Origin of the sequence: Macrococcus sp. PK, assembly GCF_022501545.1 — a bacterium.
GTDB lineage: Bacteria > Bacillota > Bacilli > Staphylococcales > Staphylococcaceae > Macrococcoides > Macrococcoides epidermidis.
In genome coordinates this window covers 57,672-115,342 of the sequence record NZ_JAEPRF010000017.1, presented here as the reverse complement: position 1 = coordinate 115,342, position 57,671 = coordinate 57,672, and the positions used below count along the sequence as shown (strand labels likewise).

Genomic DNA, 57,671 nt, shown 5'->3' with positions numbered 1-57,671 from the left:
GCTATCCGTATGATGATCGATAATAATCGCTTGTGTGCCAACAGGTGTTCCTTTAGGTACACGTGCGATAAACTGATCCATACATATACGCCCGATAATTTCAGCATCAGTTCCTGCAAGATTAATTTTATAACCTTGCAACTTTCGATTTAAGCCATCCGCATAACCTAATGGGAATGTCGCAACCGTTTCTTCATGTTCAGCAGTATACGTCGCACCATAACTAACAGTATCACCAGGCTGTATATCTTTAACGAAATTCACTGTTGAAACAAGCTGCATCGCCGGCTTTAATTTAAGTTTAGAAATACTCTGAATATACTCAGAAGGATAGTACCCATATAAGCTAATACCTAAGCGTAAAGCTGTACATGCTGAAGCATCAAAACGTAAAGCGGCTGCACTATTTTGACAATGAATATATGATGGCAGTTCGTTTGAATGAACGATATCTATAAATTTATTGTATGCAACTGACGCACTGTCATTATCTTCGTCCGCACAACTAAAATGCGTATATACACCTTCAAAGATTGTTTTATCGTGCGCTTGAACAAGATCAACAACTTGTTGATATTCCTGCTTATCACGCATGCCAATGCGACCCATTCCAGTATCCACCTTTAAATGAACCCAGAATGGTTTGTCGTCTTCGTCCAGTAACCGAAGTGCTTCTTCTAACCAGGATAATCCTGGCACAGTTAACGCTAATCTATGTTGACTTGCTTTATGTATATCTTTTGGTTCAATAATACCTAACACTAAAATTTTAGCTTTAATACCGTGCATTCTTAATTCGATTGCTTCATCAAGCGTTGCAACCGCAAAAAATTCAGCACCTTGATTATAAAGGTGTGTCGCAATTTGTACTGACCCTAGCCCATATCCATTTGCTTTAACTACTGCGATAACTGTCTTATTAGGATGTAATCTACCTACAGCTTTAAAGTTTTCATTGATCGCATCAAGATCAACATTGACGAAACTCGGTCTATATATCCTGTCACTCATCTCTCTCACCCCATCATTTAATACTCAAATTTTATCATACTTTTTGGAATAATCCATTATTCCTCTATCACTACATAAGCTGTTGCTACAGTTTCCGAATGTGCGATGCTCACATGTGCATCACTACCTACAATATAAGGCTTTCCATTATCATCATTTAAACAACAGATTTGATTAAATCTAAGTTGCCCAATGCCTGTGCCTAATGCTTTACTATAGGCTTCCTTAACACAGAACCTGCCCGCAAAAAATGCAACCTTACGTTTTTCACTTTCAAAACGATCATACAGTTCGATTTCTTTCGGATGCAAAATACGGTCAATCATCTTTTTATTTTCAAGTGATTTACGAATGCGCTCTAATTCAATAATATCTGTTCCAATACCTTTAATCATGACTGCTCCTTACATCGATGTTATTCATTTTTTGATGGATATATGCTTTTAATGTTTCGGCTTCATGTTCATGGACATAAGGTATTTCCATATCATTTTCAGCTGTAATAACCTTTAATGACTTAATATTAAAACGCTTCATGATAGGGCCTTGTTCCATTTCAACATTTTGAATCGTTACATAAGGCACAATTATTTTTTCTTTATTCCAGATACCGTTTAACGTTGTGATTTCTTCTTCACCTAATTGAAACAGTGATGTTTCATAAGTCAGTTTAGGAAATACAAAGAAATCCAGAACAAAGATTATCAATCCGATTAATGCTATTCCGATAAATACATATGGATGAACTGGAATAAAATCTTTAAACTGAATAAACCATAATACTGCTAAGACGATTAAAAAGACACTCGCTGTTAAACACGCACCAATCTTCATTAGTTTTAAGCTATCTCTATGCATCTTATTCATATTGACGTCGCTCCTTTAACAAGAACCAATCATAGATGTTTGCAGCATCAACTTGTTCGATATAATCTAAACGACATTGTATGCTGTTACTTCCTGATGAAATGCCTAAACCGACACTTCTCAAATCTGCACGATTCATAAATGGTGTGGATGATACGTCTAACCCGATAATGTTCTCTTCTTTAATAAAAGAAGTTTGCATTACAAATACACCACCATTACGCACATTAATCTGATCATCTAAAATAATATAGCCTGAATTTTTATATTTGATGATTGCTGTGATAAGGGTTAACACCATCAGCAGAATAACAATCAACCATGTATATTCAAACCAGTAATACTGAACGATACCACCAACAATTAATAATATTACCCAGGAAACCTGGAAGTATCTGCGGATACTGCGCTTTGGAATAACTTTGTTTACTTCATCAAATTGATACTTCGGAACGAGTCTTTGAATCAATTGATATGCCTCATCACGATTAATAAATGGTAATACTTCTTCATCACCTAAAATGCTGTCTTCTGAACCTTTCATTTCACTCGTTGTAGTAACGACAAATGATGTTTTATTCAATAACTTTCTAAGATAACTTTGTTTTTCTGTGACTTTCTGAATATTTTTTACAGCGATGTATTTATTTTTTCGTTCGAATAAACCATATTTAATGTTGATTAACTCACCGTCAAACTTCACAGTATACTGATGATATTTCAGCGCAGTAATAAATACCCCGATAATATAGCTAAATAACAGTGCCACTAGAATGATAATACCTACCATCATATAACTTTCTCCAACGATACTTTCCAATTTATCCAAATATCTATCCAAATTAAAAATATCATTCACCTGAGAATAAATCGCACTCACAACCGCAATGACCGTAAACATCGACGCACTTGTTGAACTCATCAAAATTAAATCCATAAAAGATAACTGATAAATCGTTTCATAAGACTTTTCGTCGTATTTAATTATATCCTCTTCTTCATGATTTTCTATTAGACTATCTTGTACAACGGCACCCTGTTGCAATTGAAATTTTCGCTGATTAATATAATCACTTAAAGCTTGAGCATCATTCTTTCCGATACTATTCAATTCAATCCCGTCACCCGCTGTTTTAATATGCATGATGACACCACCAAGCAATTGATTCGCAATCCCTGCAGAAGTATCCATCGTCTGAATTTTACCGATATATATTTCTTTTATTGTACGACTGATAATACCCTTTTGAAGCATTAATTTATCATCTTCAATCCAGTATTTTGTTATCTTTGCTTCAATCATGCTAAATATTGCACTCAATAAAGTAAATAATAAGATCAAGATAGCAAAGCCATTATCAAGTAGTGCCTCTTTAGAGAAACCATCTTTGATGATTAAGAACAACCCAAAACCTATCGGAAAGATATTACTTTTTAAAGATTTAAGCAGATTAGATAGATACGTAGAATAATGAAGTGATTTTTTAGTTGCGTCCATGATGAATCTCCTTAATTCTTGCAATAATACGTTCCGCTAACGCTTCAGCTTCTTTTGTTTCCATATAAGGTAGAACAACCATATCTCCACGTGTATAGACAGTAACAACTGCAAGATTAAATTTTTTCATGATAAATCCTTGTTCAATCTTTACTGACTGCATCAAGTCTAGTGGTACAATCTTTCTACTCATGAAAAAAGCACCACTATTCATTTCAAGTGTAGCCTGATTGAGCTGATAACGTGTGTATTTATAACTTAAAAAAATACCGAGTGAAAGAATATAGATGGGTATCAGCATCAATAAGAATATCAAGTATGTATAACGCCATTCATACAACCAATTGATACCAAAATATAATCCCGTACAGATGGCTAAAGTGAGTAACGTATAGATGCTCCATTTAATACGTCTGTATTTAGGAGTATTTGCAGGTTGTGCATGTGGTAACGGTTCAAAATACAATTCAATCGCCTCCATTTATGTAAATTATAACAAAGAACATAAGATTTTCATAAGGTGAGTATTATATGTGAAGTTTGTCTCTGTTTTTTTGTGCGGAAGTGGCGGCAAATTCATTTTGAAGACACTTACTCACGCTCACTTCTGGTTTTCTACACGGAAGTGGCGGCARATTCATTTTGAAGACACTTACTCTCACTCACTTCTGGTTTTCTACACGGAAGTGGCGGCAAATTCGATTTGAAGACACTTACTTTCACTCACTTCTGGTTTTCTACACGGAAGTGGCGGCAAATTCATTTTGAAGACACTTACTCACTCATCCCAAAAAAAACAAAAAACACCTCAAACTAATCTCTTCGATTAATTCAAGGTGTCTAAAATAACTATTTATTTTTTATGGTCTGCAAATGTTCTTGCTTTAAAAGGTTTTTTTCCGCCTTTTGAAGCACCTGCTTTACCAGAACGATCAAATGATTTACGACGGTTATCTTTACCACCATCTTTAGAACGACTGCGAGATCCGCCTGGACGTCCGCTGTTTCCACCGCGGCCACGGCCATAAGATTTACCGCTTCCGCCTTTACGGCCAAGTGGTTTTTCGAATGTTAATTGTACATCCACATCGTTATTAGATTTAATTAATTCTTGTAATAATGATGCTACTAATTTCACATCACCATGTTCGTTAATTAATTCCTGAGCGATTGACTCGATACGTGCTTCAGTATCTTTTTCAACCCATCCTTTAACTTTCGTCTTAACATCTAATTCACGGGCTTTCATTACTTCACCAGGTGTTGGTGGACGTAAAGCCGTCATTGTACGGTTTTTAGACTTTTCAATTTGACGGATGTAATCCATTTCAACTGGGTTAACGAATGAAATCGCCATACCATGTTTACCGGCACGGCCAGTACGACCGATACGGTGTGTATAACTTTCAACATCTTGAGGAATATCAAAGTTATAAACGTGTGATACGCCAGAAATATCTAATCCACGTGCAGCAACGTCTGTTGCAACAAGGATGTCAATTTGGTCATTTTTAAATTTCTTAAGTACTTCTAAACGTTTCGCTTGAGTGATGTCACCATGTAAACCTTCTGCACGGTATCCTTTAGAGATTAACGCACTTGTTAACTCATCTACGCGACGTTTCGTACGTCCGAATACGATTGCAAGTTCAGGTTGATGAACATCTAAGAAATTCGTGAATGTATCAAACTTCTCTAATTCTTTAACGATTGTGTAATGCTCGTCGATATCAGGGTTTGAATCAACGTTTGTCATTGTCTTAACAATGATAGGATCTTTCATGAACTTTTGAACTAACTCTTGAATGGCTCTCGGCATTGTTGCTGAGAATAACATTGTTTGACGTTGTTCTTTCGGTAATTTATCCATGATAAAACGCATATCATCGATGAATCCCATATTCATCATTTCATCCGCTTCATCTAAGATTAACGTATTGATGTCTTCAGTTTTTAACGTACGACGGTTTAAATGATCGATTACACGACCAGGTGTCCCAACTACGATTTGGGGTTTCTTTTTTAATTCTCTAATTTGACGGTCAATCGGCATTCCACCGAATACTGTCGCTACTTGAATCCCTTGTCCACGACTAAATGCTTTTAATTGTTCAGCAACCTGGACAGCTAATTCACGTGTAGGAGCAAGAATTAAACTTTTGATCCCCTCTTGGCCTCTAACCTTTTCAATTAAAGGAATTCCAAAAGCACCAGTTTTACCAGTACCAGTTTGCGCTTGGCCTAATACGTCACGGCCTGCCATCGTATGAGGGATACTATCCGTTTGAATCGGTGTAGGTTCTGTAAATCCCATTTTCTCCAGCGCATTTATGGTAGGTTCGCTGATACCTAGGTCTCTAAATTTTTGCAATATTATTTCTCCTTTTATCTTTCATAAATTACGCCTCTATAGTGTGCGCATTCGACTTGTCCTCATGGCACAGAGTAATTTTCCACTCTCTTACCTATTCAACTTCTCTATCTTAGCACCTATCGTATATTTTTACAATCAATACAATTGTAAATACAAGTTTAAAAGTATCAAAAAAATGACTGTAAGCTATACAGTCATTCATTTTATATGAACCGGAAATATTTTTTATTTATTTTATTTATTACGTTATTTATCCCACAATCATTTAAATGAGATGATTAATAATCGTTTCAAGCGCCATGCCGCGGCTTGCTTTAAATAGTATAACCGTTTCTGGATTTAAATATGGTATAAGTGCTTCTTCAAGTGCTTCTTTCGTTTCAAAATGCATAGCATTCGTGAAATCTTGTGCTTTATCATGGATGTATTTCGCCTCAGTGCCGACAGTAAATAAATGATCAATTGATTTATTTTCGAAATAACCACCTACTGCTTCATGATACATTTTTGAATCAGGACCGAGTTCTAACACATCACTAAACACGATAATCTTCGTCGGAACATCCATGATTGATAACGTATCAATAGAAGCACGCATGCTCGTCGGACTTGCATTATACGCGTCATTGATTAAACGGGATTTATTCTGGCCAATAATTTGTTCCATGCGCATATTTGTTAAATGCAGATGTCCTAAATTATTATTTATTACTGCGTCACTTAATCCAAGTAATCGACCAATTGCGATTGCAATCGTAGCGTTACGTGCATTATGTGCCCCAAGTGTCGGAATACTAAATTGCGCTGCTCCCACTTTAAAAGCAATACTTCTTTCAGATGCTTGTAAGTCATGAATGTAAAAATCATTATCCTGATTAAAGCCGATACTTTTAAAGTCACCATTAGTCTTATCTACTAACTCATTTAATAATGGTTCATCGCCATCATAAAATAATGGCCCCTTTAATCCTTCAGTAATTTCAAACTTAGCTTGTGCAATACCAGCGCGTGACCCTAAGTCACGCATATGACTTTCACCGATATTAGTAATTGCAGCAATATCAGGTTGTACGAGATTTGATAAAAATGCAATCTCACCAAAGCCTGACATACCCATCTCTAATATAGAAATTTCTGTGTCTTCATCTAATTGACATAACGTAATCGGTAGACCGATTTCATTATTGTAGTTCCCCTGCGTCTTCTTAACTTTAAAATTCGGTGCTAAAACAACTTCTACCATATCTTTTGTAGAGGTCTTACCGTTACTGCCTGTAATCGCAATAACTTTCGGATTTACTTCTTCTAAATAAGCTTTACCGATTGCCTGTAATGCGCTTAAAGTATCATCGACCACAACTAGCGGCAAACCTTCAGGCATATTTGGCGCATCGCTTTGCCATAAAGCAGCTGCAGCACCACTTTCAATTGCTTGTGCCACATATTGATGGCCATCAACATGTTCACCTTTAAAAGGGATAAACAATACATCCTCATTAATATGTCTTGAATCAATCGATACACCATCGATCATCACATCATGATTCCCTTTTAACGTGCCATTCGTTTGTTCTGCAATCCATTGTAATTTTCTTTTTATCATCTTAATCAGTCCATTTTGTATTTAATTTTTTTCTTTTCTGCATGACGTTCTTTTGCTAAATTAATCAGTTCAGTAATAAGTTCACTATAACTCATACCCATGTTCTGCCAAAGTAATGGATACATACTAAATTGTGTGAAACCAGGCATCGCATTTGTTTCATTGATGTAAATCGTATTGTCTTCAGTTAAGAAGAAGTCTGCACGAACTAAACCTGAACAATCTGTTGCTTTAAAAGCTTCAACAGCCATATTACGCATTGTTTCCTGAATTTCTGAAGGAATATCAGCTGGAATTTCTAACTGAACTTTCCCGTCTTTATACTTTGATTTATAATCATAAAAATCTACATCTTTGACAACTTCTCCAGGTAATGTCGTTTTAGGATTATCATTCCCTAATACCGCAACTTCAATTTCACGCGCAACGACACCTTGTTCTACTACAAGTTTACGATCAAACTGTAGCGCTTCTTCAATGCCTTGAATTAACTCTTCACGATTCGTACATTTTGAAATGCCGACAGATGATCCTAAGTTCGCAGGTTTAACAAATACCGGATACTCTAATTTATTATTAACAAGCTCTAAAATATTATGCTTATAAGTCTCATATTCACTACGTAAAAAACTTACATATGGTAATTGTGGTAACCCGCGATTTGCAAATAGTTGCTTCATCACTAATTTATCCATAGAACTTGCAGCAGCTAATACTCCATTACCCACATACGGTAAATCTAATACTTCGAATAATCCTTGTATTGTGCCGTCTTCACCATTAGGTCCGTGAAGTAATGGGAAAATGGCATCATAAGATTTACCTTCAGTAGATGCTGTTAATAGATGCATAATAGAGTCATCATTTGATGATGATAATCTTAAAGTTTCGCTATCTTCAATACGTTCAGTGATTTGTGGACCTTTAATCCATTCACCTTCGTTTGTTATATAAATTGTATCTATCGCATATGTTGCTTTGTCCATAGCGTTGATTACTGATTGTGCCGTTAAGATAGAAACCTCATGCTCAGCACTTTTACCGCCATAGACGATACATATATTTTGTTTAGACATGTTAATTCCTCCAGAATATTAATATAATAATACTATCACGATATATGATGATATGCATGTTTTTTATCGAAAGGCGTAAATCATTCATAAAAGAAACATTTATTCCTATAATGTTTCAGCTTATTTATGTATAATAATGACTATAATTTATTTAGAGTAGGAGTTTGGCCATGGCTCAATCAAGTAATACAACACGCACCAAAATTAAGCGCCCATGGATTGAAAAAATCGATTGGTGGCTCATTATTCTTATATTATGTTTTTTTACTGTTAGTTTAACTGTAATCACATCTGCAATGGATGGTCAGCAATATGGTACGAACTTTGCTGAACGTCAAGTATTCTATTATATTCTCGGATTTATTCTCGCATTCAGTATTATGCTTATTAAACCGAAACTGATTAATAAATGGGTTTTCGTACTTTATTTTTTAGGTAATCTGGCCCTGCTCGGCTTACTGATACTACCTGAATCTTCTTTGACACCAACGATTAACGGTGCAAAAAGCTGGTATGTATTCTTTGGACGACTCAGCTTACAACCTTCTGAATTTATGAAGATTATCTTAATCCTGACATTAAGTAAGGTTGTATACGATCACAATCGTTTCACATATTACAAATCTTTTCAGACAGATATCATTTTACTGATGAAGATTGGCTTAACTGCGATTATTCCAATGATATTAATCTTGTTACAAAATGACTTAGGTACAACACTTGTGTTACTGGCGATTATTTTAGGAATTACTGTGGTCTCAGGAGTAACCTGGCGTATCCTTGCACCATTTTTAATTGGGCTTACAGCAATTGGTGCCACGCTTATACTTGCAATCATCTATAAACCTGAACTTATCGATAAAGTACTCGGCATTAAGACGTATCAGCTTGGCCGAATCAACTCATGGCTAAATCCGGCACAGTATAGTGACGGTGAAGGATTCCACTTGATGGAGTCATTAAAAGCTATCGGATCTGGTGGATTATTCGGTAAAGGATTTAAAGGCGGAGAAGTTTACATTCCTGAGAATCATACCGATTTCATCTTTTCAGTTATCGGTGAAGAATTTGGGTTTATTGGTACTGTAATCGTACTCGTATTATTCCTGGCATTATTTACACATTTAATTCGTATGGCACAAGTATCCACAAATCAATTCGCATCTATATTTTTAGTTGGATTAATCAGTATGATTATCTTCCATGTATTTCAAAATATCGGCATGACGATTCAGGTTGTGCCAATTACAGGTATCCCATTACCATTCATTAGCTATGGTGGTAGTGCGCTTTGGGCATTGATGTGTGGGGTAGGTGTTGCATTATCTATCTTTTATCACTCTGATGCCGAACAAATTAAAAAGTATAAGCAAGTGAGATAATCAATATCCACATAATAAAACTCTTTATCAACCAATATTGGATGGATAAAGAGTTTTTAATTTAAACAACAAAAAAAGACACTCTAAATTCGAATGTCATCTCATATGTATATTATTTTAATTTTGCGGGTGCTACATGTGGTAACGTACGCATAACTTCAAGTCGTGATTTTGTTTTTGAGATATTAACACCAAGTGAAGAAAGCAGAGTGACAACATTTTTCATTTTTTCCTGAGATTGTTTCATTTCGATCACTCCTAATCAATTTGTTAATACTAGTGTACCCGAAAATAACCAATATAGCTATAGGTCCATAGACTTATTTATGTAAAGATTTTGTGAACAATGATAGTGATTTGTAAAAAACAGATTCAGTATGAAAATTGTATAAACACAATTGTATAAACACAAAAGTATTTAATTGTTTTTTCATGTATAATAAAGCTAATTCTAAAGGAGGAATGCTTTTTGTCAGTATTCTCAAACATCGATTATTCTCAAGTTTTTTCAATACTTTTCTTTGTTGCATTTGTCTTTAACATATTTTTAGCTTTCGTAATTATCTTTTTAGAACGTAGACAGGCGGGATCCACATGGGCATGGCTACTTGTACTATTCTTCCTGCCGATTATCGGTTTCATAATTTATTTGCTATTCGGCCGTCAAATCAAACAGTCAAGTATCTTTAAGTTAGATGAAGAAGATAAAATTGGTCTTCAGCAAATTGTGCATGAACAGATGCATGCAATTGATGAAGATGATCTAATGGTGCGCTCTAAAGAAATTATGAAGCATAAAGATATTATTCGTATGAACTTAAATAATTATTCATCATTTCTGACGACAGATAATGCAGTTGAAATTCTTACAGATGGTCGCAAAAAGTTTGATGCGCTTATCCAGGATATACGTAATGCTGAAGATCATATTCATATTCAATATTATATATTTAAGCGAGACGGTATCGGTAAAGAAATATTAGATGTATTGATGCAGAAGCTTGAAGAAGGTGTCGAAGTTAAGATGCTGTACGATGATATCGGATCTCGTACATTAACTTTATCCCGTTTTAAAACATTTAAGAAGCTTGGCGGGCAGGTAGAAGCATTCTTCCCTTCTCACTTTCCTCTTATTAATTTCAGGATGAACAATCGAAATCATCGTAAGATCGTTGTAATAGATGGAAAAATCGGATATATCGGTGGCTTTAATGTCGGCGATGAGTATTTAGGACTAGATAAACGATTTGGGTATTGGCGAGATACCCATTTACGTGTCGAAGGTGACTCAGTCAATGCATTACAACTGCGTTTTATGATGGACTGGAATTCCCAGTCAACGCGTAATTTTATGCATTATGATAAAAAATATTTCCCGGATGTTGATAGTAAAGGCGAAATCGGAATTCAAATTGCTTCGAGTGGGCCAGATTCCAGTGAACAACATATCAAATTCGGTTATCTGAAGATGATTACATCAGCTAAAGAATCTATATTTATTCAGTCACCTTACTTTATACCTGACACTTCTTTGCTTGATGCATTGAAAATCGCTGCGCTTACCGGAGTAGAAGTCAACATCATGATTCCTAACAAACCCGATCATCCTTTCGTATATTGGGCCACATATTCAAACGTCGGTGAACTGATTCAGGCCGGTTGTAATATATTTATCTACGAAAATGGATTTATCCATACGAAGATGATGGTGATTGACGATGAAGTCGCAAGTGTCGGTACAGCAAATATGGACTTTAGAAGTTTTGAACTAAATTTTGAAGTTAACGCATTTATATACGATCATGATATTGCCTATAAATTACGTAAGACGTTTGAAGATGACGTTAAAGTTTCCAGTCAGCTCACACAGGAAATTTATGATCAACGCGTATTACTCATCAGAGTTAAGGAAGCCATTGCAAGATTAATATCACCGATATTATAAAAGAGAGTGAGAAATCAATTCCCACTCCCTTTTTATTTAATGTATCAATAAGAAATCAGCTGCTAAATTTAAGAAAAATACACTATGAACAATCAAATATGTAAATCCTAGTTTCTTTTGTTGTTTCGTGAGTTCGAAATGATATGTATTTTGCATGATTTACATCCCCTTTGTCATATAAATATGTTTTGAATTTTCTGATAATTCGTAATCTTATTATACCAACTTTTTATATAAAGTAAACATTTAAAAGGAGTTTTTTCACATGAATAACAAAGAAGTACTACTCATCACCGAATCATTTGTGAAAAATGTGCATAAAGATGAATCGAGCGGCCATGATTATGCGCATATCGAACGTGTCCGAAAAATGGCTGTTGAAATCGCTGAAAAAGAAGATGCTGATCTTTTTATCGTTGAGATGGCAGCGTTATTACATGATACTGTCGACGAGAAATTATTTGATACTATTGCAGCATGGGAACGATTGAATAAATTTTACGAGGAAATTCAACTTCCTATAGAACATCGACAAGCTATTAATCATATTCTTAAATATATGAGCTTTAATGGCGGAAAGAATGAAGGGAAGTTGAAATCGCTTGAAGGCAAAGTTGTTCAGGATGCTGACCGACTTGATGCGTTAGGTGCGATAGGAATTGCCAGAACATTTATGTTTGCCGGAAAGTTTGGTGAAGCGATGTATGATCCAAACATACCTGTTCGCGATGATTTAAGTGACTATCGAACACCGAGTACTGCTATCAATCATTTTTATGAGAAATTATTTAAGCTGATTGACTTGATGAATACAGAAACTGCAAAGACAATGGCAGAAGAACGTAATGCATATATGAAAACATTTATTGAACAAATTAAAAAAGAGTGGTGTTAGTGCGTTTGAAAGTGATTTGGGAAGGGATGATGGAAGTGACTTCAAATTTCGTTTGACGACACTTACTACAGGGTTTTGCATTTATGGTGGACGGAAGTGGCTTCAAATCTATTTTGACGACACTTCCGAACCCCTTTCCTCTCACCAATTAAAAAAAGTGACCTCAAATCAATTTTGAGGTCACTTTCTATCTAATTATTTCTTTTTCTTCTTTTTAGATGATACAACTTGCACATTTTTAGTTTTATTTTCTGCTTGATTTTGTTCATGTGCTGCTACTAAAGGTGCAATTTCTTCATGTACTTTCTTCTTATAGAACTTATTCCCTAACCATGTTTGAACAACTAAGAATGCTCCGCCGACAGCCCAATATAATGGTAACGCTGCTGGAGAGATTGCTGACATCCACACGATCATAATCGGTGAGATGAACATCATCATACGCATTTGCGCTTTTTGTTCTTCGGGAATATTCTGCATTGATACATAAGCCTGAATTGCATAGACGATACCTGCAATAACAGTCATTGCAATATCAGTCTTTGTTAAATCGAACCATAAGAAATCTGGATATTTTGTAATACCACCTGATGTCGGATATTTCAATACATAGAATAATCCAGTTACGATTGGTAATTGAATCAGTAATGGTAAACATCCCATGTTCAGTGGATTGATACCGTTATCTTTGTATAATGCCATCATTTCCTGGTTTGCAGCCATCTTCTCTTCTTGTGTTCGTGCGCGTTTCACACGTTCCTGAATTTCAGTCATCTGCGGCTTGATTAACGCCATCTTTTCTTTCATTACATACTGGTTCTTATATGTACGCATCATAAATGGGAAAAGTGCTAAACGTACGATTAAAGTAATCGCGATGATTGCTAAACCATAGTTATGTCCCATATTTGCACCTAACCAATGGATCAATTGGTCTAACGGATGTACAAATGTATCATAGAAAAATCCAGTACGATTCTCTTCTTTTGAATAATCACAACCCGCTAAAAATAATGCAATTGCAATGATTAACGGCCAAATTGCCTTTTTCTTCATTCTTTCACCTCATAATATTATTCACATAGAGGTTATTTTATCACAAAAAGTGATAATCATAAACAAAAACCATATATTTTTATTTATCTGTATAATATTTCAGGTAATCAGTAACAACCTGTTTAATATCGTCACTTTTCGTAATAGAAGAAATTGTTGAAATGCCATCAGCACCGGCAGCAAGAATCATCTCGCTATTGGCACTTGTAATACCACCGATTGCAACGATCGGAATGTCTTCATCATATAGTCTCATTTTACGAATGAGTTCTATGCCTCCAGGTTTCTTTGCATCACTTTTACTACTTGTTTCATATACTGGTCCTACACCGATATAATCAACATGCGTCAAATCAGATTGATCATATTCTGCAAAATTACCGACAGAGAGCCCGATAATCTTATCATTGAAATCATCAATGATGTTTTCGATTTTCTCATCATCCTGACCAAGATGAATACCGTCTGCATCAATTTTCTTCGCTAGTTCAATGTCATCGTTAACAATAAACGGTACACCTTTTGCTTTACACATCGCAAAAAGTTTTCGCGCTAATGTTTCTTTAGCTTCACCAGTCAGAGCATTCTGACCTTTTTCTCTGAATTGATATAGCGTAATACCTGCTTCAAGGGCCTCCTGTAATACTCGCTCAAGATTACCGTCAGATGTATCCTGAGTGCCTGCAATAAAATAAACGCGCAATAATTTTCTATCAAACATTCGCTACACTTCTTTCACAAGTCTATTCTCTGCCACATCACTTTCCTGTATTAAATATAACTGATCGATTAAATTCACAGCAAAATGTCCCGGCAAAGTGCCGTTAGACGCACGTTCAGCAAACTCTGAGGCAACAGTATATGTCGTCAATGCTTCTGTTAATGTTTCTAACGTTGGTTTAATTTCATTATATATGAAACTTGCAACAACTGCCCCTAATAAACATCCACCACCAGTGACTTTTGTTAAAAGTGCAGTACCATTCTCAATTAAGTTAATTTTTCCATTCACACAAATTGCATCGATTTCACCTGTTACGACAATCGCACAATTAAATTTATTATATGCAGCACGTGCCACATCTTCAGTTGACAGACTTGTATCTGCATCTGTCCCTTTCATATTCGCCTCCCCTGTCAAAGCTTGTAATTCAGAAGCATTCCCACGAATTACTGTAATATCATATGTTTCTAACAATTTTAAACAGAAATCTTTACGAAATTTAGATGCGCCACATGCAACTGGGTCCAATACGATAGGTACATCATGGTGATTGGCATATTTTGCAGCAGCCAGCATATTTTCAATATCATCTTCTTCAATTGAACCAATATTGATGAGCAATGCACCAGCATGTGTCAGAAATTCGTCCATCTCTAACTTTTCTGTCGCCATCGCAGGGCTGGCACCTAATGCCAGTAGGCCGTTCGCTGTAAAATTTTTAACTACATCATTTGTAATACAAATAATGAGTGGATTATCTTTTCTTATCTGTTCTAATATCATTATTCCATCTCCTGAAATTTAAAGTGATTAACTGGGCCTTGACCATGACCTAATTCTGGTGTGAATCGGATTGCTGCATCCATATAACGTTTTGCAAGTTGTACAGCTTCTACAATAGATTTTCCTTTCGCAAGTTCAGATGTAATTACTGCTGAATATGTGCATCCAGTGCCATGTGTGTGTTTTGTATCATAACGTTCACCTTGCAAAACAACAAAATCATCTCGAGTAAATAAATAATCTGTAGCATCTCCTTTAAGATGACCTCCTTTAATCAGCACACTGTCAGAACCAATTTCATTGATAAATATTTTACCGGCACGTTTAATATCATCGAGTGTTTCAACTTTCATCTGTACGATTTCCTCAAGCTCCGGAATATTTGGTGTCACAACCGTTGCTACATCTAAAAGTTTCGTACGCACCGCACTACGTCCATTTTCGTCAAGCAATGCATCACCACTTTTAGCTACCATGACAGGATCGATTACATAAGGGATATCATGTTTTACAATATAAGGACGCACGACATCCATGACTTCACTCGTTGCAAGCATTCCTGTCTTCACTGCATCCGGTACGATATCACTATACACACTCTCTAGTTGTGCTGCAATAACATCTACATCCTGATTAAATACTTGCTGAACGCCTAACGTATTTTGTGCAACAATGCTTGTTACGACACTCATACCATAGACGCCTCTTGATTGAAATACTTTTAAATCTACTGTTGTTCCAGCGCCACCCGTTGGATCTGTTCCTGCAATTGATAAAGCTGTCTTCATATTATTCAACCACACTTTCCCAAGTTTCTTGTGTATAAGCCATATTAAAGAAACGTTTCTCATGTATACAGCTTTCTTTAAAGTTCTTTGTTAATACCGCACGTTCCGCTTCACTTGCGTGTTCAGCAAATTCATCTACCCAGTCATCCAGATGTTCCATTAACGGCTTCATCTCTGTAGCATAGAAATCTACCCAGTCTTTAAATGGATTGCCGTTGAAATCATGACGTTCTTTCATCTTTAAAGCAACTTGCTGATAAACATATGGACACGGTGCCATCGCGCAAATTGTAAATGCTGCATCACTATAACGATATGCATTAAAATACATGTGTTTAATATAATGATCACTTGTTGGGTACCATTCTCCGTCTTTAATGATTGTTTTATAATCAACCTGTGCATAGTCTGCTAAAGTATAATGTGCAGTTACTTCTCCGTTCATTACAAAATCGATTTGTTCTAATAAAAATTTAATACCTTCTTTATCATCTAATTTCGGAATTAATAAGCTATAAATTTTCGCAAACTCGTTTAAGTAAAGATGGTCTGCTTTTAAATAATGAATCACTGCTTCTTTACTTAAATCACCACGCACCATTCCCTGTATAAATGGGTCATTGTAAATTGACTCAATAATTGGCTCTACTTCTTCTTTTAATTGTTGTGTAAACATCATTTACCTCCTAAAAGTTTATAAAGAAAGCCCATCTCCAAATAGGAAATGGGCTAAATACCATTATTAAAAATATAAAATCAATAAAGGAATTTAACTACTTTCCTACGCTAGCATTATCTAGATCAGGTAAAGGGTTTGACAAAGTCATCTCAGCCAAAAGGCACCCCTAGTAGTAATATATGTATTTAATGTTAGTGTAACGTAATCAAATTATGAAAGCAAGAATTGAAAAAAAGACTAACGACATTGTCGTTAGTCCTAAAATTATAAGCGAAGTCCACATACTGGCCAAGGTTGTGCGCCACGCATGTTATATAAAATTTGAGCACGTTTCGTTTGTTCTGCAGCTGATGCCTGATGCGGATATCCTGATCCACCAACGCCACGCCATGTTTGTAAATTAAACTGATACATACCATAGAACCCGTTTCCAGTATTAATAGATGGATTACCACCAGATTCACATTGTGCTAACGCAGCCCAATTTAAACCTCTGTTAATATAAGTAGTGTTTGTTGTTTTTACAGTTTTTGAACTTGTATAAGCAGTTTTACTTACAGGTGCTTTATAGGTAGATTTTTTGTATGATGTATTTTTGTAAACGACACTATTCTTATTATTAATCTTTAACACTTGGTTCGGATGGATTAAGTTAGATCTTAAGCCATTTGCTGATTTAATTGCTGCAATTGACGTACCATATTTATTTGCAACACTCCATAATGAATCGCCAGCTTTAACTTTGTATGAAGCTGCATCTGCTGTTGAAACTGCCATTGTCGTAGTGATTGCAATTGCTGCTGTAACACTTAAGATTTTTTTCATGTTTATTTTCCTCCGGGAAATGTTTGTTTTTTATTTTATAAATGAATTCTTTTGAATGAATATGCTTTGTTCTTGTAATTAACTATATCAGAAATAAATATTTCATAGGTTACAGCCAAATAAAAGATACGCTCTTTTATTACGCTTGCGTTACAATAAAAAATAAGAAATAAAGCAATTACCATATAGTGTTAAATTTTTAAGGGAAATATCAGAAACCTCGCTATATTATTAATTATGAAGATTGTCACACTTTTGAAACAATTCACTAAGATTTATCAAAAAAAAAAGCAGAACGTAAAGTTCTGCTTAAAATTTATTATTAGTATGCTGTTGACCAATGTTGCGCACCGTGTTGTGTATATAAAATACGTGCACGTTTCCATTGTTCTGCTTCTGAAGCTTGTGCTGGGTTACCAGTTCCGCCTACAGCTGCCCATGTTTGTGGAGAGAATTGGAATAATCCGTAGTAACCTGCTGCGTTAACTGCTCTTGGATTTCCACCTGATTCACGTTGCATGATTAAACGTAAATGTGCGTCTACTGATGAATTACCAGCTGGTGCTGACGTTTGTTGTACTGCAGCGCGTTTAGTTTGTTGTACTGGCGCTTTTTGAACTGGTGCTTGTTGTACACGAACTGCTTTTTGAGTTTGTTGTACTGGTTGAGCTTGTGGTTGTGCAGTTGCTGCAGTATTTTGCGTTGTAACCGGTGCTGAAACTGGTGCTGCTACTTTTTTAGCAACAGGTGCTGCTTTTACTGGAGCTGCATTCACATGTTTACGTTGTGATTTTTTCTCAACGATTAATAATTGACCTTCTTTTAATTCTTTAGAAGATTCAATTTTATTCCATTTTTTTAATTCAGTAATTCTTACGTCGAATTTACGTGCGATTTTACCTAAAGTATCTCCAGCTTTAACTTCGTATTTACCTTTAACTAATACTTCTAACTTTTGGTCAGGAACGATTACGTCTGATTCTAATTTATTGATCTTTTTAATCTTTTCGATTGTAGTGTCATATTTATCTGCAATCGTCCATAAAGATTCACCTTGAGCGACTTTATGTTCTTTTGCGTCTGCTTGTGTTGTAGCTACGCCTGTAGTAAGTATTGCCATTGTAGTAATTGCTGCTAATTTTTTCATTATATATAATTCCTCCGAATAGTCTCTTTTATCAATAACACTACTTTATCACGATTTTACATTTCTTTGGTTACAGCATTATTATAAGTAACTTCCTTAAATTACAAATATATTACAGCCTTATCTCAATTCGATACAAAAACCGTCTATCGCTCCGGCACGAGCGATAGACGGTTTAATTTGGGAGGTGTATTAGGATGTGAGGTGTGTGAGTAATGAAGCAATCTAACTTAAAATGGTAGTTGTTGATCTGTTATTTCTTCCTCTGTCATTTCAGAAGAACTATCATTATCTTCGTCTTCAATCACGCTATCATTATGATTAACTGACGATGCAACTTTATCATTTTCATTTTGCGTTGTTTCATTGTGATTAAGAGATGACTCGCCACTGAACTTCTGCACAATTTCTTCTGCTTGTTCTTGAATCTCAGCAGACATCTTTTCATCTTTATTCAGTTCAGTAGACCATCGCTGATTATATGTTGTTACTGAATCACGTTCTTGTTGAGCTGTCGTTACATTAGAAACAGTTTCCTTTTTGTAATCTGATGCTTCTTTTTTAGCTGCACGATATCCATTAATAACAATTAACTTTTCATCGTATGACAGTTCATCCCATGTTTCATCAGGCGTCTTTTCTTTATTATTACCGCCGAATGACGGGAGAAACTTAATACTTTCTATTACGATTTCAGTTGAATACCTTGTCTGACCATCTCTTTCATAGCGATTATTATGAATTTGTCCTGTCACACAAATGAGCTAACCTTTCTTACAAAATGAATGTATATTTGTAGCTGTACGATTAAATGCTTTACATCTCAGAAAATCAACAGTACTTTCTTTCGCACCTTTCTTCTTTCCGCGATCAACAGCCAGAAAGAATGATGCAATTTGCAGTTTGTCTGAAAAGTCCTTTAAATCTATATCACTGGAAATCCTACCTGCTAATATTACTTTATTTATCAATGTGTCACCTCCTTTCTTAATAGCACTATATAATGAAAATAAATTGTTGCAAAAATGCAGCAATTCAATTTTAGATATGAAGTACATTCAAAAATTGAATAATGCTTCATTTTCTATCAAAAACGAAAAGATTTTCGATAGAAAAAGAAAAATTTTATAATTTGAAAATTATATGTGATAATTTATAATAGATAATGGAGGGATATACATGAAAACGTTTAAAGCAGTAAGATTTCAAATCGTCGAAAACGAATCAGTAACAGAATATGCGCTGCATGACGGTGTCATTATTAATAAAGAAAACAGCGGTACAGGCTGGCTGCTTGAAATCGTTATCGATGATATTCATCTTGAAAAAATGCAGCACTATTTAGATAATGAGACGATGCTCGATACACGTGTTGTTATTACACGTGCATCAAATGATCCTGCCTTATTTGAATCAACTGTAAAACAGATTATTCCTTTAAAAGATAAAATCTCTGTAATCATCGAATGCCACATTTATACGTTACGACAAGTTTATGCAGAGAAGTTACTTGAACAGCTTGTAGTGGACGGACTAAGTGGTCAGGAGCTACTTATCGCATTCAACCGTATGATGAAATCAAAACCAAAATTAAAAGATGAAATAGAAGAATAAAAAAAAAGAAGATAATCCAGAAGCCTATGCTTTCCGAATTATCTTCTTTTATTATCTCTCTAAAATTGCAAAACTGATTTCACAGCTACAAGCAATCTCACCATTCACTGTAGCCTTTGCTACACCTTTACCTAATGGGCCTTTTACTCTTGTCATTTCTACTTCTAACTGTAACGTATCACCAGGTGTAACTTGCTTTTTAAATCTACATTTATCAATACCGGTAAACATTGCAAGCTTCCCTTGATTCTCTTCTAACTTTAGCATTGCAACAGCACCCACTTGCGCTAGTGCTTCTACAATTAATACGCCGGGCATTACTGCATATTCCGGGAAATGCCCTTGAAAGAATGGTTCGTTCCCACTTACCTGTTTAATACCAGTACATTTTTTTCCATCTTCTAATTCAATGATTCTATCAATCAGTAAAAATGGATAGCGATGCGGAATAATCTTTTTAATTTCGTCAAAAGTTAGTAATGTTTCCATCAACTTTCACTCCCAGTTAGTTTTAATAAATGTGTCCATGTCGATGGTTTAAATACATCCATCGGAGAATGTAAGATACCATACCCAATCATCATTCCGATAACAAATAAAATTATCATCAATAAGATTACGATACTTACTGTTAACAGAATGGGTATACGTCTATGTATTACTTCTGTGCCATTAATAACACTCACTTTTTGATTTAAGATCGGTCTTTTCAAATCAATCACCCCTCAGGTTTGATTGTACATCATTAAGATTTTACAGTAACTTTTTTATCGCCTGTACGTTCAATTTCCGCACCTAAACTTCTTAATTTAAGATGGAAATCTACGTAACCTCTATCTAGATGATAAAGTTCAGTGACTTTAGTGTAACCTTCAGCTACAAGTCCTGCCAGTATTAAAGCTGCCGCTGAACGTAAGTCTGTTGCTTTTACTTCAGCACCTTGTAACTTACTTTCTGAGACGCGAGCAATACGTTTATCTACTGTAATCTTTGCATTCATCTTAGCAAACTCTGCAACATGCATAAAGCGATTTTCAAACACTGTTTCATGCATCGTACTTTCTTTTGGTAAGACAAGCATAAGCGCCATCATCTGAGCCTGCATATCTGTAGGAAAGCCAGGGTGTGGTAAAGTCTTCACATGAACTTCTTTTAAAGGTTGTTCAGCGCGCAGTCGAATACCAGCTTCATCAATTTCAATGATACAACCTGTTTCTTCTAATTTCGCAATAAGTGCCTGCATATGTTCATAAATTGCTCCTTCAACATACACATCACCTTGCGTTAAAGCTGCAGCCACTAAAAATGTTCCGGCAACAATTCTATCCGGTACAATTTCATGTTCCGCACCTTTAAGCGCTTCGACACCATTGATTACGATACGATCAGTACCAGCACCTTGCACATCAGCACCCATCTTATTTAAATAGTTTGCTAAATCAACGATTTCTGGTTCTCTTGCAACGTTATCAATAATTGTCTTTCCTTCAGCGAGTGATGCTGCCATCATAATATTTTGCGTAGCGCCAACGCTCGGGAAATCAAAATAGATTTGTGCACCCTTTAATCTACCATTTACACTACCCATTAAATAACCGTTTGTCTGTGTGATTTCTGCCCCTAAGGCACGTAACCCTTTTAAATGCTGCTCAATTGGACGAGAACCTATCGCACAACCACCAGGCATCGCGACTTCAGCTTTTCCAAAACGCGCTAATAATGGCCCTAACACCAGTACACTTGCACGCATTTTACTAACGTATTCATATGCAGCATGCGTTAATAGTTCTCCACTTGCGTCAACTTCAACAGTATTAACATCTAATCTTTTATATACTTTCGCATTTAAGCCTTCTAAAACGGCAGAAATCGTATCAACATCTGATAAATCCGGTACATTTGTAAATACACTTTTACCCTCAGCAGCAAGAATTGACGCTGTTATAATCGGTAACACTGCATTTTTAGCACCTTCAACTTTAACATGACCCTTTAATTTAGCGCCACCTTTAACGATAATTGTATCCATTTTAACCTCCAAATTAACATAGCTATACATCTATTCTATACCAAATACTTCTTACATGGATAATGAAAACTGTATATGAGATAAATTTATTAATATTCTTTAAATATAACGTATGTTAATTATAGCACTAAAATAATACCATAATAAGATTTGTTTGCTTAATTAAATCAACGATAAAGTTTGTCACTAAATAACTCAAAGACATGCTTAAACATATTAACAAAACTTGTATCTCTTTCGTTTTACCTGCTTTAAATAATTGATCAAAACGCAGTGCCTGCAAACTGTTAAAACTCAGAGCTGTGACAGTTAAATATAAAAATACATATGTTAGTGCGTAAATATTCATATTTCTCCTCTACAAAAAAAGTACACAGATAACTGTGTACTTTAAATTTCTTAATTAATTGGCATGTTCAAAGCAGACGCTAGTCAAACTTCAACAATTCCTTCAAAATCAAAGAACGATTTTTCGGAATTGTCTCCAGTTTGTTCGTGTCTAAACGCTTTGTCGACAGCCTCTTAGCGATATTTTGCAACTTCTAATCGGTTCATTGCACGATGTAATGCACGTTCTGCGCGGTGGAAATCAACATGTTCTGCTTTGTCTTCTTTCATGCGCTCTTCAGCACGAAGTAATGAAGCTTTAGCTCTTTCAATGTCAATTTCATCAGCTTGCTCAGCTGATTGAACAAGAATCGTAACTTTCTCCGGACGGATTTCAGCAAATCCTTCCGTTACAGCAATATGATCTTTATCATTACCTGAACGTGTAACACGTACGGCCCCAATTTTTAGAGGTGCGACTGTAGGAATATGACCAGCCATCACACCCATTTCACCTGATTCAGTCTGTAATACTACTAACTCTGCTTCATGCTCTGAGTAAACTGAACCGTTAGGAGTGACGATATCTAATGCGATTTTATTCATAGTTCCATCCTCCTAAGAAATTAAACTTCAACACCCATACCTTTAGCTTGTTCTAACACAGCCTCGATGCCACCAACTAAACGGAATGCATCTTCAGGAATGTGGTCGTATTTACCATCTAAGATCGCTTTAAAGTCTTGTACCGTTTGTTGAACTGGTACGTAAGAACCTTTTTGACCTGTAAATTGTTCAGCTACGTGGAAGTTTTGAGATAAGAAGAACTGAATACGACGTGCACGGTTTACAGTCTTTTTATCGTCATCAGATAATTCATCCATACCTAAGATAGCGATAATATCTTGTAACTCACGATATTTTTGTAATGTTGCCTGAACGCGACGTGCTACTTCATAATGCTCTTCTCCAACTACTGCTGGTGTTAATGCACGTGATGTAGACGCTAATGGGTCAACGGCTGGATAAATACCCATCTCCGTTAATTTACGCTCTAAGTTTGTTGTTGCATCTAAGTGAGCGAACGCTGTTGCTGGCGCCGGGTCAGTATAGTCATCGGCAGGTACGAATACCGCTTGGATAGATGTTACTGAACCAACGTTCGTTGACGTGATACGCTCTTGTAATTGACCCATTTCAGTAGCAAGTGTTGGTTGGTAACCAACGGCAGAAGGCATACGACCTAAAAGTGCCGAAACTTCTGAACCTGCTTGTGTGAAACGGAAGATGTTGTCGATGAATAAAAGTACGTCCTGTCCTTGTTCATCACGGAAGTATTCAGCCATTGTTAAACCAGATAATGCTACGCGCATACGTGCACCAGGTGGCTCGTTCATTTGTCCGAATACCATCGCTGTTTTCTTAATAACGCCTGAGTCACTCATTTCGTGGAATAAGTCATTACCTTCACGTGTTCTTTCACCAACACCTGCGAATACTGAGATACCACCGTGTTCTTGTGCGATATTGTTGATTAATTCCTGAATTAATACAGTTTTACCTACACCGGCACCACCGAATAGACCGATTTTACCACCTTTAATGTAAGGTGCTAATAAATCTACTACTTTGATACCTGTTTCTAAGATTTCAACTTTTGTAGATAATTCTTCAAATTTAGGTGCTAAACGGTGAATTGGATCACGACGAACGCTTGCATCTAATTCTTCACCTAAATCGATTTTTTCTCCTAATACGTTAAATACGCGACCTAAAGTTACGTCTCCAACTGGTACTGAGATTGGTGATCCAGTATCGACTACTTCTGCTCCACGTTGCACGCCATCAGTAGAACTCATAGCGATTGTACGTACAGCATCGTCACCTAAATGAAGGGCAACTTCTAACGCTAACTTCGTAGTTTTGCCTTCTTCACGTTTAATATCTAAAGTTAAGGCATTGTTTAATGCTGGTAATTGACCGTTTTCGAACTTAACGTCGATAACAGGACCCATAACTTGGATTACGTGACCTACTGCCATGTTTATTCCTCCTAAGTGTTATTCTAATGCGGCTGCTCCACCAACAATTTCAGTAATTTGTTGCGTGATTGCTGCTTGTCTCGCACGGTTATATTGTAATGATAAATCATCGATTAATTCTTTTGCATTGTCTGTTGCATTTTTCATTGCCGTCATACGTGATGCATGTTCACTTGCTTTACCATCTAAAATGGCACCATAGATTAAACTTTCCGCATATTGTGGAAGAATAACTTCTAAAATGGCATCTTGATCAGGTTCAAACTCATAGTTAGATAATGAAGATTCACCTGATACTTCATCTTTAGATATCGGTAAAATTTTGCGCTCCTGAACTTCTTGCTCTAGCACACTGATGAAGTGGCTGAAATGCATATAAATTTCGTCATATTCTCCAGTTTCAAAACGTGAAACAGCTTTTTGACTGATATCTTTAATTGATTTAAATGATGGTTGCTCAGAAAGCCCGATAATTTCACCTTCAACGTTATATTCACGCGAACGTAAGAAATCACGACCAACACGACCAATTACTAAAATACCGTATTCAGCAGGATTGTTATTATGACGTTCTTTTATTTTAGCTGTAACGCTTTTTAAAATGTTTGCATTATAAGGTCCAGCAAGACCCTTATCACAAGTGATTACTAAGTAACCTGTCTTCTTAACAGGACGTGACTGCAACATTGGATGGTTTGAGTCTGAACTGTTACCGCCGATTGCTGTAATTGCTTCCTGCATTTTATTCATATATGGATAAAAGCTTTTTGCATTTTCTTCAGCACGACGAAGTTTAGAGTTAGAAACCATGTGCATCGCTTTTGTAATTTGACTTGTTTTTTTAGTCGAATTTATGCGGCCTTTTATGTCTCTAAGAGAAGCCATTTTGTCACCACCTTCTGATTAATTTCCTTTAAAGATTATACTTCTGATTTTCTGAAGACTTTCTTGAATGCATTGAAAGCATCAACAAATGTTTCATCAGCTGGTAAGCCTTTAGTTTCACGGATTTCTTGGTAGATATGTGGTGCATTTGAACCGATCCATGATAATAACTCATCTTCAAAACGTGTAATATCTTCAACAGGAATATCATCTAAGTGACCTTTAGTTAATGCATAAAGAATTGTAACTTGTTTATCAACTGTTAAAGGTTTGTTTTGATCTTGTTTTAATACTTCAACCGTACGTTTACCACGTTCTAATTTCGCTTTAGTTTGTGGATCTAAGTCAGAACCAAATTGTGCGAATGATTCTAATTCACGGTAAGATGCTAAGTCAAGACGTAATGTACCCGCTACTTTTTTCATCGCTTTAATTTGTGCAGAACCACCAACACGTGATACTGATAATCCGGCGTTGATCGCAGGGCGAACACCAGAGAAGAATAAATCTGATTGTAAGAAGATTTGTCCATCTGTAATTGAGATTACGTTCGTTGGTACGTAAGCTGAGATATCCCCTGCTTGTGTTTCAACGAATGGTAATGCAGTGATAGAACCGCCACCTAAATCATCATTTAATTTAGCTGCACGTTCTAACAGACGGCTGTGTAAGTAGAATACATCCCCCGGATAAGCTTCACGACCTGGCGGACGACGTAATAATAATGATAACTCACGGTAAGCTGCTGCTTGTTTCGTTAAATCATCATATACGATTAATACGTGTTTACCATTGAACATGAATTCTTCTGCCATTGCTACACCAGCATAAGGCGCGATGTATAATAATGGAGCTGGTTGAGATGCTGATGCTGATACTACGATTGTGTAGTCTAATGCACCGTGTTGACGTAATGTTTCAACTGCAGTACGTACAGTTGATTCTTTTTGTCCGATCGCAACATATACACAAATCATATCTTCATCTTTTTGGTTAAGAATTGTATCGATTGCAACTGTTGTTTTACCAGTTTGACGGTCACCGATGATTAACTCACGTTGTCCACGTCCGATTGGTACTAACGCATCAATCGCTTTGATACCTGTTTGTAATGGCTCATCAACTGATTTACGATCCATAACACCAGTAGCTGGTGATTCGATTGGACGTGTTTTAGTTGTGTTAAGCGGTCCACGTCCATCAATTGGTTGCCCTAATGGGTTAACAACACGTCCAATTAACTCTTCGCCAACTGGAACTTCCATGATACGACCTGTACGTTTAACTTCGTCGCCTTCTTTAATATCTAAGTAAGGGCCTAAGATTACGACACCTACGTTATTTTCTTCTAAATTTTGTGCAAGACCTAATACACCGTTATCAAACTCGACTAGTTCCCCAGCCATAACGTTGTTTAAGCCATGTACTAAAGCAATACCGTCACCGACCTGGATAACAGTACCTACATCCGTTACTGTCATACCAGACTCGTAGTTTGCAATCTGTGATTTTAGTAACGCACTGATTTCTTCAGCTTTGATGGCCATTGATGTCACTCCTTATAAGAAATTATTGTTTTTGAAACGACTTACTTAATTGATTTAATTCATTGATAACTGAACCATCATAGACTGTCGTTCCGATTGTAGCGCGAATACCGCCGATTAAAGATTCATTAATAACATTTTCAATTAATAATTTTTTATAGCCTGTTTTTTCGATGAATACTTTTCCTAACTCATCTAGTTCTTCAGAAGATAGTGGATAAACAGATTCTACTTTCATCTTAGCTTGTTGATTTGCATTGTTATAATATTCAACGAATGCGTCTACAATACCAGGAATAAGTCCTAATTGTTTGCGGTCAGCTAAGATTTTTAGTAAGTTCATAAGTGGTGCATCCACACCTTTAAATGTTTCTGAAACAAACTGAGTACGTGCTTCTTTAGATACTTTAGGATCTTCAGCAAATGCAGCAAATGTTGAATCATTTACTAATGCCTGCTTAATCTCTAAAAGATCAGAATAAACACCCTGTGCTACACCTTGTCCCTTTGCAACTTCTAATAAACTCTCTGCGTATTTATTTAAGACGTTGGCCATTATTTATCGCCTGCCTCTTGAATAAATTGTTGAACAAGTTGTTTTTGATCTTGTTCGTTAATTTCCTTATTGATTACTTTTTGTGCGATTAATACAGATAATTCAGCAACGCGATCGTTGATGTCTGCAATAGCACGTTGTTTTTCATTTTCAATTTCGACTTGTGCGTCGCTCACGATTTTGTTTGCACGCATATTTGCTTCGTGGATGATTGCTTCTTGTTGTGTTTTAGCTTGTGCTTTAGCATCTTCCATCATGATAGATACTTCATTTTGAGTCTTAGTAAGTAACGCTTTGTTTTCTTCAGCGTAACGTTTTGCATCTTCATTTTGCTTTCTTGCATTGTCAAGGTCAGCATTAATGCCATGTTGACGTTCGTCCATAATATTCTTTAATGGACCCCAAGCGAACTTGCTTAGTAAAGCTAATAATACTAAAAATGCGAATAGTGTAAATAATGCAGTACCCCATTCAACGCCAGGTGCTGCAGTATGTGCAGTTTCGCCTAAAATTAAGAAATTCAAGATTAACGCTCCTTTCATCGCAGTTATGTTCATAAATGAATGGCGAAATCATAGTGACTTCGCCTTAACGAGTTATATTTAAAATTAACGGTTCATTACCATGAATGCTACTACTACCGCGATGATAGGAAGGGCCTCAACTAAACCTACACCGATGAACATGATAGTCATTAATGGACCACGTGCTTCTGGTTGACGCGCTACACCTTCAACTGTACGAGATACGATTAAACCGTTACCAATACCTGCTCCTAATGCTGCTAAACCGATTGCGATTGCTGCTGCTAATAAATTCATTAATAATTTCCTCCTAAAGAAATATGATAGTTTTTTTAATTTTTTATATTAATGGTCATCTGACACTTTATGTGACATATAAACCATTGATAACATTACGAAAATGTAGGCCTGAATTGACCCTACGAAAATTGAGAAACCTTGCCAGATAACTAATGGAATAAATCCACCGATTGCACCAAGTGCACCAAATGTTGTTAATAGACCAGCGAGTAGTCCGAGTAATACTTCACCTGCAAAAATGTTACCGTAAAGACGCAGACCAAGCGTTAATGTAGAAGAGAATTCTTCAATAATCTTGAACGGTACCATAAACCATACCGGCTGAGCAAAACTCTTGAAATAATTGCCGCTCCCACGCATTTTGATACCATAAAAGTGTGTCAGTAGTACCATCAGTGTTGAAAGTGTTAATGTGACTGTTGGATCAGCAGTTGGAGATTTCCACCATAAAGTGTGACCACTTACAATTGCAAATGGTAATCCTAGCATGTTTGCAACAAAAATGAATAATAACAACGTTACAGCTAGAAAATGAAAGCGTCCACCTTTGTTCCACGCCATATTACTGTTGATAATGCCTCTAGTGAAATCGAAAACCCATTCAATGAAGTTTTGTTTACCGTGTGGGCGTACACTTAAGTTACGTGTACAAAGTACCGCAATAATAAATACGATAACTGCAGCTACAGTAATCATCAGCATTGAAGACAGATTAAAAATCAAATCATGTCCAGCGATTTTCAAAGTATAGAGGGGTGATTCGTGTTCCATTTCTTCACCTCTTCCTATATGTATTATTTTTTCAAACTGTTCACCCCATGAATGATAATCATTACATAGGTGAGCATTAGGCCAAGCGCGATCCCTAATAAGTGAAACGTATCAGGATATCTCACCCAGAAGAGGCATGCCATGACCGCTATTAAAAAGCGAATGCCCATACCACTTGAGATGTACAATGCATCACTCTTAATCGCACGCGATAAATTGTGATACCATACAAAAGTACTGATCGCAGACGCAATCGTACCAATAACTAATCCTAACACAAAATCATTATGCGTGAACATAGCGATTAATAAGAGTATTAAGATTAGGTATATAAAATATTGCAGGTATTGCTTAAAAAATGTCTTAAATTCTGACATATTGGGAACTCCTTAGAAATAGTTCTCACGCGGATGAAAACCGTTTCATTCCACATTTTATGATAATATAGGCAAAATACCGTGTCAATGCTATGTCAAAACTTTAGAAACATAAATTTCACGGAAAGTTCACAAATTAGACAAATAATTATGTTTCGTTTAAAAATTTATTAATTTAATTATTTTTCAGATGCTTCTACCTTAAATGGTACCGGTTTTTCTTGTGTCAAGTTAAAATAATATTTTATATGTTCACAAATTCTTTTAGAAGTTTCACCATCACCATAAGGATTGCTTGCTTTTGACATACTTTGGTAAGTCGCTTCGTCTGTTAATAACGTTTTCGTTAACTGATAAATATTTTCTTCTTCAATGCCTGCAAGTTTTAATGTTCCAGCTTTAACACCTTCAGGACGTTCTGTCGTATCACGTAGGACAAGTACCGGCTTACCTAAAGAAGGTGCTTCTTCTTGTACACCACCTGAATCCGTTAATATAAAATGACTGCGCGAAGCAAAGTTATGAAAATCAATCACATCTAAAGGCTCAATAAGTTGCACACGTGAATGATCTGCTAAATGTTCTGAAGCAATTTCACGCACTTTAGGATTTTTATGCATTGGATAGACTACTTCAACATCTTCAAATTCATCCACAATACGGCGAATCGCTTTAAATATATTATGCATTGGCTGTCCAATGTTTTCTCTGCGATGGGCTGTAAGTAATACTACTTTCCTACCATCAGCTTTATCTAATATTCCAGAAACATAATCATCTTTTACAGTCGTCTTTAAAGCATCAATCGCAGTATTACCGGTAATAGCGATTTTATCTGCCGGTTTATTCTCATTCAGTAAGTTTTGTGCAGCTTCTTCCGTCGGTGCAAAGTGAATATCAGCAAGTACACCTGTCATTTGGCGATTCATTTCTTCCGGGAAAGGAGAATATTTCTGGAAAGTACGTAATCCCGCCTCTACGTGACCGATCGCAACTTCGTTATAGAAAGCAGCAAGACTACCTGCAAATGTTGTCGTTGTATCGCCATGCACTAAAATCATATCCGGCTTAGCTTCCTGAATCACTTCTTCTAAGCCTAAAATTACGCGACTTGTCACTTCTGATAACGTTTGTCCTGCTTTCATTATGTTTAGATCATAATCTGGCGTAATATCAAAGATTGTTAATACTTGATCCAGCATTTCTCTATGCTGCGCAGTTACTACTACAATTGGTTCTAATTCCGGATCTTCTTTTAAAGCGAGTACAAGAGGGGCCATCTTAATCGCTTCAGGTCTTGTACCAAAAATCGTCATAATTTTTTTCATGATAATCTCCTAGATTCTTATTTTGTACCAAATAATCTATCGCCAGCGTCACCTAATCCAGGGACGATATAGCCATGGTCATTTAATTTCTCATCTAATGCCGCGATATAGATATCTACATCAGGATGTGCTTCTTGTAATAACTTAACACCTTCTGGTGCCGCAATTAAACACATAAAACGAATTTTAGTAGCGCCACGTTTCTTTAACGAATTGATCGCTTCAATTGCAGAACCACCTGTCGCAAGCATTGGGTCAACGACGATAAAGTCACGTTCCTCAATATCCTGAGGTAACTTTGCGAAGTATTCAACAGGTTGCAGCGTTTCAGGATCACGGTATAATCCGATATGTCCGACACGGGCTGCCGGAATTAGCTTTAATACACCATCAGTCATACCTAACCCTGCGCGTAAAATAGGCACAACAGCCATCTTCTTACCTGACAATCGTTTCGCTGTCATTTCAGTAACGGGTGTCTTCACTGTAACATCATCTAATTCTAAATCGCGCGTAACTTCGTATGCCATTAACATACCTACTTCATCTACAAGCTCGCGGAATTCTTTCGTTCCTGTCTGCTCGTCTCGAATGTAACTCAACTTATGTTGAATTAATGGGTGATCAAAAACATGGACTTTGGCCATAATCATCTTCTCCAAACTATATTGTATTTATTTCTTTTTATAAACTCGGGTGATTTATCGTTAAATCTTTACTGATATAAAGGAAACTTATCTGTAATTGATTTAACTTGCTCTCTTGCTTTCGCTAACACTTGCTCATCTTCATGATTTGCTAATACGTCAGCGATAATATTACCAATTAATTTCATTTCATCTTCTTTTAAACCACGCGTTGTTACTGCTGGCGTACCAATTCGAATACCGCTTGTTACAAATGGGCTTGTCTTATCAAATGGAATCGTATTTTTATTTGTAGTAATACCAACTGCATCTAGTGCATGCTCTGCAACTTTACCTGTTAAATCCATCGGTGTAACATCAATGCTAAACAGATGATTATCTGTGCCACCACTTACGATGCGCAGTCCTCTTTCTGACAATGAGGCAGCAAGCGTCTTCGCATTGTTAATAACTTGTGTTTGATACGTCTTAAATTCAGGTTGTAACGCTTCACCAAATGCCACAGCTTTCGCTGCGATTACATGCATTAAAGGTCCGCCTTGAATACCTGGGAATATTGCTTTATCGATTGCTTTTGCAAATTCTGCTTTACATAAAATCATACCACCACGTGGCCCGCGTAATGTCTTATGCGTCGTTGTCGTCACAAAATCAGCATATGGAACTGGGTTTTCGTGAAGGCCTGTAGCCACAAGTCCAGCGATGTGTGCCATATCAACCATAAATAATGCGCCTATTTCATCAGCAATTTCCCTAAATTGTTTAAAGTCAATTTCACGTGAATATGCTGAAGCACCAGCAATAATTAATTTCGGTTTGTGTTCCTTTGCTAAAGCGCGAACGTTATCGTAATTAATCGTTTCAGTTTCCTTATCAACTTCATACGCTACGAAATGATAATCGATACCACTGAAATTCACATGTGAACCATGCGTTAAGTGCCCGCCGTGGCTTAAATCCATGCCTAATACAGTATCTCCGGGTTTAATCGCTACACGATAAACCGCCATGTTCGCCTGAGATCCTGAATGTGGTTGAACGTTTGCATGTTCTGCTCCAAATAATTCTTTCGCTCTATCTCTTGCTAAATCTTCAACGATATCGACAAACTCACACCCACCATAATAACGTTTATGTGGGTAACCTTCAGCGTATTTATTTGTTAATACTGAACCTTGAGCTTCCATTACAGCTTTAGAAACAAAGTTTTCTGAAGCAATTAATTCAATGTTGTTATTTTGTCTTTCTAATTCTTTATGCATTGCTTCAAATAGTACATTATCCTGCGCTTTAATTTCGTTCATCATATATCCCCCTTGATATTCACTTAATATCGACTTCTTGGTCCACCAATTAACTTCGGACGATGCGTTGCAATTGTAACAACTGCTTCGCCGACTTTTTTCGTTGCTACGCGTACAGGAATCTGTACATGTTTAATATGCTGACCGATCAATGTCTGACCGATATCAATGCCTGTATCACAAACAACATGCTCAACAACTACAGGATCTTCGAAACTTTGATATGCCAGACTACTCATACTGCCACCTGCCCCTTTTACAGGTACCACGCTGACTATTTCAAAGCCATATCGTTCCTGCACACGACGTTCCATCGTTATCGCACGATTAATATGTTCACAACCCTGGAAACAGAAATCAACACCAGTTTGTTTGTGTATACGTTGAAATGCTTCAAAAAATACTTTTGCTACTTCATCAGAACTATTTGTACCGATACGTTCACCAATGACTTCAGACGTTGAACAACCAATCACACATAACGTATTTGGCTTAAAGAAATCAATTGCTACGAGTTCATCTAGCAGTGTATTAATGTTATCCATTGCAAGACTCCAGTTGCGCTATTTTATCGATACGTTTCTGATGACGTCCACCTTCAAATTCAGCATCCAGCCAAGTTTTGACGATAAGTAGCATCAATCCTTCACCGATAACGCGTTGTCCCAATGCCAGGATGTTCGAATTATTATGTTCGCGTGTCACTTGAGCAGTAAATACGTCATGAACGAGCGCACAACGAATACCTGGCACTTTATTTGCTGCAATGCTCATTCCAATACCAGTACCACAAATTAGAATACCTCGGTCATATTCACCGTTTGCTACTGCACGTGCGACAGGACCTGCATAATCCGGATAATCTACTGATTCAGTTGACGCTGGACCAAAATCTTTAAATTCAATACCTTTTGCAGTTAAAAATTCTGTAATTTTAGCTTTGTACTCAAATCCACCATGGTCACTTGCAATCGCAATCTTCACAATATCCCTCCTTATTACATACTTCATATTATAGCCTATTTAAAAAGTGAGATAAAACATTTCCGAAAAATGAGACGTTATTTTTTGAATTGTCTATTTTTCATCAATTTTTGTTAATAATTTCGTGATATTTTCCTGTAATTGTTCGTAAGTCTGTTGATATATTTCATACTCTCCACCATAGGGATCCTGGATATCCTGGCTAACACCATCCACGTATTCAATTAGCGTATATACATTGCTTGCTGGATACATCGAACGAATTGTATCACGGTGATTTGCTGTCATCGTTAAGATTAAATCTTTTTCACTGTCTGTGCGGTCAAAGCCAGCACTTAATGAAGCAGCTGGTAAGTGATTCGTTTCAATAATTTGTTGCGTATGGCGTGAAGCAGGCATACCATCTATCGCAAAAATACCTCTCGATGAAAATGAATGTTCATTTGACATTGATTTTGCGATACTTTCTGCTAGCGGGCTACGACACGTATTTCCTGTACAAACAAAAACGATCTCCATCTTTCTCCCTACTTTCCTGAAGTTGCTTTATTGATGCGGTTCATTAATGCATCGCTCCCTGCAATATGGGAATAGTCAGCGATATAAATCTTCGTAATTTCTTTTTGCTGATCCATTTCTCGTAATGCACTATATAAATTATGCATGGCACCATCGATATCTTCAAATGTATCGCTTAAAGCATATGTCACATTATCATTAAAACGTGACAACTCTTTACGTGGTGCAATCAACGCTTCATTTGAGGCAAGCTGTAATTGCGTCAGATTAGACACGAGTACCATAGGACTATTTGGCGCATAATGACGATATTTCATACCGGGAGCTATCGGTTGCTCTGTTTGATAATTTGCTGTCGTAATACATTCTGGAATAATGCGTTCTAAATCATCTTTTGTAATCGCACCAGGACGCGCAATTTTATATGGATAAGATGTACAATCGAGAACTGTGCTTTCAATACCTACTTCCACCTGAAACCCTTCGACGATGCCATAAATTTTCCCATCCATATCGTACTTCACATGGTCTGCAGTTGTTGGCGACGGCTTTCCACTTGTATTTGCAGAAGGTGCAGCAAGCGGCAGATAAGTTAATTTCAGAATTTGGCGAGCAACTTCGTCACTCGGCATACGCACAGCAACAGAATTAAGTCCGGCAGTAACTGCAGGTGCCAGCACCTCTTTTTGAAGCGGTAAAATAAACGAAATGGGTCCTGGCCAGAACGCATCCATCAATTGATGTACTTTATTATCCGGAATATGTGCAAAGTCATCGATTTGTGCTTTTTCATAAATGTGGACGATAAGCGGATTATCCTGTGGTCGTCCTTTTGCTTTAAAAATTTTATCCACAGCCGTACTGCTCAAAGCATTCGCGGCTAATCCGTAAACTGTTTCAGTAGGAATTGCAATGATTTCATCTTGTTTAAACCCTGTAATGATTTCCTGTACTTGTGGATATGTTGATAAGTCATCCACATTGTTACGCACATCCCAAATTTTTGTCTGCATGCTGCATCCCCTCTCTTTACTCATATTTTAAAACAAAATAAAAAGTTATGCACAAATTGTGGATAAATCCTGTAATTTGTGCATAACTTATTCACACCATTCAAACCAGACAATGCGATCCAAACCGTTAATATCCTGAACGACTTGTGGCGTAATGTGTGGATAAAGTTGCAAGACATATTCTGATATCGCTGCACCTTGTGCATGTCCAATCTCAAAAGCTACAAGTGCATCTGCATTTAATATTTCCGGCATACGCTCAATCATACGTTTATACAATGCCAAACCATTATCTTCTGCAAACAGAGCGATATGAGGATCATGCAACGCACTTTCATTCATTAACTCCAGTTCACTTTGTGCGATATACGGTGGGTTACTTACTAAACAGTCTACTCTAATACCTTCAGTAATCAACGGTTCGAGTAAATCGCCTTCCAAAAAGGTGACATTTGCATTAAGTGCTGCTGCATTATTTCGTGCAATATTGAGCGCATCACTTGAAATGTCTATTGCATAAGCTTCAATTTGTGATAGCTCTAATGCAAGTGTTATTGCAATAGCACCACTGCCTGTACCGATATCAACAAAAGATTGACGATGTTGCCACTTTTCAATGATGAGTTGAACTAGCTCTTCCGTTTCATTGCGCGGCACAAGTACATCTTTTGTCACCTTAAACTTGCGGTCATAGAACATTTGAAATCCCGTAATATGTGCTAGCGGTATATGATGCGCTAATTGTTCGATACAAGTTAGATAATGCGTTCGTTCTGCTTCAGTTAGTTGTTTGTTATCCATCAATATGTCCATTTGGGATAAATCAAACAAATCCATCATTAAATATCTCGCACCGATAATTGGTTCATCATTTTGAGCTAAAAGCGTTTCACCATGCTTTATCAGTTGATGAACATTATAGCACGCCATCATTTAATGCTTCTAATTTAGACGTTTGTTCTGCAATCGTTAACGCATCGATGACTTCACCTAATTTACCTTCTACGATCTGATCTAGCTTTTGAATCGTTAAACCGATACGGTGATCCGTCACTCGGTTTTGAGGATAGTTGTATGTTCTGATACGTTCAGAACGGTCACCTGTACCTACTGCTGATTTACGTTGTTCAGAATACTTCGCTTGTTCTTCCTGCAATTTCGCATCAAACACACGCGTTTTAAGTAATTTTAATGCTTTTTCACGGTTTTTAATTTGAGATTTCTCTGAAGACGTTGCCACAATCCCAGTCGGAATATGCGTAATACGTACTGCTGAGTCAGTCGTGTTAACGTGCTGACCACCAGATCCAGATGAACGGTACGTTTCAATACGTAAATCTTCCTGACGGATTTCAATTTCAACATCTTCTACTTCTGGTAATACCGCTACTGTCGCTGTAGACGTATGAATACGTCCACCACTTTCAGTCGTTGGGATACGTTGTACACGGTGGGCACCATTTTCGAATTTTAACTTACTGTATGCACCTTTACCGATAATAGTGAAACTGATTTCTTTAAATCCACCATGGTCAGCTTCGTTTGTTTCCATCACTTCAATCTTCCAGCCTTGTTCTTCTGAGAATCTTGAATACATACGGAATAAGTCTCCGGCAAAGATATTTGCTTCATCTCCACCAGCTGCTCCACGAATCTCCATCACTACGTTTTTATCATCCATAGGATCTTTAGGGATCAATAAAAATTTCATCTTTTCTTCTAATACTGGAATCTGCGGTTTTAATTCATTGATTTCTTCTTTAATCATTTCCTGCTCATCCGCATCACTTGCGTCACCCATCATTTCTAATGCTTCTTCAAGTTGTTGCTTTACTTCTTTATACTCCCTAAACACTTCAACTGTTTCCTGAAGGTCTGCCTGTTCTTTTGAGTATTCTCTTAATTTATCAGTATCACTTACGATATCTGGATCACTTAACAATTCATTTAATTGTTCATAACGTTGTTCTACGATTTCTAACTGATCAAACATATATATTTACTCCTTTTTAGTTTATTTAATGTGTTTTATATTTTATTTCGGAACAATATGATGTTCACGACATCTCGGTTCATAGCTTTCTTTTGCGCCCACCAAAATAATCGGATCATCAAAGCGTGCCGGCTCACCGTCAATAAGACGCTGTGTTCTTGAACTAGGGGCACCACATACACTACAAACTGCCTGCAATTTCGTAACATGTTCAGCAACTGCCATAATTTCAGGTACAGGTTCGAAAGGTACACCTCTGAAGTCCATATCTAAACCGGCAGTAATCACACGATAGCCTTCTTCCGCAAGCTGTGTTGCTACACCGACGATATCATTATCAAAAAACTGAATTTCATCTATCGCAATAATATCATGGTCTTCCTGCACATGTTCCATAATTTCTGACGAGTGTGAGACATTAACCGCTTCAACTTTGTTGCCATTATGAGAGACGACTTCTAAATCGCTATATCTGTCGTCGATGGATGGTTTAAAGACGATGACACGCTGCTTCGCAAAAAGTCCGCGACGCACACGACGAATCAATTCTTCACTTTTCCCGCTAAACATACTACCTGTAATACACTCTATCCAACCCGAATGATACTGCTCATACATCTTGAATGCCACCTTTTTAAGTCATAATCGCTTTATTATATCATAATTCCACCCTATATTACATTGTGATTTATAACTCATGTTCAACATTAAAAAAACTCCTACACCAAAAGGTATAAGAGTTTAAGGCTTCAGTATTAGTTGTTTGACTTAAGACCGAATTTTTTGTTGAAACGTTCAACACGTCCATCCGCAGATGCGAATTTTTGACGGCCTGTGTAGAATGGATGAGAGTCAGAAGAAATATCCAAACGGATTACTGGGTACTCGTTACCATCTTCCCAAGTCATTGTTTCGTTTGATTTACGTGTAGATCCACTTAAGAATTTGTAGTCTGTAGTAGAATCTAAAAAGATTACTTTTTGGTAATCTGGGTGAATTCCTGGTTTCATAATTGTTTTCAGCTCCTTTGCCCTGAACCATCTGGAACAGAGTTATTTCGTGAAATATTTTCACGTCAATACTTACATATTATATACGTCTCGCTATAAAAAAGCAAGGTTAATTTTTAAATGATTGGTTTACCTGACTTCGCACTTTCAACCATGCGTTCACCGAGTTGTTTAAAGAAATCTTCATTTGATTCACTTTGTTTTAGACGGCGTAAAAAACGCTCTGTAAAATCATTGCTATCCGTAAATAAATTTCTCAGCTGCCAAACCATTTCTAATTCTTTCTTATCAAGTAATAATTCCTCTTTACGCGTTGAACTTCTGCGGATATCAATGGCCGGATAAACACGCTTTTCAGCAAGCTTTCTATCTAACGTAAGCTCCATGTTTCCTGTCCCTTTGAACTCTTCATAGATCATATCATCCATACGTGAACCTGTTTCAACAAGCGCCGTAGATAGAATCGTCAAACTTCCGCCTGCTTCAATGTTACGCGCTGCTCCGAAAAATGCTTTCGGACGATGTAGACTGGCAGGATCTAATCCACCTGATAATGTACGACCACTCGGTGGTACTACTAAGTTATAAGCACGTGCCAGTCGCGTAATCGAATCCATTAAGATAATAACGTCTTCACCAATCTCAACAAGACGTTTCGCACGCTCTAATAATAGTTCAGCAACTTTTACGTGATGTTCTGGTGGTTCATCAAATGTTGAATGTACGACTTCTGCTGCTTCTACTGAACGCTCAAGATCCGTTACTTCTTCAGGACGTTCACCAACCAGTAGGATAAACAATTTCGCTTCCGGATGATTGACACAGATTGCATTTGCGATTTCTTTCAGCAATGACGTTTTCCCTGCTTTAGGAGGTGCTACAATCATCCCACGTTGCCCAAATCCAATCGGTGTCACTAAGTCCATGATACGCGTTGAATATGCTGTCTTCGTTGTTTCAAGACGAATTCTTGTATCCGGATAAAGTGGTGTTAATGCCTGGAAGTGAGGACGCTTCTTAACTTCTTCAGCATTTTGATCATTAACAAAGTCCACTTGTAATAATCCATAATATTTCTCATTTTCTTTTGGTTTACGAACTTTCCCGGTAACTTTATCACCTTTTTTAATTTCAAAACGACGAATCTGACTCGCAGAGATGTAAATGTCTTTCTCACCTTTTGAATAGTTAACCGTTCTTAAAAATCCATATCCATCTGGCTGTATATCATCTAATATACCTTCCATATAGTAGTTGCCGTCTTTTTCCATCTGTTTCTCCATGATGGCCAGCACTAATTCTTTTTTATTTAATTTACTATAATTAACAAGACCTAGTTCTTTCGCTTTCGCTGTTAATGCTTTTGTTGTGTGATTTTTATATAATTCGTGAAAAGACTCATACTGAGGGCTTGTTCTCACTTTTTCTACCATTTCTACACCCATTTCTATATTAATTTATCGTTAAAGCTCTTTACATTCGTTTTGGAAAATTCAAAAAGAAAAAGAAGAAGTTTCAAGAGGAATATCATTAGATAGTTTAGCATGTTTTGATAAAAAGAAAAAGCTCGAGCGTCTGCTCAAGCTTTCAATTATGATTAAATTGTATCTTCATGGTTGATTGTTAAGCCTGGTTTCTTCTCTAAACTATGGCGACCTTGTACGAAACGTACCGTACCTGATTTTGCACGCATTACTAAAGAATGTGTTTCAGCATATCCACCTTTGAACTGAACACCCTTCATTAATTCACCGTCAGTTACTGCTGTAGCAGCAAAGATTGCATCGTCACCTTTTACCATATCATCCAATTGTAATACAGTGTTTGGCTCGATTCCCATCTTGCGGCAACGCTCTTCTTGTTCTGCATCTTCCGGTAAAAGAATACCTTGGAAGTCGCCACCTAAAGCTTTAATACCCACAGCAGCGATAACGCCTTCAGGAGCACCACCTGAACCGAATAAAATATCAACACCCGTAAAATCAAACGCTGTATTAATCGCACCTGCAACGTCTCCGTGTTCGATTAACTTAATGCGCGCACCCGCTTCACGGATTTCTTTAATGATACCTGCATGGCGCTCACGATTTAATAATGTTGCTGTAACATCAGAAATATCTTTTCCTTTCGCTTTTGCCACTGCATGTAAATTTTCCGTTACTGATTTAGAAATATCAACTACACCTACACAGTCAGGGCCAACTGCAATTTTCTCCATATACATATCCGGTGCATGAAGTAACGTTCCTCTATCACCAACAGCAAGTACTGTCATTGCATTCCATGAACCTTCAGCAACAAGCGTTGTTCCTTCTAATGGATCTACCGCGATATCAATTTGAGGACCTTCTTTTGTTCCTAGTTCTTCACCGATATATAACATTGGTGCTTCATCCATTTCACCTTCACCAATAACTACAACACCGTCCATCGGAATTGTATCAAATACTTCGCGCATTGCTGTTGTTGCTGCGTCGTCCGCTTCGTTCTTTAAACCTTTACCAACCCAACGCGCACTTTTAAGCGCTGCTGCTTCTGTAACTCTGACTAATTCCATTGACAAACTACGTTCCATAAACATTCTCCTCTGCATTAGATATGTAACAACGTTAATAGTATAACACATTCCATCATTATGAGTACCATTAGTTATCAAATGATGCTTATTTTTATAAAGACAAAATAAAAAGCCTACTTGCTGGCTATTCAGCAAGTAAGCTTCTTATTATGCTTGTTTTTCGTCTAGTTCTAAGTGCTCTTGTGCCCATGCTTCAATCGGATGCATTGCTTCAGATAAGGCATAACCTTTATCTGTTAATACATATTTAATTGAAAGAGGGGTTGTAGAAACGACTTTCTTTTCAACAAGACCCCATTCAGCTAATTCACTCAATTTCAAACTTAATGCACGTGGCGTAATTGATTTTAAGTCACGTTTCATATCAGAAAAATGTGCCGAGCGATCTTCTGAACGCGATAAATAGTTTATAAGTAGGCCATTCCAACTGCGACCAAGAATCTTAAACGTCTCTTCTAAATACGGACATACTTCCATATGACTCACCTCTTTATATTACTATTGTACACCGATATAAAAAATATATCAAATATATTATATATATATAATATATTTGTTACTGCTTAAGAAAAAAAACGGCATTATCGCCGTTTTAGGAAATTAATTATTAGATCTCTTCTCTCCAGATATCTGCGCCCAGTGTCTTTAACTTCTCAACAATACCGCTATATCCACGGTCAATATGTCTAACATTATAAACCGTCGTAATACCTTCAGCAGCAAGACCTGCTATAACCAGACATGCACCTGCACGTAAATCACTTGCAGCAACTTCTGCGCCTGATAGTTGAGATGGTTTAACAATTGCAGTTCCACCAGACTCAGTAATATCCCCGTTCATACGTGACAATTCATCAACGTGTTTGAATCTTGCTGGATAGATTGTATCTGTTATCGTACTTTGACCATCTGCCATAAATAATAATGGTGTAAATGGTTGTTGTAAGTCAGTTGCAAATCCTGGATAAACATTTGTCGTAATTGTTACCGGGTTATACTTTTCTGGTTTAGAAATTAATGCTTTATCTTCACCAATCTGAACATTAACACCCATCTCTATCAGCTTAGCTGTTAATGGTTCCATGTGTAATGGGATGATATTTTCAATTAACACTTCTTCACCCATCATTGCAGCAGCACACATATATGTACCCGCTTCAATTCTATCAGGAATAATTGTGTGTGAAGTACCATGAAGTGATGCTACACCTTCAATTTTTAAAGTATCCGTACCTGCGCCACGAATTTTGGCACCCATGTTATTTAAAAGTGTTGCAACATCAACGATTTCAGGTTCTTTTGCAGCATTTTCAATGACTGTTTTACCTTTAGCCATCGAAGCAGCAAGCATAATATTGATTGTTGCACCAACAGATACAACATCCAGGAAGATTTTCGCACCTTTTAATTCTTTAGCTTCAAGGTACATACCACCAGCTTCATTCGTAACAGTAGCACCTAACGCTTCGAAACCTTTAATGTGCTGATCAATCGGACGTGGTCCTAATGGGCAACCACCAGGTAAACCAATCACACATTTTTTAAACTTTCCAAGCATTGCACCCATCATATAATATGAAGCACGTAATGATTGAACTTTATGATTAGGAAGTGGCATGTTAACAGCGTTTGAAGGATCTACTGTTAAGCGGTCACCATCTAAAGTTGTCGTTATATTCAAATCTTCTAATAAACTCATTAATGTCACAACGTCTGAAATTTCTGGTAGACCTTCTAAAGTAACAGGGCTACTTGCCATTAAAGTTGCCGGAATTAAAGCAACTGCGCTATTTTTAGCACCACTGATTTGAACTGATCCTTTAAGAGGATTGCCGCCTCTTATTTTAATTACTTCTTCTGACATAATTGTACTCCTTTAACTTTTATCACACACATTTATCTTATTATTGTTGATTATTTTTATTATAAACTAATTCATTTTAGTAATGCAAAACAAAAAGCATGAAGTTCAATATAATCTAAAGGGTAAAATTAGTCAAGAAAAAAAGACTGATATGACATGCATATCAGTCTAAAGTATGAAATAAAATTTAAGCTTTGTTAGAAGTACCAAATTCTTTAATTTTACCGATTACTGTTGCTTTAATTGCTTCACGTGCTGGTCCTAAATATTTACGTGGATCATATACGTTTGCATCATTATTTAATGTATCACGAACAGCTTTAGCTGAAGCGATTTGGTTTTCAGTGTTTACGTTGATTTTAGCAGTACCTAAAGAAATTGAACGCTCGATATCTTTCGTTGGGATACCAGTACCACCGTGTAAAACTAATGGTAAACCAGTTGCTTTACCGATTTCTTCCATTTCTTTGAAACCTAAGTTTGGCTCACCCTTGTAAGGACCGTGTACTGAACCTAATGCAGGTGCTAAGCAGTCAATACCCGTTTTCTCAACTAATTCCTGACATTCTTTAGCATCAGCATATACAACACCGTCAGAAACTACATCGTCTTCTTGTCCGCCAACGCGTCCTAATTCTGCTTCAACTGAAACACCTTTAGCGTGGGCATATTCAACTACTTTACTTGTGATTTCAACGTTTTCTTCGAATGAATGATGAGAAGCATCAATCATAACAGAAGTAAATCCAGCATCAATCGCAGCTTTACAGTTTTCAAAACTTGAACCGTGGTCTAAATGGATTGCTACAGGTACTGTAATTTCCATATCTTTCATTAAACCTTCAACCATTTTTACTACTGTGTAGAAACCACCCATATATTTAGCTGCACCTTCAGAAACACCTAAAATAACCGGTGCATTTTCTTCTTGAGAAGCACCTAAGATTGCTTGAGTGAATTCAAGGTTGTTAAGGTTGTATTGACCAACAGCATAACCACCTTCTTTTGCTTTGATTAACATTTCTTTCATAGAAACTAATGGCATGGATAAAATCCTCCTTGTTTGTGCTTAAGCACTATTTTTATAAGGTAAGTATAGCACTTCGTTATCTTATTTGCATGCGTTAAGGATCGTTTTATGAAAACTTTTCAGCGATTTTCACAACTTCGTCAATTGTAAACGGCTTCATTAAAACACCTGTTGCGCCAGTCTGCTTAATTGACCGGATTTCTTCGTCTGTCTGGAAAGCTGAAACGAGATAAACAGGAACATCCGAGAATGCTCTCAGCTGACTTAGCGTTTCGTCACCCGACATGACCGGCATTTTTCTATCTAAAAATACGAGATCATAATCATTTGATTTGATTAATTCTAAGCCTATTTTTCCATTTTCGGCAATTTCAGTATCATACCCTTTCATTTTAAATATTTCCTGAAAAAGCAGTCTTATATTAGGTTCATCGTCAATTACTAATATTTTCATTTCATGTTTTCTCCATTTCATTTATGATATGATATGTGTTAAGAATATCAGAAAGAAGGTTTACCATGCTTAAAATATTTAATACGCAACTTAATGGTATCTTTAAAAAAATAGATATGCAAGAAGCTGAGCTGGATATAGCCGGAAGACTACTTGCACAAGCCGTTGTCGGAGAAGGTAAAATATACGTTAAAGGATTTGGCGACTTAAAGTTTTTCGAGGAATTTGCTGCAAATAGCAAAGAAAATTTATTCGATGCTGCAGTCTACATTTCTGATGCGTTAGTTGATGGAACAGATCGCATTCTCGTAATGAGCGATGCGTATGATGAAAGTACCGCTGAGTTTGTTGATAGTCTGGAAGCGCGAGATATCGACTACGTATTAGTATGTAATAAACACAAAGATATTCGATCGATGAATTTTATCGATTTGAGTACACCACGTGCGCTGGTACCTACTGAAGATTTCAGTCGTATTATCACGCCGCATATGATGGCGATGAATTACATCTACTATGCGATCTACAACGTGATGCATGAGATGCTGGTGGAGGAATAGAAATAGCGTGATGAAACAAGTCTGATATATTGCGAATATCGGACTTGTTTTCTTGATATGTGCGATTTCGATGTACGTCTTGTCCGATATACCACTTATATCGGACTTGTTTTCTTGATATACACGATTTCGACGTGCGTCTTGTCCGATATACCACTTATATCGGACTTGTTTTCTTGATATACACGATTTCGACGTGCGTCTTGTCCGATATACCACTTATATCGGACTTGTTTTCTTGATATGTGCGATTTCGACGTGCGTCTTGTCCGATATACCACTTATATCGGACTTGTTTTCTTGATATGTGCGATTTCGACGTGCGTCTTGTCCGATATACCACTTATATCGGACTTGTTTTCTTGATATGTGCGATTTCGATGTACGTCTTGTCCGATATACCACTTATATCGGACTTGTTTTCTTGATATACGCGATTTCGATGTACGTCTTGTCTGATATATCGCTTATATCGGACTTCTTGCTCTCACACATTACTACTCAAACCAATAAACTCTACCTTTATTCTTTCCTTTAAACTTACAGCTATTTAAAAGAGCTCTTTGGACTGTCTTAATTTCACAGTTACTCCATTCAGCTATTTCTTTAATTTGAAATGGTTCATTTTTAAGGACTGAAACTTGTCTAGCTGCTTCTGTAATATAATCTAGTTTGCTTAGTCTTCTACCACAACGACAAGCCACATATTTCTTTCTACTTGCTACCTCCACACACCCAAATCGCTTACACTTTGGACAACGATAACCTTTCTTCATCTGCGTATAATCGTAATAAGCAAATCGGTGATTATCGACTACGTTCGCTGCAATCAACGCTTTAGCCAAACGGTAATCTTCATCAGTCGGTGGTCCAAGTTTTTTAAGATAATCTATAATACCAGGTATTTGGCCGGCAAACTTTACATATTGATCACCATTGAAGTTCCTCAGAATAAAATTCTCATTCACAAAGATGATACGACTCATATGTTCGTATCGAAATCCATTGCGCATTAAAAATTGGGGTAAAATAAGGTCTGCGCGTTTCAACTGTGATATTATCGTTTGATCGACTCTACCGCGATTATTCTTAAATATTCCATCTATATAAGTGTATTCTCCCGAATAATTTTTTGTATCAAAATGAAAAATTTTACCATCACCAATAATCAAAAAATCAAACTGAGCTTTACTAGATTCTTTCAACGTAATATCCCAAAGCTTCAATCCCCCTTCGACAGCTTGCAGTTGTTCATAAAAATAGTTTTCTCCGGTAAATCCGACTTGATATGCAAATAAAGTAGTACTGTCATCTTTTGTCAGGCTACACCTTCCATCAACATTCATTAAATAACTCATCTTATTATCAGGTTCATGAAGTTTTAGAAACATATTACACCTCCCACCCCTTAATTTACAACAATAATATCAATATTTCAATAGTTAACTTTTGTTAACTTTCAACATACAAAAAAAGGCCACCTCAAAAGGATGACCTTTAAAAAATCTTATTTATTAATTGCTGCTTCTACAAATCCACGGAATAAACTTTGTGGTTTCATTGGACGTGATAAGAATTCCGGATGGAACTGACATGCCACAAACCATTTATGGTCTGGAATTTCAACGATTTCCACTAAGCGACCATCTGGTGAAAGTCCAGAGAATACTAATCCTTTTTCTTCTAAACGTTCACGATACTCGTTGTTAAATTCATAGCGATGACGGTGACGTTCCTCCACATGGTTCACCCCATATGCTTCAAATGCTTTCGTACCTTCCTGCACTTCACATGGATATAAACCTAAACGTAATGTTCCGCCTAAATCTACAACATCTTTCTGATCAGGTAATAAAGCGATAACTGGATAAGGTGTATTTGGATCTAACTCTGCTGAGTGCGCACCTTTCAATCCAACAACGTTACGTGCAAATTCAACTGTTGCTAACTGCATACCTAAACAAATACCGAAGAACGGAATATTGTTCTCACGCGCATATTGTGTCGCTAAAATCTTACCTTCGATGCCACGCTCACCGAAACCACCAGGTACTAATATACCGTCAGCATCTTTAAGACGTTCTTTATAGTTATTCACATCTAAATGTTCTGAATTGATCCAGTCGATTTCGATATCTTTTCCGAAAGCATAACCTGCATGTTTTAATGCTTCAGCAACTGAAAGATATGCATCCTGTAATGCAACATATTTACCAACTAGCGCAATTTTCACTTTTCCTTCTAAGTTACGGACAGTATCTAACAGTTGATTCCATTCAGTAAGATCCGCTTCACCACTTGCTTCTAAACCTAAACGTTCAATTACAAGATCATCCATATCTTGTGCTTGTAATGCAACCGGAATTTGGTAAAGTGTATCCGCATCACGACATTCGATTACTGATTTTTTATCGATATCACAGAATAACGCAATTTTATCGCGTAAGTCTTCTGTCATTTCATATTCAGTACGTACAACAATCATATCTGGTTGAATACCTAATCCACGTAATTCTTTTACAGAATGTTGTGTCGGTTTCGTTTTCATTTCACCCGCAGCTTTAATGTACGGTAATAATGTACAATGAATGTACATTACATTCTCACGACCGAGATCACTTTTAATTTGGCGAATTGATTCGATAAAAGGAAGTGATTCGATATCCCCTGTCGTACCACCAATTTCAGTAATAACCACATCAGCTTTCGTTGATTCGCCAGCTAGAAGTAAACGTGATTTGATTTCATTAGTAATATGGGGAATAACCTGAACTGTTCCACCTAAGTAATCACCGCGGCGTTCTTTCTTCAATACATGAGAATAAACACGACCTGCTGTAACATTAGAATATTGATTTAAATTAATATCGATAAAACGTTCATAGTGCCCTAAATCTAAGTCTGTTTCTGCGCCATCATCAGTTACGAATACTTCACCGTGCTGATATGGACTCATCGTACCTGGATCGACGTTTAAATATGGATCAAACTTTTGAATTGTTACATTTAGACCACGATTTTTTAATAATCTTCCTAAACTTGCTGCAGTAATCCCTTTACCTAAAGAAGATACTACCCCACCTGTTACAAATATAAATTTTGTCATGATTTACCTCCTAAAAAAATAAAAAAGCACTCCATTTGCAAAAGCAAAGGGAGCGCATAAGTTTATACGTTCGTCCTAATTAAAGGAGCCCAAGTAAAATGATAATCATTTTTGAGCAAAATGTCAACTAAGATTATAATTCTTCTTGGTCCTCTTCATCTTCATCTTCGAATTCATCGTCTTCGTCATCGAATTCATCCGCTTCAACTACTAAACCTGCTTCTTCCAATTCATCTTCGACTTCTTCGTCTTCAGCGTCAACGTTTTCTTCATCATCTTCACTAACAACTAAGTCTAACTCATCTTCGACTTCATCTTCACCAAGTAAAGCGATTTTAGGTGCATCTTCATCGTCTTCATCAAGTACGTCAAATTTTTGTACTGTCGGCGCGATTTTTTCTTCGATATCATCTACTGAATACCAGTCGCGAAGACCCCACATATATTCACCTGTTGATAAGAAACGACCATCCGTATTTAAATCTGTGTAGAACTGAACAACACGTGTTTCAATTTCTTCACTTGAATACTCACCTATAGATTGGAATTCATCGATTAAATCATAAAGGTTAACTTCTTTACCTTTTTCAGTTAAATAAATATAAGCTAAATCGATAAAAGAGCTTTCATCTATCATTTCTTTTGTATATTCAGAGATTTTCATTTTCTTCGTCCTTTCAAACTATGCTAGTTTAAGTTCACACTACATCATATCAAGAAAACGACCTCTAAAGCAAGATTAATAACGAATTAATTTCGTTAAATGATTAGGATGTTCAGCATCCATCGGTACAAAGTTATTGTTTAAGTATACATCTCTTAAGTTTTCCGGAACCTCTACTTCTATCTTGATAACCTCTTTAAAATGTTTACGCACAAAAGTTGCAATCTGGCGTAACACATTTTCACGGATAACATCCACATCTTCAGTAATATCCATCGCTTTCAATGTAGCGATATTTCCTTCAACTTCTAATTCGACAGTTCCTACTGCTTTATCATCTTTCAGCAATTTAATATTGTCACCATCCTGAACCAATCTTAATTTAGAAACATAGTTTGCATCTAAGTCTAAATAATAAAGACGCTCCTTACCAATTGGACCATTCGGGTTTGTCGCTAAATGCATAAAGCCAGCACGCTCATATAAATTCCACGCACCTTGATTCTCAGCATCGACCACTAAGAAAAGATGATCAAAATTTGGAAATACACTTTGTGCAAACTCAGGGATATTCATCATAATCTCAGTACCGTAACCTTGTCCCTGTAACTTATTATTGATTGATAGACTGCGTACATATACTGCATTAACCGGTGTATCATATCCTTCATGCTGATAATGTTGATGAAGCACAAAGAACCCGACAACCTGCTCGTCATGATTAAGCACGACACACGGTCTACGGTTCGGGTCAAATAAACCTTCATCTAAAACTTCTAAAGGTAATGATGAATATACCTTTTGTCTATCTGTTAATTCAAACGCTTCTAATTGAGGTCTATATTCCTCTTTATATTGAACAATCTTAATTTGCGATCCTATAAATTCCATAATGTTGCCTCCGTCTTGGATGAATTTAATAATTTACTCAATATATATATACCCATTTCATCTCAAAATTATCACAAAATTTAAACAAAACAATGAATCTCCACAAACTACGTTTCAATATAGTATAATGACAAAAACAGATGATAAATGATAAATGATAAATGAGGTATTGATATGAAGATTGGTATTGACGCTGGTGGCACTTTAATTAAAATTGCTGTTTTAGAAAACGACAAATTCACCTTCAGAAAACAGCTGAGCACTGAAATCGATGAAGTAGCTGAATGGTTAAAGACCGTACCAGATGCACAAGTTGCTTTAACGGGTGGGAAAGCGACGTATCTGCAAAGTTTAATCCCACAAAATGCTTTTCAATCGATTGAATTTGATGCAACATTCCGTGGCATCCAATCATTCCTAACAGAAATGAATCTTGATATTTCTAAGTTTGTGTTTAGTAACGTCGGTACAGGAACATCTATCCATTTTGTAGACAACGGCAAACAAATCCGTGCAGGCGGAACAGGCGCAGGTGGTGGTATGATGATGGGACTTTCATACTTACTGACTGGAAAAGAAGATTTCGATGAGATTGTTACGATAGCTAAAGAAGGAAATCGTGACATCATCGATTTAAAAGTAAAACATATCTATAAAGGAGATAAAACGCCGATACCAGGCGAACTGACTGCAGCCAATTTCGGTAATGTCCTCCATAACAAAGATACAGAAAACTTTAGTGATGCTGATAAAATTGCTTCAGTATTAGGTATCGTCGGGGAAACCGTAACAACAGTATCCATTCATGCAGCCCGTGAGTTTGGTGCTGAATATGTCGTCTATATCGGCTCAAGTTTCTTAAACAATACGTTACTGCGCGATATCGTGATGAACTATACAGTATTGCGCAACTTTAAACCGTACTTCATCGAAAACGGTGAATATTCAGGTGCGGTTGGAACGTTGAGATTGATGGATGAGCAATAAAAAAACGCTGCGTTACTCGTGTGAGTAACGCAGCGTTTCGCTTTGCAGATGACCTTATTTCTTCCCAATTACTTTAACCAAACTAAACAAAAATGGAATTAAAGTCGCACTAATAATTGTCGTTGCTACTGCAATGCCTGTTGCATTATTTTTCTTACTCAAATGAATCACCCCTTCAGTCGTGCTTCAAATGCTTTTACGCGTGACTCTACTACCGCTTCATCTCCATGCCAGATACAGATAAATCGTGACGGGAATTCGTCTTTCTCTTTATAATCTCCATTATAATATGCAAGCGGGAATAAGTATCCTGCTTTCACTTCATCCAATATGACATCGAAGAATTTCGCGTTATCTCCATCGCTATAATATGCAAGAAACTTCTTATAATCTCCAGCTAACACACTATCTAATAACAACAGCGAACTTGAACCGTTCTGTCTGAAGTTAAGGTCGATTGCGTATATCTCACCTTTGCTATCAACAAGTAAATCAAAGCCGGCAATGCCAACATATCCAGCTTCTACACCATTTTGCATAATTTCTAATCCTGCATCGATGACATCCTGCGGGATATTATGATCTATAATATTCCCACGATATTTACCGTACTTTTCAGTGATCTGCTGACTTGAACCAATAAACTTAATACCCAGTTCTTCGCTAAATGCATACTGTACACAATAATTATGCACCGGTTCAATAAACTGTTCAATAATCATCTGTACTGTACCTTCTGCTTCTCGCACGCGTTTAATACTACGCTCAACATCTTCCTGCGTATAGCACAGCATTACGCCATATCCACCGGCAGTCGGATGTTCATCTCCTGGTTTAATCACGAAAGGCAGTGACCACTTACGAACAGTATCTTCAAAGTCTTCAATCGCCACAACATCACGTTTCGGCAAGAATTTACCCTTCGTCCATTTATCCAGTATCGATTTATTGTTAAGCGCTAAAAATTTATCACGCGGTACAACGTATTTATCGCCTGGTACTAATTCCTCTTCATGGGCATACTGAAAGAATATCTTTTCTCCATCCAGAACCGCATCGCGTAACACCTGTTCATATGATTCACGTGTATTATACACTCTGAAACCATTCGGCATATCAAATCCAACTGCATTAAACAATGCTTCAGTTTTATCTGTCACGGTCGCTTCGTGTACAACGACCGGCATCTCGGCGATTAACAGTTCACGTGCGCTCAGTAAATTTGACTGATGTTCTTCTGGCTGTAGCCATGGATTAAAAGTATAGGATGGACGTGATGAATACATCACTTTCTCTCCATATAAATCTTTCATAACTAATGGTAAGTTGATTGGTTTAGTCCCCATAAATGTTCTCCTTTAATGTTTCATGTAAATGTTTAATGCGTTGTAGTTCTTCAGGTTTCTCGATTAACTCGATTGCCATCGTTGCCATTATTTTAGCACCTTGTAATAAGGCATGATCCCCGTGTGCGCTCTTCGCTGCTTCACGAAATTCTACCGTGTGTCCAACGAGCGTTGATGGTCCCATCTTAATATGTGGGTGAATCGTAGGTATGATGTGACTCACATTCCCCGTATCCGTTGAACCGAAACCAAAATCATCATGCAGAATTGGCTCATTATGCATAATAGCATGTTTCTCAAATAAATCATCTAAAAATGTATTTCTGATGAATTCATTAACACCATTTTGAATGTGATTGAGCTGATATTCTGCCCCTGCTGTAATCGCCGCACCTTGCGCTACACGATCGACTTTACCGGTTAATACATCTAAATCTTTTCTGCTAATTGCTCTGGTATAAAATCTCGCTTTCGTATAATCCGGAATAATATTTGCTGACTTACCACCATCTAAAATAACACCATGCACTTTATCCGTCTTCTTAATATGCTGACGCAATTGGCCGATTCCATTAAAGAAACTGATCATCGCATCAAGCGCATTAATACCATTATGCGCATTCTCAGAAGCATGCGCAGTCTTGCCAAAAAACTCCACTTCAAACACGTCTACTGCAAGTGTTGGCACGGTTCTAAATGATTCATGTCCCGGATGAATCATCAATGCTACATCACTATCATTAAATAATCCTGCTTTAACGTATGATGCTTTCGCACTACCGTTTACACCGCCTTCTTCAGCTGGTGTCCCAAATACCTGAATAACACCGCCTAAATCATCAATCACTTCTTTTAAAGCAATTGCTGATAATACACTAGATGTGCCGATAATGTTATGACCACATGCATGTCCTAGACCTGGCAATGCATCGTATTCTGCTAAATAAGCGATAGTAGGTCCTGCTTTCTCGCTTTCATACGTTGCGATAAATCCAGTTTCATGTCCTGCAATATCACGTTCTATACTAAATCCTGCATCTTTTAATGTCTTGCTCAGCAAATTAGACGCAAAGTATTCTTCATTACCTAATTCAGGTCGTGCGTGAATTTCATGACTAATGCGTATAAATTTATCTCTGTGTTCATCTATATATTGCAATACTTTGTTATTCATATTATTATCTCCTCCGTAATTATAAAAAAAGACATTCCCAGATAGGAATGTCTACACGTTCTTATCTGCCAGCTTACGCTGTAGGAATTAGCACCTTACATGACTGCAGGTTGCTGGATGTCATCGGGCCCTTCCCTCGATCCGTCTTGATAAGTTATTGAATTTAATACTAACTATATAGTTATCTATAAATTCTGTCAAATATCAAAATTAATATGTCAGTAAAGTAATTAAGAATTTCGTACCGGCCACTGAACTAACAACGTCTATCGTGCCATCATGCAGTTCAACGATTTCTTTTGCCACAGATAATCCCAAACCACTGCCATTATGATGTTCATTCGTTCTATTACCACGATAGAACTGTTCAAAGATATGCGTCAGATCTTCCTGCGGTATACCTTGTCCGTTATCCGAAATTTCTATGATTGCGTTACTTCCACTCGTGTACGTACTTATCCATACTTCAACATTAACGTTATGCGTAAAACTATTCGACACAATATTCGTCAGTACACGATCCATGCGTGACGTATCAATATGAATCGTCGCATCTTCTTTATGGACGTAGCTCAACCCTTTATTGCCATATTGAGAGACAAATGCATCAATATACGTTCGTAAACACGTTTCTTCTGTATGGAACTGAATGCCATCACTTTTCAGCTGATAAACCATATTCAAATCTTTCAGCAGCTGATCGATATATAATGCTTTATCTTCAATAATGCTTATAAACTTCTTCTCTTCGTCCGGTTCAAGCGGCATTCCACTGTTAAGTATTTTTGCATAACCATAAATTGAACTCAGTGGTGTTTTTAAATCATGTGTAATACCACGTACCCAGTTTTCACGCTGAATATTCATGTTACTTTGGTAATTTTTATCATCTGATAACTTTCCTGTAAGCTTCGCGATCGCCCCGTCTATCGGACTATACATACGATATTTACGACGCAATCGGCCATTTTTATATATCTTTTCATTATTTAATACGGAATAGTCACCCTTAGCTAGTTGCTCTACCCATGTAGAAAAATGTCTTAATGGTTGCGCTAAACGATTACCTAAAAAGATTGATAACAGTAAAATAGCGGCTAATACAACAAGATTCATCCATGCATACCAAATTAAAAAGTTTTTCATAACATTCATAAAATCTTTATCATAAATATAGCTGTTTTCTGCAAATATTGCTTTCGTATCTGCAGGATGTGGATTTTTCTGAACAACATAATAATTTTTATTATCTTTAAAATATGAAACAAAGAAATATTTTTGATAATTGTCGTTATTCTTATGCTTGAACAGCGTATTATTCACGACATCTTCATCAAAAGCTCCAGAAATTTTAGTTATCCCTTTGCGCTCAACGACAAATAATGCGAGATTGTGTTCGTCCAGATAACTTTGTGCGTCTTTTTCATTTCTCTCTAGTTTACGTCTTGCTTCATTTAATATCGTATTCTGCAGATAGATAACCTGCTGTCCTTTTGGCATCTCCCAAGTCGTAAATTCTTCAGCACGATATGTATTTAACGGGCGTAACTTAAATCCTTTTTCTGATACGTAAATCACTTCATCATCTTTATTCTTTACTACAAGCACTCCATCATGTCGCTTAACATAATTAACCATCTCTTTAACGGGTTTAACTTTGTCCCCGTCAAACTTAATATATTCACTAATAGAATATGAATCCACGCTTTGCATATCTTCCTCAAAGAAGCTTTGCTCACTCGTAAACAGGAAATAGACAAAGAAAGCACAAATAATGAATGTCACCGAAAAATAAAAGATCAGAAAATAGCGGATAAAGCGAATCATAAATTTTTTGCTGATGCTCATCTATCCTCACCTGATTTTAAAATATAGCCGATACCACGTGACGTTAATAATAATTTCGGTTTACTCGGCTCAACTTCGAGCTTTTCTCTTAACTTTCTGATATGCACCATTACGGTATTATCGTCTACAAATTGATTTTCCCACACCGCTTCATAAATCTGCTCTTTCGTACAGATTTCATCCTGATGTTCATATAAGTATTGCATCAATAAATATTGTTTTCCTGAAAGGAGATATTTCTTATCTCTTACAGTTAATTCTGCATTACGTTCATCAAATGAATATAACGCCTTTTCTTTTTTACCGGACTTCATATAACGCTCGACATTGACTTTTACTCTCACTGCAAGTTCCATCGGATTAAATGGCTTTGTAATATAATCATCTGCTCCATTTTGAAAGCCTTTAATCTTATCTCTATCCTGCGTATTTGCCGATACATAAAGAATCGGCGCATCGGTCATTTCTCGTATTTCATTGCCAAGATCATAACCTGACCCATCTCCAAGATTTATATCCAGTAAATACGTATCATAATGCGCACTAATCATCGACTTCGCCTGTGCAAATGTAGAAGCAATATCAACTTTTTCGAATCCTTCACGCACGAGAATAAACTTTATAAGTTCAGCAATCTCAAGTTCATCTTCTACGATTAATATTGACGGCATATTTTCGACTCCTTTAAAAGATGCATTTATTTAGTAATAATAACAAAATTTCCACTATTTTTGTATTATTCTTTAAAATGATAAAAAAATAAGACTGAAGTAATTACTTCAATCTTAGACTTAAATTATTGAAACATCTTCATGAGATGTTCTATCACTATACCAGTCCACTGCTTTTACCGTCATCACAGTTACAAAGATCAGTTTAGACTGTTCATAGGTCTGCACATCAAATGGATACATTTTAGCGAGTTCTCTTTTCACACTATTATAGCGTTCCATCTCGCTCGGATAATATTTTAAATAACTGGTAAAAGCAGTCAGTTCAATAATCTTTTCATGACCTACAGGAAAAATATAGAGTTGATGCGTTCTGTCACCTGAAATGCGCTTCACATATTGCAGACTATCTTTAAATTCCGGTGTGATGCTTTCATAACCTAAATTGATTAAAGCCATATGCTGCGTTTCAAAGAGCTGCAAACTTTTAGTGACGATCATCATATCAATAATTGGTTTAGCCGACATACCAGGAACTGCTGTTGAACCGATATGTAATATATTATCGGCGTGCTCTTTAATACTATTTTTTAATTTTCTGCTTTCATCTAAAAACAAATGCTGCCAAATACTATCATATGGTAAAACAACAATCCTCTTCATATGCCACCAACTTTCAAATTTTGTAATATTACTATTATAACTTATTGTGACTAGATTCACAAACTATTTCGTTGTTTTCTACTTTGTACCATGTTATTATTAATTCCGAGTTAACCGATAAGATTACTTAAAGTATAGGAGCGGAAAATAATAATGAGCTTACCTTTTATGGATATATTTAAAGACTGGGCATCAGAATACGATAATTTCGTAACTGGTCAGGATCCTGAATATAAAGATGTTTTTGTGAACTATGACTTTATGATCGCCCAAGCAGTGAAACATGCTAAAGGTGATGTTGTAGAATTTGGACCGGGTACCGGTAACTTAACTAATTACCTTTTACAGCAAGGTTTAAACGTACGTGCGATTGAACCGAGTGAAGAAATGGCTGCCATCGGAGAAAAGAAGACAGGGATTTCTTTTGAACGTGGTGACTTTTTAAACTTTAAACAGCAACCAGCTGACACATTTATTTCTTCATTTGCATTCCATCACTTAACGGATACAGAAAAAGATATCGCTATCGGTAAGTATGCGGAATTATTAAATGAAGGTGGCCGCGTCATCATTTTAGATACAATCTTCAATTCTGAAGAAGAGAAACAGTCGATGATAGAGCATTATACGTCACTTGGCTTTAATAATTTAGTAGAAGATTTAAACCGTGAATACTATCCATTAAAAGAGACAATGGAAAGCATCGCGAGTCGCAACGGCTTCGATTATCACGATACGCAACTTAACCGCTTTGCACACCTGCAAATTTTAGAAAAAAAAACAATAAAAAAACCATTTGATTTAATCGGTCACACACCAATGGTAGAAATTACAGCATTCCCATTAAATAAGGGAAATCGTATATTCGCAAAACTAGAGAATCATAATTTAGGTGGTTCGGTAAAAGATCGTCTAGGTCTAAATATTATTACGAAAGCGTTAGATCGCGGCGATATTAAAAACGGTCAAGTCGTAGAAGCAACAGCCGGAAATACTGGTATCGGGTTAGCTCTCGTATGCCAGAAGTATGATTTAAAATTACGTGTATACGTTCCAGAGAAGTTCAGTGTTGAAAAACAAAGCATCATGCGTGCTTTAGGTGCAGAAATTATCAATACACCAACAGAAAAAGGGATGCTATTTGCACGCGAGGAAGCTTTGAAATATGCACAGGAAACTGGCGCATTCTTCACAAATCAATTCGAATCACCTGATAATCCTTCTAGTTATGAAGGACTTGCCAATGAAATTATCGCGGATGTTGGACGCGTTGATATGATCGTAGCCGGCGCTGGCTCAGGTGGTACGTTTACAGGGCTAGCACACTACTTTAAAGATGCACATAAAGTAATCGTGGAGCCGGAAGGTTCAATATTAAATGGTGGAGCATCAGGCAGTCACAGAACTGAAGG

At 36.7% G+C, this 57,671-nt stretch carries 64 protein-coding genes, 1 pseudogene and 2 riboswitches (2 of these 67 cut by a window edge); of the genes and pseudogenes, 8 read left to right on the top strand and 57 right to left on the bottom strand.

Annotated elements, in window-relative coordinates:
* The 8 genes from alr to JJJ02_RS11660 all read right to left on the bottom strand — a co-directional run.
* Positions 1–1,011: the 5' portion of an alanine racemase gene (alr, locus tag JJJ02_RS11695; protein ID WP_239243286.1), read on the bottom strand. 135 nt of this gene lie to the left of the window's left edge; 1,011 of the gene's 1,146 nt are visible here — the first part of the coding sequence; it begins with the start codon at positions 1,009–1,011; the stop codon falls past the left edge of the window.
* A 56-nt stretch (positions 1,012–1,067) separates the two neighbouring features.
* Complete coding sequence (gene acpS / locus JJJ02_RS11690; protein ID WP_111716735.1) at positions 1,068–1,406, bottom strand: holo-ACP synthase; 339 nt, start codon at positions 1,404–1,406, stop codon at positions 1,068–1,070.
* The gene (locus JJJ02_RS11685; RefSeq protein WP_111716733.1) at positions 1,399–1,878 is read right to left on the bottom strand and encodes a PH domain-containing protein; all 480 of its coding nucleotides are present in this window, start codon (positions 1,876–1,878) and stop codon (positions 1,399–1,401) included. Before JJJ02_RS11685 ends, acpS begins: the two co-directional genes overlap by 8 nt.
* A complete protein-coding gene (locus JJJ02_RS11680) occupies positions 1,871–3,376 on the bottom strand; it encodes a PH domain-containing protein (RefSeq protein WP_240839154.1) in 1,506 nt (501 codons plus the stop codon). Before JJJ02_RS11680 ends, JJJ02_RS11685 begins: the two co-directional genes overlap by 8 nt.
* A complete protein-coding gene (locus JJJ02_RS11675; RefSeq protein WP_170122537.1) occupies positions 3,363–3,842 on the bottom strand; it encodes a PH domain-containing protein in 480 nt (159 codons plus the stop codon). The genes JJJ02_RS11680 and JJJ02_RS11675 overlap by 14 nt, the downstream gene beginning before the upstream one ends.
* Before the next feature lie 387 nt (positions 3,843–4,229).
* Complete coding sequence (gene cshA / locus JJJ02_RS11670; protein WP_111716727.1) at positions 4,230–5,747, bottom strand: degradosome RNA helicase CshA; 1,518 nt, start codon at positions 5,745–5,747, stop codon at positions 4,230–4,232.
* Between the two features lie 268 nt (positions 5,748–6,015).
* Positions 6,016–7,353, bottom strand: a complete 1,338-nt coding sequence (locus JJJ02_RS11665; protein ID WP_240839152.1) for a UDP-N-acetylmuramoyl-tripeptide--D-alanyl-D-alanine ligase — start codon at positions 7,351–7,353, stop codon at positions 6,016–6,018.
* Between the two features lie 5 nt (positions 7,354–7,358).
* Positions 7,359–8,429 (bottom strand): D-alanine--D-alanine ligase, encoded by a 1,071-nt coding sequence (locus JJJ02_RS11660; RefSeq protein ID WP_111716722.1) that lies wholly within the window; start codon positions 8,427–8,429, stop codon positions 7,359–7,361.
* A gap of 170 nt (positions 8,430–8,599) precedes the next feature.
* On the opposite strand from JJJ02_RS11660, the gene JJJ02_RS11655 reads away from it, so the two are divergent.
* Positions 8,600–9,811: an FtsW/RodA/SpoVE family cell cycle protein gene (locus JJJ02_RS11655; RefSeq protein WP_240839150.1), complete on the top strand. Its 1,212-nt coding sequence runs from the start codon at positions 8,600–8,602 to the stop codon at positions 9,809–9,811.
* 112 nt (positions 9,812–9,923) lie between these two features.
* Here JJJ02_RS11655 and JJJ02_RS11650 read toward each other — a convergent pair whose 3' ends face one another.
* Positions 9,924–10,058: an Lmo0850 family protein gene (locus JJJ02_RS11650; RefSeq protein ID WP_165958643.1), complete on the bottom strand. Its 135-nt coding sequence runs from the start codon at positions 10,056–10,058 to the stop codon at positions 9,924–9,926.
* A gap of 222 nt (positions 10,059–10,280) precedes the next feature.
* Here JJJ02_RS11650 and cls point away from each other — a divergent pair, with 222 nt between their 5' ends.
* A complete protein-coding gene (gene cls / locus JJJ02_RS11645) occupies positions 10,281–11,756 on the top strand; it encodes a cardiolipin synthase (protein ID WP_239243281.1) in 1,476 nt (491 codons plus the stop codon).
* 265 nt (positions 11,757–12,021) lie between these two features.
* A complete protein-coding gene (locus tag JJJ02_RS11640) occupies positions 12,022–12,651 on the top strand; it encodes an HD domain-containing protein (RefSeq protein ID WP_240839147.1) in 630 nt (209 codons plus the stop codon).
* 195 nt (positions 12,652–12,846) lie between these two features.
* Here JJJ02_RS11640 and yidC read toward each other — a convergent pair whose 3' ends face one another.
* From yidC to JJJ02_RS11590, 9 genes are all read right to left on the bottom strand, one after another.
* The gene (gene yidC / locus JJJ02_RS11635) at positions 12,847–13,707 is read right to left on the bottom strand and encodes a membrane protein insertase YidC (protein ID WP_111716714.1); all 861 of its coding nucleotides are present in this window, start codon (positions 13,705–13,707) and stop codon (positions 12,847–12,849) included.
* Between the two features lie 79 nt (positions 13,708–13,786).
* Positions 13,787–14,428, bottom strand: coding sequence for a thiamine phosphate synthase (thiE, locus tag JJJ02_RS11630; RefSeq protein WP_240839145.1), 642 nt, complete (start codon positions 14,426–14,428; stop codon positions 13,787–13,789).
* 3 nt (positions 14,429–14,431) lie between these two features.
* Entirely contained in the window at positions 14,432–15,214 is a 783-nt protein-coding gene (gene thiM / locus JJJ02_RS11625; RefSeq protein ID WP_255724866.1) for a hydroxyethylthiazole kinase, read from the bottom strand.
* Positions 15,214–16,011, bottom strand: a complete 798-nt coding sequence (thiD, locus tag JJJ02_RS11620; RefSeq protein ID WP_099581409.1) for a bifunctional hydroxymethylpyrimidine kinase/phosphomethylpyrimidine kinase — start codon at positions 16,009–16,011, stop codon at positions 15,214–15,216. The genes thiM and thiD overlap by 1 nt, the downstream gene beginning before the upstream one ends.
* Positions 16,004–16,681, bottom strand: a complete 678-nt coding sequence (gene tenA, locus JJJ02_RS11615; protein ID WP_240839143.1) for a thiaminase II — start codon at positions 16,679–16,681, stop codon at positions 16,004–16,006. Before tenA ends, thiD begins: the two co-directional genes overlap by 8 nt.
* Positions 16,682–16,763: 82 nt before the next feature.
* A riboswitch (TPP riboswitch) is annotated at positions 16,764–16,859 on the bottom strand.
* 86 nt (positions 16,860–16,945) lie between these two features.
* Positions 16,946–17,506 (bottom strand): transglycosylase family protein, encoded by a 561-nt coding sequence (locus JJJ02_RS13370; RefSeq protein ID WP_255724865.1) that lies wholly within the window; start codon positions 17,504–17,506, stop codon positions 16,946–16,948.
* Positions 17,507–17,828: 322 nt separating this feature from the next.
* Positions 17,829–18,653, bottom strand: a complete 825-nt coding sequence (locus JJJ02_RS11600; RefSeq protein WP_240839141.1) for a LysM peptidoglycan-binding domain-containing protein — start codon at positions 18,651–18,653, stop codon at positions 17,829–17,831.
* A gap of 230 nt (positions 18,654–18,883) precedes the next feature.
* Complete coding sequence (locus tag JJJ02_RS11595) at positions 18,884–19,408, bottom strand: hypothetical protein (protein ID WP_240839139.1); 525 nt, start codon at positions 19,406–19,408, stop codon at positions 18,884–18,886.
* A 9-nt stretch (positions 19,409–19,417) separates the two neighbouring features.
* A complete protein-coding gene (locus JJJ02_RS11590) occupies positions 19,418–19,624 on the bottom strand; it encodes a single-stranded DNA-binding protein (protein ID WP_240839137.1) in 207 nt (68 codons plus the stop codon).
* Between the two features lie 208 nt (positions 19,625–19,832).
* Here JJJ02_RS11590 and JJJ02_RS11585 point away from each other — a divergent pair, with 208 nt between their 5' ends.
* Positions 19,833–20,267, top strand: coding sequence for a YwpF family protein (locus tag JJJ02_RS11585; RefSeq protein ID WP_111716701.1), 435 nt, complete (start codon positions 19,833–19,835; stop codon positions 20,265–20,267).
* Between the two features lie 51 nt (positions 20,268–20,318).
* On the opposite strand, the gene fabZ is transcribed toward JJJ02_RS11585, so the two are convergent.
* The 30 genes from fabZ to JJJ02_RS11435 all read right to left on the bottom strand — a co-directional run bounded on the left by fabZ (position 20,319) and on the right by JJJ02_RS11435 (position 44,349).
* Positions 20,319–20,756 carry a 3-hydroxyacyl-ACP dehydratase FabZ gene (gene fabZ / locus JJJ02_RS11580; RefSeq protein WP_111716699.1) on the bottom strand — a complete coding sequence of 146 codons (438 nt, stop codon included), beginning with the start codon at positions 20,754–20,756 and terminating at the stop codon, positions 20,319–20,321.
* Positions 20,756–20,980, bottom strand: a complete 225-nt coding sequence (locus JJJ02_RS11575; protein ID WP_239243277.1) for a DNA-directed RNA polymerase subunit beta — start codon at positions 20,978–20,980, stop codon at positions 20,756–20,758. The genes fabZ and JJJ02_RS11575 overlap by 1 nt, the downstream gene beginning before the upstream one ends.
* 32 nt (positions 20,981–21,012) lie before the next feature.
* Positions 21,013–22,296 carry a UDP-N-acetylglucosamine 1-carboxyvinyltransferase gene (gene murA / locus JJJ02_RS11570; protein ID WP_239243276.1) on the bottom strand — a complete coding sequence of 428 codons (1,284 nt, stop codon included), beginning with the start codon at positions 22,294–22,296 and terminating at the stop codon, positions 21,013–21,015.
* Positions 22,297–22,423: 127 nt separating this feature from the next.
* Positions 22,424–22,645: a DUF1146 domain-containing protein gene (locus tag JJJ02_RS11565; protein ID WP_239243275.1), complete on the bottom strand. Its 222-nt coding sequence runs from the start codon at positions 22,643–22,645 to the stop codon at positions 22,424–22,426.
* 173 nt (positions 22,646–22,818) lie between these two features.
* The gene (locus tag JJJ02_RS11560) at positions 22,819–23,229 is read right to left on the bottom strand and encodes a F0F1 ATP synthase subunit epsilon (RefSeq protein ID WP_111716694.1); all 411 of its coding nucleotides are present in this window, start codon (positions 23,227–23,229) and stop codon (positions 22,819–22,821) included.
* Positions 23,230–23,249: 20 nt separating this feature from the next.
* The gene (gene atpD / locus JJJ02_RS11555; RefSeq protein WP_099581428.1) at positions 23,250–24,665 is read right to left on the bottom strand and encodes a F0F1 ATP synthase subunit beta; all 1,416 of its coding nucleotides are present in this window, start codon (positions 24,663–24,665) and stop codon (positions 23,250–23,252) included.
* Between the two features lie 18 nt (positions 24,666–24,683).
* A complete protein-coding gene (atpG, locus tag JJJ02_RS11550) occupies positions 24,684–25,550 on the bottom strand; it encodes an ATP synthase F1 subunit gamma (protein ID WP_111716692.1) in 867 nt (288 codons plus the stop codon).
* 35 nt (positions 25,551–25,585) lie between these two features.
* Complete coding sequence (gene atpA, locus JJJ02_RS11545; RefSeq protein WP_111716690.1) at positions 25,586–27,097, bottom strand: F0F1 ATP synthase subunit alpha; 1,512 nt, start codon at positions 27,095–27,097, stop codon at positions 25,586–25,588.
* Between the two features lie 22 nt (positions 27,098–27,119).
* Complete coding sequence (gene atpH, locus JJJ02_RS11540; RefSeq protein ID WP_111716688.1) at positions 27,120–27,653, bottom strand: ATP synthase F1 subunit delta; 534 nt, start codon at positions 27,651–27,653, stop codon at positions 27,120–27,122.
* Positions 27,653–28,195, bottom strand: coding sequence for a F0F1 ATP synthase subunit B (locus JJJ02_RS11535; protein ID WP_111716749.1), 543 nt, complete (start codon positions 28,193–28,195; stop codon positions 27,653–27,655). Before JJJ02_RS11535 ends, atpH begins: the two co-directional genes overlap by 1 nt.
* Positions 28,196–28,261: 66 nt before the next feature.
* Positions 28,262–28,474 (bottom strand): F0F1 ATP synthase subunit C, encoded by a 213-nt coding sequence (gene atpE, locus JJJ02_RS11530; protein ID WP_041636195.1) that lies wholly within the window; start codon positions 28,472–28,474, stop codon positions 28,262–28,264.
* 48 nt (positions 28,475–28,522) lie between these two features.
* Positions 28,523–29,248 (bottom strand): F0F1 ATP synthase subunit A, encoded by a 726-nt coding sequence (gene atpB / locus JJJ02_RS11525; protein WP_111716687.1) that lies wholly within the window; start codon positions 29,246–29,248, stop codon positions 28,523–28,525.
* 23 nt (positions 29,249–29,271) lie between these two features.
* Positions 29,272–29,625, bottom strand: a complete 354-nt coding sequence (locus JJJ02_RS11520; protein WP_111716685.1) for an ATP synthase subunit I — start codon at positions 29,623–29,625, stop codon at positions 29,272–29,274.
* A gap of 179 nt (positions 29,626–29,804) precedes the next feature.
* Positions 29,805–30,953, bottom strand: coding sequence for a non-hydrolyzing UDP-N-acetylglucosamine 2-epimerase (gene wecB, locus JJJ02_RS11515; protein ID WP_240839135.1), 1,149 nt, complete (start codon positions 30,951–30,953; stop codon positions 29,805–29,807).
* Between the two features lie 17 nt (positions 30,954–30,970).
* Positions 30,971–31,600, bottom strand: coding sequence for a uracil phosphoribosyltransferase (gene upp, locus JJJ02_RS11510; RefSeq protein ID WP_099581446.1), 630 nt, complete (start codon positions 31,598–31,600; stop codon positions 30,971–30,973).
* Positions 31,601–31,668: 68 nt separating this feature from the next.
* Entirely contained in the window at positions 31,669–32,904 is a 1,236-nt protein-coding gene (glyA, locus tag JJJ02_RS11505) for a serine hydroxymethyltransferase (RefSeq protein WP_240839133.1), read from the bottom strand.
* A 23-nt stretch (positions 32,905–32,927) separates the two neighbouring features.
* A complete protein-coding gene (locus tag JJJ02_RS11500) occupies positions 32,928–33,449 on the bottom strand; it encodes a TIGR01440 family protein (RefSeq protein WP_111716679.1) in 522 nt (173 codons plus the stop codon).
* Positions 33,442–33,888 (bottom strand): ribose 5-phosphate isomerase B, encoded by a 447-nt coding sequence (gene rpiB, locus JJJ02_RS11495; protein ID WP_111716677.1) that lies wholly within the window; start codon positions 33,886–33,888, stop codon positions 33,442–33,444. Before rpiB ends, JJJ02_RS11500 begins: the two co-directional genes overlap by 8 nt.
* Before the next feature lie 93 nt (positions 33,889–33,981).
* Positions 33,982–34,407, bottom strand: coding sequence for a low molecular weight protein arginine phosphatase (locus JJJ02_RS11490; RefSeq protein WP_240839131.1), 426 nt, complete (start codon positions 34,405–34,407; stop codon positions 33,982–33,984).
* Positions 34,408–34,415: 8 nt separating this feature from the next.
* Positions 34,416–35,420, bottom strand: a complete 1,005-nt coding sequence (locus JJJ02_RS11485; protein ID WP_240839129.1) for an L-threonylcarbamoyladenylate synthase — start codon at positions 35,418–35,420, stop codon at positions 34,416–34,418.
* Between the two features lie 87 nt (positions 35,421–35,507).
* Positions 35,508–36,350 carry a peptide chain release factor N(5)-glutamine methyltransferase gene (prmC, locus tag JJJ02_RS11480; RefSeq protein ID WP_170122535.1) on the bottom strand — a complete coding sequence of 281 codons (843 nt, stop codon included), beginning with the start codon at positions 36,348–36,350 and terminating at the stop codon, positions 35,508–35,510.
* Entirely contained in the window at positions 36,337–37,413 is a 1,077-nt protein-coding gene (gene prfA / locus JJJ02_RS11475; protein WP_099581460.1) for a peptide chain release factor 1, read from the bottom strand. Before prfA ends, prmC begins: the two co-directional genes overlap by 14 nt.
* Positions 37,414–37,455: 42 nt before the next feature.
* A complete protein-coding gene (locus JJJ02_RS11470; protein ID WP_111716671.1) occupies positions 37,456–38,031 on the bottom strand; it encodes a thymidine kinase in 576 nt (191 codons plus the stop codon).
* Between the two features lie 137 nt (positions 38,032–38,168).
* The gene (locus JJJ02_RS11465) at positions 38,169–38,423 is read right to left on the bottom strand and encodes a type B 50S ribosomal protein L31 (RefSeq protein WP_099581464.1); all 255 of its coding nucleotides are present in this window, start codon (positions 38,421–38,423) and stop codon (positions 38,169–38,171) included.
* Positions 38,424–38,539: 116 nt separating this feature from the next.
* Positions 38,540–39,856 carry a transcription termination factor Rho gene (gene rho / locus JJJ02_RS11460; RefSeq protein WP_096078001.1) on the bottom strand — a complete coding sequence of 439 codons (1,317 nt, stop codon included), beginning with the start codon at positions 39,854–39,856 and terminating at the stop codon, positions 38,540–38,542.
* A gap of 164 nt (positions 39,857–40,020) precedes the next feature.
* Positions 40,021–40,998 (bottom strand): class II fructose-bisphosphatase, encoded by a 978-nt coding sequence (gene glpX, locus JJJ02_RS11455; protein WP_219503002.1) that lies wholly within the window; start codon positions 40,996–40,998, stop codon positions 40,021–40,023.
* Between the two features lie 150 nt (positions 40,999–41,148).
* Positions 41,149–41,478, bottom strand: a complete 330-nt coding sequence (locus JJJ02_RS11450; protein WP_111716668.1) for a winged helix-turn-helix transcriptional regulator — start codon at positions 41,476–41,478, stop codon at positions 41,149–41,151.
* A gap of 130 nt (positions 41,479–41,608) precedes the next feature.
* Positions 41,609–42,865, bottom strand: coding sequence for a UDP-N-acetylglucosamine 1-carboxyvinyltransferase (locus JJJ02_RS11445; protein WP_111716666.1), 1,257 nt, complete (start codon positions 42,863–42,865; stop codon positions 41,609–41,611).
* A 187-nt stretch (positions 42,866–43,052) separates the two neighbouring features.
* Entirely contained in the window at positions 43,053–43,910 is an 858-nt protein-coding gene (gene fdaB, locus JJJ02_RS11440; protein ID WP_096077997.1) for a class IIb fructose-bisphosphate aldolase FdaB, read from the bottom strand.
* 91 nt (positions 43,911–44,001) lie between these two features.
* The gene (locus tag JJJ02_RS11435; protein WP_239243266.1) at positions 44,002–44,349 is read right to left on the bottom strand and encodes a response regulator; all 348 of its coding nucleotides are present in this window, start codon (positions 44,347–44,349) and stop codon (positions 44,002–44,004) included.
* 35 nt (positions 44,350–44,384) lie between these two features.
* Between JJJ02_RS11435 and JJJ02_RS11430 the strand changes: the two genes are divergently transcribed.
* The gene (locus JJJ02_RS11430; RefSeq protein WP_240839127.1) at positions 44,385–44,909 is read left to right on the top strand and encodes a DUF2529 family protein; all 525 of its coding nucleotides are present in this window, start codon (positions 44,385–44,387) and stop codon (positions 44,907–44,909) included.
* A 497-nt stretch (positions 44,910–45,406) separates the two neighbouring features.
* Here JJJ02_RS11430 and JJJ02_RS11425 read toward each other — a convergent pair whose 3' ends face one another.
* The 4 genes from JJJ02_RS11425 to JJJ02_RS11410 form a co-directional block, all read right to left on the bottom strand.
* Positions 45,407–46,300 carry a nuclease-related domain-containing protein gene (locus tag JJJ02_RS11425; RefSeq protein ID WP_240839125.1) on the bottom strand — a complete coding sequence of 298 codons (894 nt, stop codon included), beginning with the start codon at positions 46,298–46,300 and terminating at the stop codon, positions 45,407–45,409.
* A 116-nt stretch (positions 46,301–46,416) separates the two neighbouring features.
* Complete coding sequence (locus JJJ02_RS11420) at positions 46,417–48,015, bottom strand: CTP synthase (protein WP_111716659.1); 1,599 nt, start codon at positions 48,013–48,015, stop codon at positions 46,417–46,419.
* 133 nt (positions 48,016–48,148) lie between these two features.
* Positions 48,149–48,679, bottom strand: a complete 531-nt coding sequence (rpoE, locus tag JJJ02_RS11415) for a DNA-directed RNA polymerase subunit delta (protein WP_111716658.1) — start codon at positions 48,677–48,679, stop codon at positions 48,149–48,151.
* Between the two features lie 75 nt (positions 48,680–48,754).
* Positions 48,755–49,570 carry a GNAT family N-acetyltransferase gene (locus tag JJJ02_RS11410; RefSeq protein ID WP_240839123.1) on the bottom strand — a complete coding sequence of 272 codons (816 nt, stop codon included), beginning with the start codon at positions 49,568–49,570 and terminating at the stop codon, positions 48,755–48,757.
* A 174-nt stretch (positions 49,571–49,744) separates the two neighbouring features.
* On the opposite strand from JJJ02_RS11410, the gene coaW reads away from it, so the two are divergent.
* Positions 49,745–50,557 carry a type II pantothenate kinase gene (coaW, locus tag JJJ02_RS11405; RefSeq protein ID WP_239243262.1) on the top strand — a complete coding sequence of 271 codons (813 nt, stop codon included), beginning with the start codon at positions 49,745–49,747 and terminating at the stop codon, positions 50,555–50,557.
* A gap of 167 nt (positions 50,558–50,724) precedes the next feature.
* Here the strand turns inward: coaW and ldmS are convergent, their stop codons facing one another.
* The 5 genes from ldmS to JJJ02_RS11380 all read right to left on the bottom strand — a co-directional run bounded on the left by ldmS (position 50,725) and on the right by JJJ02_RS11380 (position 56,259).
* A complete protein-coding gene (gene ldmS / locus JJJ02_RS11400) occupies positions 50,725–51,903 on the bottom strand; it encodes an L-aspartate--L-methionine ligase LdmS (RefSeq protein WP_240839121.1) in 1,179 nt (392 codons plus the stop codon).
* The gene (locus JJJ02_RS11395; RefSeq protein WP_111716651.1) at positions 51,893–53,077 is read right to left on the bottom strand and encodes a M20 family metallopeptidase; all 1,185 of its coding nucleotides are present in this window, start codon (positions 53,075–53,077) and stop codon (positions 51,893–51,895) included. Before JJJ02_RS11395 ends, ldmS begins: the two co-directional genes overlap by 11 nt.
* Positions 53,078–53,135: 58 nt before the next feature.
* Positions 53,136–53,233, bottom strand: a riboswitch (SAM riboswitch).
* Between the two features lie 54 nt (positions 53,234–53,287).
* The gene (locus JJJ02_RS11390; RefSeq protein ID WP_240839119.1) at positions 53,288–54,925 is read right to left on the bottom strand and encodes a sensor histidine kinase; all 1,638 of its coding nucleotides are present in this window, start codon (positions 54,923–54,925) and stop codon (positions 53,288–53,290) included.
* Complete coding sequence (locus JJJ02_RS11385; protein ID WP_111716648.1) at positions 54,922–55,596, bottom strand: response regulator transcription factor; 675 nt, start codon at positions 55,594–55,596, stop codon at positions 54,922–54,924. The genes JJJ02_RS11390 and JJJ02_RS11385 overlap by 4 nt, the downstream gene beginning before the upstream one ends.
* A gap of 120 nt (positions 55,597–55,716) precedes the next feature.
* Entirely contained in the window at positions 55,717–56,259 is a 543-nt protein-coding gene (locus JJJ02_RS11380; RefSeq protein WP_240839117.1) for a GrpB family protein, read from the bottom strand.
* A 153-nt stretch (positions 56,260–56,412) separates the two neighbouring features.
* Here JJJ02_RS11380 and JJJ02_RS11375 point away from each other — a divergent pair.
* Positions 56,413–56,976, top strand: a pseudogene (locus tag JJJ02_RS11375) (class I SAM-dependent methyltransferase); the annotation flags it as partial.
* Positions 56,977–57,042: 66 nt separating this feature from the next.
* A protein-coding gene (locus JJJ02_RS11370) for a PLP-dependent cysteine synthase family protein (RefSeq protein ID WP_275542457.1) crosses the window boundary here: on the top strand, positions 57,043–57,671 show its 5' portion. 262 nt of this gene lie beyond the right edge of the window; only the first 629 of its 891 coding nucleotides appear in the window; its start codon is at positions 57,043–57,045; its stop codon lies off the right edge, out of view.

Coding starts and splice junctions, on each gene's coding strand:
- acpS (WP_111716735.1), bottom strand. CDS start 1,406: ATGATTAAAGGTATTGGAACAGATATTATTGAATTAGAGCGCATTCGT.
- JJJ02_RS11685 (WP_111716733.1), bottom strand. CDS start 1,878: ATGAATAAGATGCATAGAGATAGCTTAAAACTAATGAAGATTGGTGCG.
- JJJ02_RS11680 (WP_240839154.1), bottom strand. CDS start 3,376: ATGGACGCAACTAAAAAATCACTTCATTATTCTACGTATCTATCTAAT.
- JJJ02_RS11665 (WP_240839152.1), bottom strand. CDS start 7,353: ATGATAAAAAGAAAATTACAATGGATTGCAGAACAAACGAATGGCACG.
- JJJ02_RS11660 (WP_111716722.1), bottom strand. CDS start 8,429: ATGTCTAAACAAAATATATGTATCGTCTATGGCGGTAAAAGTGCTGAG.
- JJJ02_RS11655 (WP_240839150.1), top strand. CDS start 8,600: ATGGCTCAATCAAGTAATACAACACGCACCAAAATTAAGCGCCCATGG.
- JJJ02_RS11650 (WP_165958643.1), bottom strand. CDS start 10,058: ATGAAACAATCTCAGGAAAAAATGAAAAATGTTGTCACTCTGCTTTCT.
- JJJ02_RS11640 (WP_240839147.1), top strand. CDS start 12,022: ATGAATAACAAAGAAGTACTACTCATCACCGAATCATTTGTGAAAAAT.
- yidC (WP_111716714.1), bottom strand. CDS start 13,707: ATGAAGAAAAAGGCAATTTGGCCGTTAATCATTGCAATTGCATTATTT.
- thiE (WP_240839145.1), bottom strand. CDS start 14,428: ATGTTTGATAGAAAATTATTGCGCGTTTATTTTATTGCAGGCACTCAG.
- thiM (WP_255724866.1), bottom strand. CDS start 15,214: ATGATATTAGAACAGATAAGAAAAGATAATCCACTCATTATTTGTATT.
- tenA (WP_240839143.1), bottom strand. CDS start 16,681: ATGATGTTTACACAACAATTAAAAGAAGAAGTAGAGCCAATTATTGAG.
- JJJ02_RS13370 (WP_255724865.1), bottom strand. CDS start 17,506: ATGAAAAAAATCTTAAGTGTTACAGCAGCAATTGCAATCACTACGACA.
- JJJ02_RS11600 (WP_240839141.1), bottom strand. CDS start 18,653: ATGAAAAAATTAGCAGCAATTACTACAATGGCAATACTTACTACAGGC.
- JJJ02_RS11585 (WP_111716701.1), top strand. CDS start 19,833: ATGAAAACGTTTAAAGCAGTAAGATTTCAAATCGTCGAAAACGAATCA.
- fabZ (WP_111716699.1), bottom strand. CDS start 20,756: ATGGAAACATTACTAACTTTTGACGAAATTAAAAAGATTATTCCGCAT.
- murA (WP_239243276.1), bottom strand. CDS start 22,296: ATGGATACAATTATCGTTAAAGGTGGCGCTAAATTAAAGGGTCATGTT.
- JJJ02_RS11565 (WP_239243275.1), bottom strand. CDS start 22,645: ATGAATATTTACGCACTAACATATGTATTTTTATATTTAACTGTCACA.
- JJJ02_RS11560 (WP_111716694.1), bottom strand. CDS start 23,229: ATGAATAAAATCGCATTAGATATCGTCACTCCTAACGGTTCAGTTTAC.
- atpD (WP_099581428.1), bottom strand. CDS start 24,665: ATGGCAGTAGGTCACGTAATCCAAGTTATGGGTCCTGTTATCGACGTT.
- atpG (WP_111716692.1), bottom strand. CDS start 25,550: ATGGCTTCTCTTAGAGACATAAAAGGCCGCATAAATTCGACTAAAAAA.
- atpA (WP_111716690.1), bottom strand. CDS start 27,097: ATGGCCATCAAAGCTGAAGAAATCAGTGCGTTACTAAAATCACAGATT.
- atpH (WP_111716688.1), bottom strand. CDS start 27,653: ATGGCCAACGTCTTAAATAAATACGCAGAGAGTTTATTAGAAGTTGCA.
- JJJ02_RS11535 (WP_111716749.1), bottom strand. CDS start 28,195: ATGAAAGGAGCGTTAATCTTGAATTTCTTAATTTTAGGCGAAACTGCA.
- atpE (WP_041636195.1), bottom strand. CDS start 28,474: ATGAATTTATTAGCAGCAGCAATCGCAATCGGTTTAGCAGCATTAGGA.
- atpB (WP_111716687.1), bottom strand. CDS start 29,248: ATGGAACACGAATCACCCCTCTATACTTTGAAAATCGCTGGACATGAT.
- JJJ02_RS11520 (WP_111716685.1), bottom strand. CDS start 29,625: ATGTCAGAATTTAAGACATTTTTTAAGCAATACCTGCAATATTTTATA.
- wecB (WP_240839135.1), bottom strand. CDS start 30,953: ATGAAAAAAATTATGACGATTTTTGGTACAAGACCTGAAGCGATTAAG.
- upp (WP_099581446.1), bottom strand. CDS start 31,600: ATGGCCAAAGTCCATGTTTTTGATCACCCATTAATTCAACATAAGTTG.
- glyA (WP_240839133.1), bottom strand. CDS start 32,904: ATGAACGAAATTAAAGCGCAGGATAATGTACTATTTGAAGCAATGCAT.
- JJJ02_RS11500 (WP_111716679.1), bottom strand. CDS start 33,449: ATGGATAACATTAATACACTGCTAGATGAACTCGTAGCAATTGATTTC.
- JJJ02_RS11490 (WP_240839131.1), bottom strand. CDS start 34,407: ATGGAGATCGTTTTTGTTTGTACAGGAAATACGTGTCGTAGCCCGCTA.
- JJJ02_RS11485 (WP_240839129.1), bottom strand. CDS start 35,420: ATGCAGACAAAAATTTGGGATGTGCGTAACAATGTGGATGACTTATCA.
- prmC (WP_170122535.1), bottom strand. CDS start 36,350: ATGGCGTGCTATAATGTTCATCAACTGATAAAGCATGGTGAAACGCTT.
- prfA (WP_099581460.1), bottom strand. CDS start 37,413: ATGTTTGATCAGTTAGAAATCGTAGAACAACGTTATGAACAATTAAAT.
- JJJ02_RS11470 (WP_111716671.1), bottom strand. CDS start 38,031: ATGTATGAGCAGTATCATTCGGGTTGGATAGAGTGTATTACAGGTAGT.
- JJJ02_RS11465 (WP_099581464.1), bottom strand. CDS start 38,423: ATGAAACCAGGAATTCACCCAGATTACCAAAAAGTAATCTTTTTAGAT.
- rho (WP_096078001.1), bottom strand. CDS start 39,856: ATGGTAGAAAAAGTGAGAACAAGCCCTCAGTATGAGTCTTTTCACGAA.
- glpX (WP_219503002.1), bottom strand. CDS start 40,998: ATGGAACGTAGTTTGTCAATGGAATTAGTCAGAGTTACAGAAGCAGCA.
- JJJ02_RS11450 (WP_111716668.1), bottom strand. CDS start 41,478: ATGGAAGTATGTCCGTATTTAGAAGAGACGTTTAAGATTCTTGGTCGC.
- JJJ02_RS11445 (WP_111716666.1), bottom strand. CDS start 42,865: ATGTCAGAAGAAGTAATTAAAATAAGAGGCGGCAATCCTCTTAAAGGA.
- fdaB (WP_096077997.1), bottom strand. CDS start 43,910: ATGCCATTAGTTTCTATGAAAGAAATGTTAATCAAAGCAAAAGAAGGT.
- JJJ02_RS11435 (WP_239243266.1), bottom strand. CDS start 44,349: ATGAAAATATTAGTAATTGACGATGAACCTAATATAAGACTGCTTTTT.
- JJJ02_RS11425 (WP_240839125.1), bottom strand. CDS start 46,300: ATGTTTCTAAAACTTCATGAACCTGATAATAAGATGAGTTATTTAATG.
- JJJ02_RS11420 (WP_111716659.1), bottom strand. CDS start 48,015: ATGACAAAATTTATATTTGTAACAGGTGGGGTAGTATCTTCTTTAGGT.
- rpoE (WP_111716658.1), bottom strand. CDS start 48,679: ATGAAAATCTCTGAATATACAAAAGAAATGATAGATGAAAGCTCTTTT.
- JJJ02_RS11410 (WP_240839123.1), bottom strand. CDS start 49,570: ATGGAATTTATAGGATCGCAAATTAAGATTGTTCAATATAAAGAGGAA.
- coaW (WP_239243262.1), top strand. CDS start 49,745: ATGAAGATTGGTATTGACGCTGGTGGCACTTTAATTAAAATTGCTGTT.
- ldmS (WP_240839121.1), bottom strand. CDS start 51,903: ATGGGGACTAAACCAATCAACTTACCATTAGTTATGAAAGATTTATAT.
- JJJ02_RS11395 (WP_111716651.1), bottom strand. CDS start 53,077: ATGAATAACAAAGTATTGCAATATATAGATGAACACAGAGATAAATTT.
- JJJ02_RS11390 (WP_240839119.1), bottom strand. CDS start 54,925: ATGAGCATCAGCAAAAAATTTATGATTCGCTTTATCCGCTATTTTCTG.
- JJJ02_RS11385 (WP_111716648.1), bottom strand. CDS start 55,596: ATGCCGTCAATATTAATCGTAGAAGATGAACTTGAGATTGCTGAACTT.
- JJJ02_RS11380 (WP_240839117.1), bottom strand. CDS start 56,259: ATGAAGAGGATTGTTGTTTTACCATATGATAGTATTTGGCAGCATTTG.